This is a genomic window from Paenibacillus sp. F411, from assembly GCF_017582705.1.
In the GTDB taxonomy this organism is placed as follows: Bacteria; Bacillota; Bacilli; order Paenibacillales; family Paenibacillaceae; genus Paenibacillus_AQ; species Paenibacillus_AQ algicola.
On sequence record NZ_JAGFIP010000011.1, the window covers coordinates 1 to 57,671 of the forward strand.

General features: G+C 49.7%; 40 protein-coding genes and 1 rRNA gene. 9 read left to right on the forward strand and 32 right to left on the reverse strand.

The features are described 5' to 3' along the window. Positions 1-114: ribosomal RNA gene (locus tag JJQ72_RS12365) — 16S ribosomal RNA — on the reverse strand; the annotation flags it as partial. Between the two features lie 477 nt (positions 115-591). On the opposite strand from JJQ72_RS12365, the gene JJQ72_RS12370 reads away from it, so the two are divergent. Together JJQ72_RS12370 and JJQ72_RS12375 are read left to right on the forward strand one after the other, a co-directional pair. After that, a complete protein-coding gene (locus tag JJQ72_RS12370; RefSeq protein WP_208203864.1) occupies positions 592-1,863 on the forward strand; it encodes a molybdopterin-dependent oxidoreductase in 1,272 nt (423 codons plus the stop codon). Positions 1,864-2,008: 145 nt separating this feature from the next. Beyond that, positions 2,009-3,262, forward strand: a complete 1,254-nt coding sequence (locus JJQ72_RS12375) for an MFS transporter (RefSeq protein ID WP_208203865.1) — start codon at positions 2,009-2,011, stop codon at positions 3,260-3,262. A 105-nt stretch (positions 3,263-3,367) separates the two neighbouring features. Here the strand turns inward: JJQ72_RS12375 and ligA are convergent, their stop codons facing one another. From ligA to JJQ72_RS12405, 6 genes are all read right to left on the reverse strand, one after another. Next, positions 3,368-5,383 carry an NAD-dependent DNA ligase LigA gene (ligA, locus tag JJQ72_RS12380; protein ID WP_208203866.1) on the reverse strand — a complete coding sequence of 672 codons (2,016 nt, stop codon included), beginning with the start codon at positions 5,381-5,383 and terminating at the stop codon, positions 3,368-3,370. Between the two features lie 67 nt (positions 5,384-5,450). Next, the gene (gene pcrA, locus JJQ72_RS12385) at positions 5,451-7,781 is read right to left on the reverse strand and encodes a DNA helicase PcrA (protein WP_208203867.1); all 2,331 of its coding nucleotides are present in this window, start codon (positions 7,779-7,781) and stop codon (positions 5,451-5,453) included. 75 nt (positions 7,782-7,856) lie between these two features. After that, complete coding sequence (gene pcrB, locus JJQ72_RS12390; protein WP_208203868.1) at positions 7,857-8,555, reverse strand: heptaprenylglyceryl phosphate synthase; 699 nt, start codon at positions 8,553-8,555, stop codon at positions 7,857-7,859. Positions 8,556-8,798: 243 nt separating this feature from the next. After that, a complete protein-coding gene (locus tag JJQ72_RS12395) occupies positions 8,799-10,199 on the reverse strand; it encodes an undecaprenyl-phosphate glucose phosphotransferase (protein ID WP_208203869.1) in 1,401 nt (466 codons plus the stop codon). After that, positions 10,196-11,122, reverse strand: a complete 927-nt coding sequence (locus JJQ72_RS12400; protein WP_208203940.1) for a glycosyltransferase family 2 protein — start codon at positions 11,120-11,122, stop codon at positions 10,196-10,198. The genes JJQ72_RS12395 and JJQ72_RS12400 overlap by 4 nt, the downstream gene beginning before the upstream one ends. An 82-nt stretch (positions 11,123-11,204) precedes the next feature. Continuing rightward, positions 11,205-12,137: a glycosyltransferase family 2 protein gene (locus JJQ72_RS12405; protein WP_208203870.1), complete on the reverse strand. Its 933-nt coding sequence runs from the start codon at positions 12,135-12,137 to the stop codon at positions 11,205-11,207. A 447-nt stretch (positions 12,138-12,584) separates the two neighbouring features. Here JJQ72_RS12405 and JJQ72_RS12410 point away from each other — a divergent pair, with 447 nt between their 5' ends. After that, positions 12,585-14,366, forward strand: coding sequence for a glycosyltransferase family 39 protein (locus JJQ72_RS12410; RefSeq protein ID WP_208203871.1), 1,782 nt, complete (start codon positions 12,585-12,587; stop codon positions 14,364-14,366). Between the two features lie 113 nt (positions 14,367-14,479). Here JJQ72_RS12410 and rfbD read toward each other — a convergent pair whose 3' ends face one another. From rfbD to rfbA, 13 genes are read right to left on the reverse strand one after another with little or no spacing between them, the layout of a single operon-like run. After that, on the reverse strand, positions 14,480-15,364 hold the full coding sequence (gene rfbD, locus JJQ72_RS12415; RefSeq protein WP_208203872.1) for a dTDP-4-dehydrorhamnose reductase: 885 nt from the start codon (positions 15,362-15,364) through the stop codon (positions 14,480-14,482). Continuing rightward, the gene (gene rfbB, locus JJQ72_RS12420) at positions 15,361-16,383 is read right to left on the reverse strand and encodes a dTDP-glucose 4,6-dehydratase (protein ID WP_208203873.1); all 1,023 of its coding nucleotides are present in this window, start codon (positions 16,381-16,383) and stop codon (positions 15,361-15,363) included. Before rfbB ends, rfbD begins: the two co-directional genes overlap by 4 nt. Positions 16,384-16,398: 15 nt before the next feature. Continuing rightward, positions 16,399-16,947: a dTDP-4-dehydrorhamnose 3,5-epimerase gene (gene rfbC, locus JJQ72_RS12425; RefSeq protein WP_208203874.1), complete on the reverse strand. Its 549-nt coding sequence runs from the start codon at positions 16,945-16,947 to the stop codon at positions 16,399-16,401. 34 nt (positions 16,948-16,981) lie between these two features. Further along, positions 16,982-17,410 carry a GtrA family protein gene (locus tag JJQ72_RS20875; protein ID WP_208203875.1) on the reverse strand — a complete coding sequence of 143 codons (429 nt, stop codon included), beginning with the start codon at positions 17,408-17,410 and terminating at the stop codon, positions 16,982-16,984. Then, on the reverse strand, positions 17,407-17,781 hold the full coding sequence (locus JJQ72_RS20880; protein ID WP_208203876.1) for a DUF2304 domain-containing protein: 375 nt from the start codon (positions 17,779-17,781) through the stop codon (positions 17,407-17,409). The genes JJQ72_RS20875 and JJQ72_RS20880 overlap by 4 nt, the downstream gene beginning before the upstream one ends. Beyond that, the gene (locus JJQ72_RS12440; protein ID WP_208203877.1) at positions 17,778-18,488 is read right to left on the reverse strand and encodes a glycosyltransferase family 2 protein; all 711 of its coding nucleotides are present in this window, start codon (positions 18,486-18,488) and stop codon (positions 17,778-17,780) included. The genes JJQ72_RS20880 and JJQ72_RS12440 overlap by 4 nt, the downstream gene beginning before the upstream one ends. 34 nt (positions 18,489-18,522) lie before the next feature. Beyond that, positions 18,523-21,357 carry a DUF7657 domain-containing protein gene (locus tag JJQ72_RS12445; RefSeq protein WP_208203878.1) on the reverse strand — a complete coding sequence of 945 codons (2,835 nt, stop codon included), beginning with the start codon at positions 21,355-21,357 and terminating at the stop codon, positions 18,523-18,525. Positions 21,358-21,395: 38 nt separating this feature from the next. Further along, on the reverse strand, positions 21,396-22,499 hold the full coding sequence (locus tag JJQ72_RS12450) for a hypothetical protein (RefSeq protein ID WP_208203879.1): 1,104 nt from the start codon (positions 22,497-22,499) through the stop codon (positions 21,396-21,398). Positions 22,500-22,512: 13 nt separating this feature from the next. Then, complete coding sequence (locus JJQ72_RS12455) at positions 22,513-23,352, reverse strand: glycosyltransferase family 2 protein (protein ID WP_208203880.1); 840 nt, start codon at positions 23,350-23,352, stop codon at positions 22,513-22,515. Continuing rightward, complete coding sequence (locus JJQ72_RS12460) at positions 23,345-25,648, reverse strand: methyltransferase domain-containing protein (RefSeq protein WP_208203881.1); 2,304 nt, start codon at positions 25,646-25,648, stop codon at positions 23,345-23,347. The genes JJQ72_RS12455 and JJQ72_RS12460 overlap by 8 nt, the downstream gene beginning before the upstream one ends. A gap of 27 nt (positions 25,649-25,675) precedes the next feature. Next, on the reverse strand, positions 25,676-27,319 hold the full coding sequence (locus tag JJQ72_RS12465) for an ATP-binding cassette domain-containing protein (RefSeq protein WP_208203882.1): 1,644 nt from the start codon (positions 27,317-27,319) through the stop codon (positions 25,676-25,678). 15 nt (positions 27,320-27,334) lie between these two features. Continuing rightward, a complete protein-coding gene (locus JJQ72_RS12470) occupies positions 27,335-28,114 on the reverse strand; it encodes an ABC transporter permease (RefSeq protein ID WP_208203883.1) in 780 nt (259 codons plus the stop codon). A gap of 43 nt (positions 28,115-28,157) precedes the next feature. Beyond that, positions 28,158-29,030: a glucose-1-phosphate thymidylyltransferase RfbA gene (gene rfbA / locus JJQ72_RS12475; protein ID WP_208203884.1), complete on the reverse strand. Its 873-nt coding sequence runs from the start codon at positions 29,028-29,030 to the stop codon at positions 28,158-28,160. A gap of 161 nt (positions 29,031-29,191) precedes the next feature. On the opposite strand from rfbA, the gene JJQ72_RS12480 reads away from it, so the two are divergent. Continuing rightward, positions 29,192-31,651: an O-antigen ligase family protein gene (locus JJQ72_RS12480; protein WP_208203885.1), complete on the forward strand. Its 2,460-nt coding sequence runs from the start codon at positions 29,192-29,194 to the stop codon at positions 31,649-31,651. A 103-nt stretch (positions 31,652-31,754) separates the two neighbouring features. Here JJQ72_RS12480 and JJQ72_RS12485 read toward each other — a convergent pair whose 3' ends face one another. After that, positions 31,755-33,917 carry a hypothetical protein gene (locus JJQ72_RS12485; protein WP_208203886.1) on the reverse strand — a complete coding sequence of 721 codons (2,163 nt, stop codon included), beginning with the start codon at positions 33,915-33,917 and terminating at the stop codon, positions 31,755-31,757. Between the two features lie 494 nt (positions 33,918-34,411). On the opposite strand from JJQ72_RS12485, the gene JJQ72_RS12490 reads away from it, so the two are divergent. After that, the gene (locus tag JJQ72_RS12490) at positions 34,412-36,757 is read left to right on the forward strand and encodes an S-layer homology domain-containing protein (protein WP_208203887.1); all 2,346 of its coding nucleotides are present in this window, start codon (positions 34,412-34,414) and stop codon (positions 36,755-36,757) included. A 125-nt stretch (positions 36,758-36,882) separates the two neighbouring features. Here the strand turns inward: JJQ72_RS12490 and galU are convergent, their stop codons facing one another. After that, on the reverse strand, positions 36,883-37,758 hold the full coding sequence (gene galU, locus JJQ72_RS12495; protein ID WP_138227207.1) for a UTP--glucose-1-phosphate uridylyltransferase GalU: 876 nt from the start codon (positions 37,756-37,758) through the stop codon (positions 36,883-36,885). Positions 37,759-37,951: 193 nt separating this feature from the next. On the opposite strand from galU, the gene JJQ72_RS12500 reads away from it, so the two are divergent. Next, on the forward strand, positions 37,952-38,980 hold the full coding sequence (locus tag JJQ72_RS12500) for an acyltransferase family protein (protein ID WP_208203888.1): 1,029 nt from the start codon (positions 37,952-37,954) through the stop codon (positions 38,978-38,980). A 2-nt stretch (positions 38,981-38,982) separates the two neighbouring features. Here JJQ72_RS12500 and JJQ72_RS12505 read toward each other — a convergent pair whose 3' ends face one another. The 7 genes from JJQ72_RS12505 to JJQ72_RS12535 all read right to left on the reverse strand — a co-directional run bounded on the left by JJQ72_RS12505 (position 38,983) and on the right by JJQ72_RS12535 (position 47,709). Next, the gene (locus tag JJQ72_RS12505) at positions 38,983-39,591 is read right to left on the reverse strand and encodes a hypothetical protein (protein WP_208203889.1); all 609 of its coding nucleotides are present in this window, start codon (positions 39,589-39,591) and stop codon (positions 38,983-38,985) included. Between the two features lie 121 nt (positions 39,592-39,712). Beyond that, complete coding sequence (locus tag JJQ72_RS12510) at positions 39,713-42,226, reverse strand: U32 family peptidase (RefSeq protein ID WP_208203890.1); 2,514 nt, start codon at positions 42,224-42,226, stop codon at positions 39,713-39,715. A 229-nt stretch (positions 42,227-42,455) separates the two neighbouring features. Continuing rightward, a complete protein-coding gene (locus JJQ72_RS12515; protein WP_208203891.1) occupies positions 42,456-43,445 on the reverse strand; it encodes a hypothetical protein in 990 nt (329 codons plus the stop codon). 242 nt (positions 43,446-43,687) lie between these two features. Beyond that, entirely contained in the window at positions 43,688-43,984 is a 297-nt protein-coding gene (locus tag JJQ72_RS12520) for a hypothetical protein (protein WP_208203892.1), read from the reverse strand. A 321-nt stretch (positions 43,985-44,305) separates the two neighbouring features. Continuing rightward, a complete protein-coding gene (locus tag JJQ72_RS12525; RefSeq protein ID WP_208203893.1) occupies positions 44,306-46,246 on the reverse strand; it encodes a copper amine oxidase N-terminal domain-containing protein in 1,941 nt (646 codons plus the stop codon). Then, entirely contained in the window at positions 46,243-47,265 is a 1,023-nt protein-coding gene (locus tag JJQ72_RS12530; RefSeq protein WP_481856842.1) for a S1C family serine protease, read from the reverse strand. The genes JJQ72_RS12525 and JJQ72_RS12530 overlap by 4 nt, the downstream gene beginning before the upstream one ends. 228 nt (positions 47,266-47,493) lie before the next feature. Then, the gene (locus JJQ72_RS12535; protein WP_138227213.1) at positions 47,494-47,709 is read right to left on the reverse strand and encodes a hypothetical protein; all 216 of its coding nucleotides are present in this window, start codon (positions 47,707-47,709) and stop codon (positions 47,494-47,496) included. A gap of 259 nt (positions 47,710-47,968) precedes the next feature. Between JJQ72_RS12535 and JJQ72_RS12540 the strand changes: the two genes are divergently transcribed. Continuing rightward, positions 47,969-49,597, forward strand: coding sequence for a nitrite/sulfite reductase (locus JJQ72_RS12540; RefSeq protein ID WP_208203895.1), 1,629 nt, complete (start codon positions 47,969-47,971; stop codon positions 49,595-49,597). Between the two features lie 200 nt (positions 49,598-49,797). Here JJQ72_RS12540 and uvrA read toward each other — a convergent pair whose 3' ends face one another. Together uvrA and uvrB are read right to left on the reverse strand one after the other, a co-directional pair. After that, positions 49,798-52,701 (reverse strand): excinuclease ABC subunit UvrA, encoded by a 2,904-nt coding sequence (gene uvrA, locus JJQ72_RS12545; protein ID WP_208203896.1) that lies wholly within the window; start codon positions 52,699-52,701, stop codon positions 49,798-49,800. 19 nt (positions 52,702-52,720) lie between these two features. Then, positions 52,721-54,712: an excinuclease ABC subunit UvrB gene (uvrB, locus tag JJQ72_RS12550; protein ID WP_138227894.1), complete on the reverse strand. Its 1,992-nt coding sequence runs from the start codon at positions 54,710-54,712 to the stop codon at positions 52,721-52,723. 215 nt (positions 54,713-54,927) lie between these two features. Between uvrB and JJQ72_RS12555 the strand changes: the two genes are divergently transcribed. Both JJQ72_RS12555 and JJQ72_RS12560 read left to right on the forward strand, forming a co-directional pair. Continuing rightward, entirely contained in the window at positions 54,928-55,728 is an 801-nt protein-coding gene (locus tag JJQ72_RS12555) for a flagellar motor protein (protein ID WP_208203897.1), read from the forward strand. Continuing rightward, complete coding sequence (locus JJQ72_RS12560; protein WP_208203898.1) at positions 55,712-56,590, forward strand: OmpA/MotB family protein; 879 nt, start codon at positions 55,712-55,714, stop codon at positions 56,588-56,590. Before JJQ72_RS12555 ends, JJQ72_RS12560 begins: the two co-directional genes overlap by 17 nt. Positions 56,591-56,639: 49 nt before the next feature. Here the strand turns inward: JJQ72_RS12560 and JJQ72_RS12565 are convergent, their stop codons facing one another. Beyond that, a complete protein-coding gene (locus tag JJQ72_RS12565) occupies positions 56,640-57,626 on the reverse strand; it encodes a hypothetical protein (RefSeq protein WP_208203899.1) in 987 nt (328 codons plus the stop codon). Between the last annotated feature and the right edge of the window lie 45 nt (positions 57,627-57,671).

Consider the following 57,671-nt stretch of genomic DNA (forward strand, 5'->3'; position numbering starts at 1 on the left):
ACCCGTCCGCCGCTAACTTTCAGAGGAGCAAGCTCCTCATCAAGTCCGCTCGACTTGCATGTATTAGGCACGCCGCCAGCGTTCGTCCTGAGCCAGGATCAAACTCTCCATGAAAGTTGAGTTCAATTGCTCATTTCAAAACTGACGATTCATTCATCATGAATCCATTTTATTAACGAGTTCCATTTGTTCAGTTTTCAAAGAACTTGGTTGGTTCCTGCATCATTTCTCTCAATCACACAGGACGTTTATCATACCATGTCTGCTTGCTATCTGTCAACAAGTTTATTCAACCTCTTGACCACTCTCTCAAGCTTACCTCGCAAGCGACAAGAAATAATATATCATGTCAGCAAGACATTTACAACCCCTTTTTTCAAAAAAGTTTTTAGCACCCTGAATTCACCCTTCTCCATAAGGACTTTGCCACGTGTTTGTTTGATTTTTCTTCATATATAGGTTGATTATCAGTTATTCAGGGGAGGTGTTTTGCGGTACATTAAGGATAAGGTGACTTTTGCACTTCTGTTGCTGCTGTCGTTGTCGAGAAATGCATACATAATGAATCATTGCCTAGAGAGGATGTTGACGATGAAAACTACATGGCTGAGCCGGATCCGAAAAGGTTATGGCAAGAAGCTCACCTCGATCCATGCCTGGAACGCCTGGATTGTTCTGTTCCTCTCACTGTCCGGCTTGCTGCTGGTAGGCGGATTCTGGCGAGAAATCCTCGGCGCCGGACGGGTGTGGCTCAAATGGGCACATATCGGGGTCGGTATCGTCCTGCTAATTCCTGTCGTGTACTACCTGCTCCTGGCCGCCAAGCACTGGAAAAGGCTCAAGGGCAGAACAGGGCAAAAAGCGAACGTTGTGTTCGTGCTTTTCCTGCTCCTCGGCTGGCTGGTATCCGGTATCGTGCTGTGGCAGTTCCGCCTGGCCGGTCCGCGCGCGGCAAATGCCGCATTGTTCATTCACGATCTTTTGACCTGGATTGGCCTTCCGGTTATGATCTACCATTCTATCACCCGCACCAAATGGCTGAAGGAGCCGCAGCGGCGAGCTTTATCCGTTGAAGCTGCGAACAGCCATAGACCAGCAGGAGATAAAGCTCCGGCAGCCCTGCCTGAAGCACCGCAGCCGCTATACACCCGCCGAGGGTTCATTAAAGCCGCAGCAGGTACGGGGCTTGCCTTGACGCTGGGGCCTACCTTTTTGAGCTGGCTGAACAAAACGATGCAATCCACCGGTTCTACGGGCTTTGTCGCAAGCAATGCCAATGCGCTCGTTCCCGAGCCAGTGCCGCTTCCAGATTCTTCACCGCCGCTTGGCGGAGGGGCGCAGGGGAATTTTCGCGTGTACACGGTAACTGACATCCCTACTTTTGACAATAGTAACTGGTCGTTCACGGTGGATGGCCTGGTGGATCAGAAGCTGGAATGGAGCTGGGAAGAATTTGTAGCGATGAATAGAGAGGTTCAGGTCAGTGACTTCCATTGCGTGACAGGCTGGTCTGTCTATCAGAACACCTGGGAAGGCATCCCCCTCTCCAAGCTGCTGGATCTGGCAGGCGTGCAGAGCAAGGCCCAAACGGTGAAGTTCTACTCCGGCGACGGGGTGTATACCGATTCTTTAACGATGGAGCAGGCCCGGATGGATGATGTGATGGTCGCTGTTCTGCATGACGGCAAGCCTATACCGAGCCAGCTCGGAGGTCCGGTGCGTCTGGTCACGCCGCAGATGTACGCCTACAAGTCCGTCAAATGGCTCAACCGCATTGAGCTGATTGAAGGGGATTACTCCGGATATTGGGAGGTTCGCGGCTATGACAAGGACGCATGGATTCCGGATGCGAAGAAAAGCTGAGACTGTAACAGCGTGTGAACGACTCGCCATGCAAGCTTTTTTGGAAATTAAGTGTTGTCTTTCGTGGAAAAAGGTCTTAAGGTTGTTCATTAGGGCACACTCCCCAGCAATGCTGAAATGATAGCCCATGTTAGGAGAGAACATCATGGCGGATAAGTCGCTGAAGCTGGCCAAGCCGGCACCCACTCCTGCTGCAGACCGCGGTGCGGGGCAGGAGACCGTGTACCGGATATTGCTCGCAATCAGCTTTGTACATTTGTTTAATGACTCGATTCAAGCGGTGATTCCGGCGATTTTTCCCATTCTGAAGGAGAACCTGCTGTTAACCTTCACGCAGATCGGCTGGATTTCATTTGCCATCAACTTCACATCCTCTATCATCCAGCCGGTGATCGGCTATGCCGCAGACCGCAAGCCCCGGCCGATCCTGCTGCCGCTCGGAATGTGCTGTACCCTTGCCGGTGTCGGGATCCTTGCCTATGCGGGCTCGTACATATTGGTGCTGTTCGCGGTCATCCTGATCGGCCTCGGCTCGGCCACCTTCCATCCCGAGGGCATGCGCGTAGCTCATATGGCAGCAGGGATGCGCAAGGGCCTGTCCCAGTCCATCTTTCAGGTGGGCGGTAACGCCGGACAGTCATTGGCGCCGCTGCTGACACGGTTTATTTTTGTACCACTGGGTCAAAGCGGGGCGTTCTATTTCACCTTCATCGCTGCGGCCGGGGTCGCCGTGCAAAGCTATGTGGCCCGCTGGTACCGCTCCATGCTAGACGCCGGATACACCTTTACGAAGCGCGCCAAGGGCCGCCTTCTGGATCCGGCGCGCCGCCGCAGCATCCGTCATGCGACGCTGGTGCTCGTGCTGCTCGTATTCGTGCGCTCCTGGTACGGGGCTGCAATTAGCAGCTACTATGCGTTTTATCTGATGGACGCTTACCGGATCGGCCTGGATGATGCTCAAATTTACATCTTCCTGTTCCTTGCTGCCGGGGCGGTCGGCACCTTCTTTGGCGGACCGCTTGCTGACCGCTTCGGGCGCCGTAACCTGATTATGCTGTCCATGGTGGGCACAGCCCCTATCGCGCTGCTGCTGCCCTATGTATCCCTGTTCTGGGCAGGCGTGCTGCTTACGATCGGCGGCTTCATTCTGCTCTCCAGCTTCTCGGTCACTGTCGTGTATGCCCAGATGCTGCACCCTGGCAACATCGGGACGGTATCCGGCCTCATTACAGGCTTCGCCTTTGGCATGGGCGGGGTCGGCGCTCTCGCGCTCGGCAACCTGGGCGACGCCTGGGGCATCGGCAATGTGATGATCGCCGCCAGCTTCCTGCCGCTGCTGGGCCTGTTCTCGTTCCTATTGCCCAAGGACCGGGTGATCGAGCAATGGTCTAAAGAGTAGCCTGCGTTAAGGCAGATCTAGGAAGACTGCCAGACGTCAAAAACACCGTCATCCCAGCACCTGAATTCAGGTGCGGATACGGTGTTTTTTGATCCATCCGAATGGTTAGCCCTCGTTCAACAGCCGAACGAACTCTTCCTCATCCTCCAGCACAGAGATGCCGAGCTGTTTGGCTTTGGCCAGCTTGCTGCCGGCTTTCTCGCCTGCAATCAGCAGGTCTGTTTTCTTCGATACACTGCCGGTGACCTTGGCGCCCAGGGCCTCCAGCTTCTCCGTTGCCTCATCCCGGGTGAGCAGGTGCAGCGTACCGGTGAGCACGACGGTTTTGCCGCTGAAAAAGGAATCACTGCTGATCACAGCCGGCGCTTCCGGCGCCTTGGCCTGAACCCCGAGTGAGAGCATGCGCTCAATAGAGGCCTGGTTGAATGGATCGGCAAAATACCCTGCAATGAACTCTGCCACAATTCCGCCGACATCCGGCAGCTCCACCAGCTCCTCCGCGTCAGCCTCCATAATCCGGCTCAGGTCGCGGTAGTGGTCTGCCAGCATTTTGGTGGTCGATTTGCCCGTGTTCGGAATGCCCAGCGCATACAGGAAGGCGGCCAGATCGCGGCCTTTGCTGGCTTCCAGAGCATCCAGCAGGTTCTGGGCCTTCTTCTCCCCAAAGCGCTCCAGCTTGACCAGGCTGTCAAACTCCAGCGTATACAAATCTGCAGGCTCTTTGACTCCCAGCTCCTCATGCAGCTGAATAGCCGTCTTGTCGCTGAACGTCTCAATGTCCATCGCGTCCCGCGAAGCAAAATGCGAAATTCTCGCAATGATCTGCGGCTTGCAGCCTGACTTGTTATTGCAGAACAAGTGAGCCCCGCGCTGCTCCAGCGGAAAACCGCAGGAAGGACACTGCTCCGGATACTGAATCTCTTCCCCGTCATTCTCTTCTGTTACCTTGCCGAGAATTTCCGGAATGACATCGTTGGAGCGGCGAATGAACACACGCGTGCCCAGGGCGTACTTCAGATTCTTGCGCTCAATGTCCCCGACATTGTTCAGCGTACAGTTCTGTACCGTCACCCCAGCCAGCTCCACAGGCTCGACACGGGCGAGCGGCGTTACCTTGCCGGTGCGGCCTACGTTCCAGACAACAGACTCCAGGACGGTGGTCGTCTCCTCCGCCTCGAACTTGTAGGCCACGGCCCAGCGCGGAAATTTATCGGTGTAGCCAAGGATCTCCCGCGTGCGCATGTCCGTCAGCTTCATCACCGCGCCGTCGATCAGGTAGTCCAGGGAGGCGCGCTTGGCTTCAATGTCAGCTAGCTGCTCCATGACATCGTCAAAGCTCTGGAAATAAAAAATATACGGATTCACTTTAAACCGATTCTCCCGCAGGAAATCCATCATATCCTTATGATTTTGAAAGCTTACGCCATCGGAATAGCCAACGTTATAGAAGTACGCGGTCAGCCGGCGCTCGGCAGTCACCTTCGGGTTCAGGTTCCGCAGCGCTCCGGCGGCGGCGTTCCGCGCATTCTTCAGCGGATCTGCCGCTGTCTGGTTATATTTCTCCAGCACCGACAGGTTCATAATGCCTTCACCCTGCACCTCAATCGTTCCGTCCGTAAATGGAATGTCCAGCGGCACGGAGCGAATGGTCTTGACCTGAGCGAGGATGCCTTCGCCCACGGCGCCGTTGCCGCGGGTCGATGCCTGAACCAGCTTACCGTCCGTGTAGGTCAAATTTAGAGTCAATCCGTCGAATTTCAGCTCCAGCGCGTAGCCAGGCTTCGGCAGCGGGTTGGACGGGTTCTTGGCGTTGTAATCATCTATGAGCCGGACGACGCGCTCATGCCAGGTACGCAGCTGCTCAATATTTTGCGCCTTGTCCAGGCTCCACAGGGGGGCGAGATGGCGGTGTGGCGCAAAGCCTTTCAGGATCTCGCCTCCCACACGCTGGGTTGGAGAGTCCGGCAGCACGATTCCGCTCTCCTGCTCCAGAGATATTAAGCGATCATACATAGCGTCGTATTCCTTATCGCTGATGAGCGGCTCATCCAGGGTATAGTAATGGTAGTTATATTTGTTCAGCTCCGCGATCAGCTTCTCCATCTGGTCCTTGGCATTCATGAACGGGGACATCCTCCTTGATAAAAAATGGCGCATGGCGGGAAAGCCCTGCTCATGCAGCTAAGCGCTACTCCACCTTGGTGATGGGCGCAAAGCCGGCGAGCAGGCGCTTGACGCCAACCGGCGCTGGAAACGCAATCTGAAGCTCCGTATCATTGCCGCTGCCCTTCACGGACACAATGGTGCCGGTGCCCCACTTGCCATGGGCCACCTTGTCACCGGCCTGGAAGGCCCCGGCGCTGCTGGCGCCGGCTGCCGTGCGGGATACCGGTCCGTTCGTTACGGTAACGCGGCTGCTGGCAGAAGGTACGGCGGAGGCGGTCGAGCCGCCAAGAGACAGATCTCTTGTGCGGTCTGCCCCGAAGTTGCCGCCCCCGCTGCCGCCAAAGCCGCGGCCCGCATAAGAGCCGCCAGCTCCAGCACCCCGGCGGTAACGGTCACGGGCGATGTGGGTATCCTCCTTCAGCTCGTCCGGAATCTCATCCAGGAAGCGGGAAGCCGGGTTCGCTGTCGTCCGTCCGAACAGAGTACGCATCCGCGCACAGGACAGGAATAGCTGCTGCTCCGCCCGGGTAATTCCGACATAAGCCAGCCGGCGCTCTTCCTCCAGCTCCTCATTATCCATCAGGGCGCGGCTGTGCGGGAATACTCCCTCCTCCATACCAATGATAAATACCACCGGGAACTCCAGTCCCTTCGCACTGTGCATCGTCATCAGGACAACAGCATCACTGCGGTCCTCCTCGCCATCATTGTTCATGGAGTCAATATCTGCAATGAGTGCAAGATCGGTGAGGAAGGAGACGAGCGACTTGTCCTCATTGTTCTTCTCAAACTCCTGGGTTACCGACAGAAACTCGTCGATGTTCTCCAGGCGTGAGCGGGATTCAATCGTGTTCTCATTCTTCAGCTCGCTGCGGTAGCCGGACAGCTCCAGCATTTTCTCACTCAGCTCGGTCACCGACAGAAACTCCACCATCCGGTGCAGAGAAGCAATCATATCGTAGAATTCCACCAGCGCGTTCCGGGTACGCCCCGCAAAGCCGAGATCATCCACAACCTCCAGTGCCCGATACACGGAGACGCCCCGCTCCGTCGCTGCTGCCGCCAGCTTGCCTACCGTCGTATCCCCGATGCTTCGCTTCGGCACGTTAATAATCCGCGTCAGACTGACGTCATCGTCCGGGTTCGAGATGAGACGCAGGTAGGCAAGCATGTCCTTGATCTCTTTTCGATCGTAGAACTTGATGCCGCCGACAATTTGATACGGAATGTCCGATTTAATCAGAATTTCCTCGATCACCCGGGACTGGGCGTTTGTACGGTACAAGATGGCGTGATCTTGATAGTTTTGGCCGTTTTTCACATTTTTATTGATTTCTGACGTGACAAAATAGCCCTCATCATGCTCTGTATCCCCGCGGAACACCTTGATCTTTGAGCCTTCGCCCTGATCGGTCCACAGATTCTTCGGCTTGCGCCCGGAGTTAAGCCCGATGACGCTGTTCGCCGCGCTCAGGATGTTCGACGTAGACCGGTAGTTCTGCTCCAGCATAATGGTGCGGGCCTCCGGATAGTCCTCTTCAAAATTCAGAATGTTGCTGATATCCGCGCCGCGCCACCGGTAAATCGACTGGTCACTGTCCCCCACCACGCAGATCCGGTGATGGCTGTCAGCCAGCATCCGGCACAGCATGTACTGCGCCCGGTTCGTATCCTGGTATTCGTCCACATGAATATATTTGAATTTACGCTGGTAGAAATCCAGCACCTCCGGCACTTCCTTAAACAGCTGAATGGTAGACATGATCAGGTCATCAAAATCGAGCGAGTTATTGCTCTTGAGGCGCTTCTGGTATTCTTTATACACCTTGGCGGTCATGCTCTCCAGATAATCTGCGGCCTTATGCTCGTACTGCTGCGGCGTGATCAGCTCATTCTTGGCGGTGCTCATCATGGCCTGAATGGCCTTCGGCTCAAACTTCTTGGGATCGATATTCAGCTGCTTCATACAACTGCGGATGACCGAAAGCTGGTCCGTAGAGTCCAGAATGCTGAAGTTGGACGTATAGCCGATCCGCTCAATGTCCTTGCGCAGAATGCGCACGCACATGGAGTGGAAGGTGGATACCCAAATATCTCTTCCTTCATTCCCGACCAATCGGGATACCCGCTCCTGCATTTCCCGAGCTGCTTTGTTCGTAAACGTGATCGCCAAAATACTCCATGGCGGTGCCTTGCGCGTAGCAATCAGATACGCAATACGGTGCGTCAGAACTCGCGTCTTGCCCGAGCCTGCACCCGCCATAATCAGCAGCGGTCCATCGGTAGATTCAACCGCCTGGCGCTGCGGGGGATTGAGGCGGCTAATGGCCTCGTGTATGTCAATCGGCTGCATGATACAAAAGCCTCCTATTCATCGTTGTCTCCAGCTGCGCACGGCGCAGCAGCATCAGGGCCGCTCCGGACTCCTCTATTCGGCAGTGCCTTTTACCGCTGCCACCGTGGACAGGGCCTGCTCCAAATCATCATATATAATATTGCCTACAATGACCGTATCGGCTGCGCTTGCAGCCTCTGTGGCCTGTGACGGGCCTGTAATGCCGCCCCCGTAAAAAAGCCGCGCCTGCTCCAGTCCCCGGCGTACCCGGCGAACGGTATCCATCTCTCCAAAAATGCCGCTGTACTCCAGATACACGATCGGCAGCAACATGAGCTTGTCCGCAATCTGGGCATAAGCGGCTATTGCATCTTCCGTAAGGCTTGCCTTCGCTCCCGTCAGCTTCGCTACAGCAGCCTCCGGATTCAGCACAATATACCCTTCCGGCACCACAAGCTCCCACGGAATCATATAGCCGTAACGCTCAATGCCCTGGCGGTGGCGCTCCAGAATCCAGGTGACATCCTCGGTGTTCAGCACCATCGGTGTCAGGTACAGATCGAAGCCAGGCACTACAGCCTCCAGATCCGAGACCTCCTGCACACAAGGCAGCTCAAACCGGCGGACCCGGGACATCAAATCGACCGTGTTCTCGTAGGTTATGCCGGTCGAGCCGCCCACCATGATGGCATCACTGCCTGACATGCATAGAGCCTCCAGCGCCTCCTCCGAGAGCTCTTTCTCCGGATCCAGCTTAAACACATGCCTCCACGACTTGATTATGTCTTTCAAGCGTCATTCCTCCACGTTAACGGTTAACCTGCTAGAATAAGTCTATGACAGCATGAGTTGCAAGTCAATTTGATGTTCGTATATCATGCGAACATTTTTTGAAAATTGGGATTAACAAGGAAAGACCTGACGCTACTCCCTTTGAGGAGGCGTCAGGCCTGGTTTATCAAGTAAGCGAAAATGTGGATGACTGGCATTTCAAGAGCCGCCGCCGGACAGCCGGCTGCCGGACGCACTGAGGCGCTAGTAGGCATTCTTGAAGCCGTTGCGGATCGTGCGCAGAATGATTTTGACGTCAAAGAGAAGAGACCAGTTCTCGATGTAAAAGATATCGTGCTTGATCCGCTCCTCAATCGAGGTATCGCCCCGCAGTCCGTTGCTCTGTGCCCAGCCGGTAATGCCGGGCCGCACATGATGCTTCACCATGTACTTCGGCACGGCCTCCTTAAACTGCTCAACAAAATACGGCCGCTCGGGCCTTGGCCCCACCACGCTCATATGACCCATCAGCACATTGAAGAACTGCGGCAGCTCATCCAGGCTCGTCCGGCGCAGGAAAGAGCCCAGCTTCGTGCGCCGCGGGTCATTCTCCACCGTCCACCCGGTATCCTCCGCACCTTCCGGCAGCAGCTTCATAGAGCGGAATTTGTACATATGGAATGTACGCCGGTTCAGCCCCATCCGCTCCTGCTTGAAGATCGCGGGTCCCGGGGACGTCAGCTTGATGCCGGCATAAATGAGCGCCATTACCGGCAGCGTCAGCAATATGGCCGCCAGCGAGAAGGCGATATCAAAGACACGCTTGAACAAGCGGTTGACCGCCAGGTCGAGCGGAATGTCCCGCACGTTAATGAGCGGCATCCCCGCGAAGTTATCGAACACCGGACGCGCCGGCAAAAAGTCGAAGAAATCCGGGATGATGAGCGTGCGCACGCCTGCTTTTTCACAGACCTCGATAATGCCGGGATATTTGTCATGCGCAAGCAGCGGAAGCGCGAGCACCACTTCATCCACGAGCTTCGCAGCCAGTACATGCTCCAGCTCCTCCACCGTGCCGAGAATCGGACTATACCTGCGCGCATCCAGCTCGCTCCACTGCTGGTAATCGTCCAGAAAGCCAACTACCTCGTAGCCGAGTGCGGGATGCTGGTTCAGGTTTTTGTAGAACCGCCGGCCCAGCGAGCCTGCCCCGATGATGAGCACAAACTGGCGGTTATAGCCTTTTTCGCGGAAATATTGAAGTGTCCTCTTCAGGATGTACCGGTACAGCGAGATGAACACTACGTTCAGTACCATATACAGCGCCAGATACATCCGGGAGATATCGACCTCCTTGAAGAAGAACATCAGGCTGAGCAGAACAAACATGCTGATGAAATGGGTTTTTATAATCTTAATGAATTCGTCGGCAAAGCGCTGCTTCCGCTTCGGAGAATAAAAGGACACCATGGAGCCCACGATGACCGCCACCGCCCCAAACACGACGCTCCACCCGCCGTAAGTCTCGACCGGCAAAGGATGCTCATACGGCAGCCAGCCGCTCTCGAACTTGATCCACCAGGCCAGCAGAAACGCCAGCTGTACGACGGCGAAATCCATCAGCATATATAATTTGGTCAGAAATCCTTGATTCCGCCGAATCACGATTCCACCTCCACGGCTGCAGGAGCCGGCGCAGCAGTCGTCACCGGGCGCAAGGCCGGCCGGGAGGGCTTCAAGCGGTTGAGAAGCAGGGAGAGCGTCATTTTGAAGCCGATGCCGAGATAGACCGCTCCGTTAATCCATAGATTATAGCGCTTGTGATAGTGCTTGCGGTGAAACAGCAGCATCGCCCGATGAAACTCGTAAATAATCTTGAACGACCGCCGGCGTGCACTGCCGCCCTTGTAATGCACAATCTGCGTACGCGGTGTGTAATGGATTCCCCAGCCCGCCGCCTTGATTCGGTAGCACCAGTCAATATCTTCCCCGTACATAAAAAAGGTCTCATCCAGGCCGCCCACCTGCTGAACCGTCTCCCGCCGCACGAGCATAAACGCCCCGACCAGGCAGTCCACCGGATATTCCTGATCCGGATCGAGATAGCCCAGCTGGTATTGGTTAAACTCCCGCTTTTGCGGAAACAGTCTGCCCAGACCCGACACATAATAGAAGGAAGCCGATGGCGTGGGAAACCCGCGCTTGCACGCTTTGTCCAGCCCGCCATCCGGCAGCACCACCTTGCAGCCCGATGCCCCAAGGTCTGTGCGCTCTTCCATAAAGTCCAGCATGACCTGCAGCGTATCGTCCTGCACCAGCGTATCGGAGTTCAGCAGCAATAGATACCGCCCCTCGCTGATCTCCATCCCCTGATTATTGGCCTTCGCAAAGCCGGTATTCTCCCGGTTCTGAATCAGCGTGACCTGCGGGAACTGCTTCCGGATCACCGCTACGGAATCATCCTGCGAGTCGTTGTCGATCACAATGACCTCATAGGTGTACGCGGTGCGCGAAGCATAAACAGACTGCAGACAGTCCACGGTCAGCTGCCGGGTATTGTAATTTACGATAAGAATACTTAAATCGATCATGTAAAAACTCCTGACAAGTTTATCAATCTATCGACATTATAGCACAGGTAAAGCTGGAAGGGGGTGGTAGGATTGCTTATCATATGTAATCTATTAGTATCAATATTTTGAAGAGTAGATTCTCCCCTCGAGATTGACGATAAAGCTTGGAAACCTTAAGGTATTTCACCCTATCCATCCAGTTACCCCGTGATTGAAGGAACCATGTAATTTGTTTCTTTTTGTCCGCATCCAGATTATGTCCATAAACCCGGTAGAACTCTAGTGCCTGGTGATATAAGATTTTCTTTCCGGCATGCTTCTTAAAGCTGCTCCACTTATTTAACGTAATTCTGAACAATGAGTTGGTGCCGCCCACTACATTATTTCCATGCTGGCGGTACAGCATAGAAGGCTTTAAATCGTAATAAACATTACCGAATGCAGATACCATCATGTAAAACCACCAATCGTGCATGATGATATGCCTCACATCTGGTTGATCATGGTTGACGAAAAAATGTCGAGCAGTGCGATTCAACGTCATCGTTGCCCCTACTGCAACATTTTGCACAAGTGCATTATAAAATGATAGCTTCTTAGCAGGCGGATTCGGCCAGTTGCCTTGTTCATGAAGTCTGTCATCTGTCAGCGTCGTTGAAGTAAAATGCATTAGTGGTCTGTGCTGATCTGCATCAGATTCCAGCCTCTCCACCGCCGATTCCACTTTGTGGGGCAGCCACACGTCATCTTGGTCACAGAAGCAATAGTAATCTGCTGTTTCATCCGACATCTTCAGCAGCTCGAGGAAGCTGCCGATCACCCCGAGATTTCCCCCTTGCACCCAGGTAATCCGTCCTTGATATTGCTCGGCCAGCCGCTGAATCACCTTGAGGGTACCATCGCTGGAACCGTCATCGCGGATGAAGAGGGACACCTCGCGCCAGCTTTGCTCCATGACACTTTCTATTTGCTGCTGTATGTATCGTTCTCCGTTATAAGCGGACAAGAGAACCTGTACTTTTCGGGCCACGCGGCTCCCTCCTTGTATATTGGTACTGGATTTTCGGAATATTCGCTAGCAAGTCCTAACTCAAAAATAGCATCAGTGTCATTAGGCAGTGATGTTATAAGCGAATATATAACCGGAAAATAGCTGCTGCCAATTTATATTCCTAAGAACGAGCGGTTTCTTTTTAACAGACAAGCGTTTACGACTGGTGTTCCTACGGCATCCGACTGGAAAACAACCGAGGTTGATAAAATCGTCTGCGAATCTGCCCCCGTTCATGCTGGAACTAGTCCAAACAAGTATGTAGTATTCGGCTATCAAAGATTAACATGCGGAGATGGGAATGCACTAGGGACAGACTGGCTTCATCTCAGAGCATTGACAGGTAACTAGGTTGAGTTTACTCTTGAAGTTGTGTAAATATATACGAGTTTAAACCGACTTAGTTACGAGGTGAATGACTTAATAATGAATAATAGAAAACTATTGTACATTGTGTGCATTCTGCTAACTTTTGCAATTGGTATCATTTTGAGGGTTGTAATTCCCGATACCACAAGGGCGATAATTGTTGGGGATGAGACCACCTATAACCATGCAGCCGAAAACTTAGTAAAGCATGGAACCGTTACTTTTGATATGAATGGAGATATGTTTAAAGGGATACGCGAAGTAGTTCCTACTTCTGCATTACAACCTGGTTATCCAATATATATATCCATTATTTATGTATTATTTGGACACTCAACACAGGCTGTTCTTACATCGCAAATCTTTTTAAGTATTTTATCTTTGTGGTTGATATTTAAGATGTTAGAACTGATCAACGTTCGCAAACCTTATATTGTGATTTCACTTGCATTGGCAGCTGTATATCCAGGTTTTTTGTATAACATCGACCGGATGCTTACAGAGACACTGTTCACAACGCTTTTATTGCTATTTTCATATTTCTTTTTACGTAGTCTGCAATCTAACAATATAATTTTGCTCGGTGTATCTGGAATGTTTTTGGCGTGCGCTACACACGTTCGAGCTTTAGCATTTCCTTTTATCATTGTTGCCATTTTTGTTTTAGTGATATATGAGAAGAGAAACAAAATAAACACCATTAAAAATCTGAGTGCGTTTATTGGTATCACTATTTTGTTTATGTTGCCTTGGTGGATTCGTAACGTCTTAACTTTTGATCGATTTATGTTATTTACTGAGGCAGGGGAAGGTCCTAAAGTGTGGGGAGCGGTTCCTTACTTCATTGATATGGCATCCACAAGCAATCTATCATTGTCCGAAATTATTAATAACAACGCAGCTCCAAGTCCATCGACATACTATAAATGGCGATTGTTTGGCTTTTTTCAGTACATGTGGGGTGATCTGTGGGATGAACATTTAGTTCACCCTTTCAAATATCTAAGACCGTTACTGATAATTCAACAATTGATTGTTGTGCCATGTATAATTGTTACCCCATTCCTGTTGAGGAAATGTCGGAAAGAGGTTTTGTTCATATCTTGTTTTCCCATCGCCTTTACATTGATGAACATGCCATTCCACGGGTTGCCCAGATATGTTTATCCTTCTATGCCGTTCGTATTGATACTTAGCGGAGTAGCATTGGAGCGATTGGTCAATTTTATAAGAAAGCAAAAAGTGCATAAGGAAGAGAACTTCTTGTTCGGGTGGCAGCGTTTAACTGATAAATGGACTAGAATCTTGTATACTGTATTCGCCAGTTTCTTTTCGATAATTCTGTTTTATAGTGTTTATTTCTTTGCTTATAATATCAATTCGGAAATGTCTGAGTATCGTTTGAGCAAGTATGAAAGCACATCTATTGAATCGATAAAGTCTTCTGAGCCTATCGCTAGCAAAATTTACGATGTAGATAAAATGATTATCGAAAACAGCATCCAATTGAAGAATCACAAATTTACAAACATCCCCGAAGCCCCGTCAATTATTAAAGTTCAAGATGAGTTGTTGCAGAATGAAAAAGTGGTGACAGAGGTGCATTTGGAAATACAAGGGGGATATATACATGATTATATGACAGTTTATTGGACGGGAAAAAAAACCAGTGAAATAACAGAAAATGCCGTTTATAGATTTCCTATTAACGCTTTTGAGAAGTCGCAAAAAATATATATCGATGATGATGTGAATTCACTCATGATTGTTCCAACTGTATTTAGAAATGGCAAGTTTGAGATTCACTCAATCAAAATAAATAAATATGAGGTAAAATGATGAGCGGGTTGATACCTTGATAACCATCCTAAACCCATTACAATAACCGGTTGCTGGTATGTATCAATCCAAAAAAAGCCCGGTCATACAGACCAGGCTCCATAATGCTGTATTTAATTCAAGTATAGTTCAGGGTCATGCTGCATGGCTAGCAGGAACCGTCTGAGTCCCTCCCGCCAAGGGGGCAGGTCCTTAAAGCCGTTGGTCCTTATCGACATATGCTCCAGCACTGAATGAGCCGGACGCGGAGCGGGTCTGGGAAATTGAGCCGTGGTGCACGGCTCAAGGCGGGCTGTCACAGGCCAGTGAAGCTGCTCCGCCGCGTCTTCCAGAATCGCCTGCGTAAACTCATACCACGTGCAGGCCCCGCTGTTCGTAGCGTGATAGATCCCGTATTTCTCTGTCTGAGACAGCTCCAACAGGAAGGCGGTCAGATCTACCGTATACGTAGGAGAGCCCTTCTGGTCGTCTACGACTTGCAGTACCGGCTTGTCTCGGGAAAGCTTCAGCATCGTTTTGACAAAGTTCGCCCCGTGAAGGCCAAACACCCAGGATGTTCGCACAATAAACCATCTGGAGCATAGCGACTGGGTAAGCCGTTCCCCGGCGTGTTTGGTTTGGCCGTACACACTTTCCGGGCTTACCGCATCATATTCATAATAGGGAACGTTACCTTTGCCATCAAACACATAATCCGTACTGATGTATATCAGCTTCGCTCCCGCCTGCTCTGATGACACCGCCAGATTTCGGGTTCCAACCGCATTCACAAGATAAGCCCTGTCGATATCACTCTCCGCAGCATCGACTGCGGTATATGCCGCGCAATGAACTACGCAATTCGGCTGAAACGCAGTCATGACCCGCTGGCACTGATCCAGATTGGTAATATCCAGCTCCTTGCGTCCACATGCCAACACGTCATGGCCTGCTTCTTCATAAGCGGCTACCACATCTCGGCCCAGCTGTCCCCCGGCGCCGGTGACCAGCACCCTCATGGAGCGTCTCCGAAGCAATCGCCGTATTGCTTGTTAACATATTCCCGATAAGCACCCGACTGGATGCGGGTCCACCATTCCTGGTGATTCAGATACCATTGAATGGTTTCCTGAATGCCTGTCTCGAAATGGTGCTTGGGCTTCCAGCCCAGCTCCCGGGTGATTTTGGCGGGATCGATGCCGTAGCGGCGGTCATGACCCGGACGATCTGTAACGTACGTAATGAGAGACTCAGGCTTACCCAGCTCCTGCAAAATGGTTTGTACAATATGCAGATTGGTCCGCTCATTATTACCGCCGATGTTATATACTTCACCGTTCACGCCATCATGGATAACGAGGTCAATCGCACTGCAGTGGTCTTCCACATACAGCCAGTCCCGAATATTCAGACCATCACCGTAGATCGGAAGAGCTTCATCCTTTAACGCCCGGGAGATGATTAACGGAATCAGCTTCTCCGGGAATTGAAACGGTCCGTAGTTATTGGAGCAGCGGGTAATATTTACAGGTAAGCCGAACGTTTCGTGATATGCACGTACCAGCAGGTCGCCGCCCGCCTTGCTTGCGGAATAAGGGCTGTTGGGAGCAAGAGGGGTGGTCTCCGTGAACAAGCCTGTTTCGCCTAAGGAGCCGTACACCTCATCCGTGGAAACCTGGACGAACTTCTTCACTCCATACTGCTTCGCTGCATCCAGCAGCACCTGAGTACCCAGAACGTTTGTATTCACAAAAATCTCCGGCTCCAGAATACTCCGGTCTACGTGAGATTCTGCTGCAAAATTGACGACCACATCGATACCTTGCTGAAAGACGCGGTCTACCGCTTCCTTGTCTGCAATATCTCCCTGGACGAAGGTATAGTTCGGGTTATTTTCAATAGATTTCAGGTTCTCTAGATTTCCGGCATACGTTAAAGCATCCATGTTGACGATCTCATAGCCCGGATGCTCTTTCAGCATATACATCACAAAGTTACTGCCAATAAACCCGGCCCCGCCGGTAACCATAAGTTTCATGTGCCTGTTGGCCTCCTACTCAAAATTCATTTCCGCATCCTTCAGCAACGGGTGCTTCTGATCCTTCTCCGAAAGAATGGGCTGCGAAGTAGGCCAGTCAATGCCTAAAGCCGGATCATTCCATATTATGCCGCGGTCATGCTCGGGAGAATAATATTCATCTACCTTATAGAGCACCTGTGTATTCGGCACGATTGTGCAGAAGCCGTGAGCAAAGCCCTTGGGCACCAGAAGCTGGCGCTTGTTGGCTTCGGATAAAGTGACCCCGACCCATTGACCAAACGTAGGAGAGCTTTTGCGGATATCTACGACTACATCATAGATCGCTCCGGTTAAGACTCGAATGAGCTTCGTCTGCGCTTTCGGCTCCAGCTGATAATGCAGCCCCCGCAGCACTCCCGGCTCCGCAGACAGTGAATGGTTATCTTGAATAAAGTGATGCGTGATACCGTGCTTGTGGAACAATGACTCGTTGTAGCTTTCCATGAAAAAGCCCCGGTTGTCGCCGTGGATTTTGGGTTCGAGTAGAAGAACGCCATTTAAGCCAAGTGAATTTACCTTCATTTCCATCTAGCTCCTTACTTATTTAGCTGTATAATTACACTTTATGTGCCTTCTTTTTATTAAACACCCAATATCTTGAGAGTGAATAATTAATTATCGGTACAACCATTACGGCAATTAATTGTCCTAACATATATGAATAATGAAGAACATTAACCATCATGTACATAATGAGTATATTGACTAATAATCCGTAGGAGCAGGTAATCGTGTATTTCAAAAAACGGTTTACTCCTTCGCCTCTATTCTTAAACGTCCAGATTGAGTTCAATTTGTAGGATATTACTAGTGAAAAAACAAAGCCTATAACAGTTGATAAGACTGGTGATAAATTCAGATACTCTACACAAGCTGCAAGAATAACTGTATGCACGAGTGTACCAATTGCACCAACTATACCGTACTGAATAAAATTAAATAGAACATTTTGGCTTCTTGAGAGCTTTAAAAGTAAATTTTTCATTGTTTTTCCGATTTAAAATTTTCTTTTTTTAGAGTATGTAACTCTTCCTTCAACAAACCGATTTCTTGAGTCAACTTTCTAGTTTGATTGGATAGTTGTGAGATTATAACCGTACAATTGTATAAGATTACAAACACCACAATAAAAGAAACCAAATAAAGAGCATTCACCGGGGTCTCAATGTAGATATTATTGGAAATAACAAACAATATTTCGGGAAATACTGAAAGTAATAATGACACCAGAGATAGTAGTAGCCATAGGAGTGTGTATTTAAGTTCAATCTTATATTTTCGTATATTGTTCAGCAAGAAAAACAAAAGTCCTATATTCAGCATTACAAGCAGTAATTGAAGATTAGTTGATATCATGTGCTTTCTACAATCTCCTTATTAGTAACTCTAAAATAATCAATTAGAATAGCTAACGAAACCTTAACCATATAATATGCTGCCTTTGCTTTATTAATAGACGATATCCCCATTTCTCGACTATTCATTACTACAGGCACCTCAACTACTCTTTGTTTGGTTCTTATCAATGTAACTATTGTTTCTGGCTCCGGGAAGTCGGTTGGGTAAGTTTTAGAGAACAATTCTATAACCGATTTATTACAGGCTCTAAATCCGGAAGTCGGATCTGTGACAACTTGATTAAGTAGCAGCTTTATCAAACGACTAAAGTGTTTAATACCTACTCTTCTTACAAAGCTTGATTGAAATCCTTCCATAGTGATATATCTCGATCCAATAACCATATCAGCTTGGTCTTCAACGAGCGGCTTAATGACATGAGGTATATACTCTGGATTATGTTGTCCGTCACCGTCAATCTGGATTGCGATATCATAGTTGTTTTTAGCTGCAAATTGATATCCTGTTTGCACTGCCCCACCAATCCCCAAGTTATTTGGCAAGTCAATATATTTCACATTATGCTCTATGCACACTTTGACAGTTCTGTCTGTCGAACAATCATTGATTACAATAACATCCACGTTATGATGCGATAACTTTTGCAAGAGAGTCCCTAAATTCCCTTCTTCGTTGTATGCAGGTATTATTACCAAAGTTCTCATTATCAGATTCTCTCCTATTCAATTAATACATTTGTCATTGATAATTGACGCGATAAATTGACCATGGATCAACCTCATCCTTATAAACTAATTGTACATCTCCATTGTCTAGAAAAGTAGAAGGTACAGGGAGCATTGTAAATATATATTTTATTTTTAGTTCACGTACGGTTTCTATTGGTATATAAATAATCCGGTTTGTACCATTAACCTTAGTACTTCTTTCATGATCTAGAAGTGAGAACTCAAGTTTCTTTTCGGTTAGACGCATATCGATGTGAGCAAATTGATTCCACATATCGATGTATTCATGCTTCTTATCAATTATGGTCATCATTTCCCAATCCGGGTAGTAATAAGTTCCAGTTGTTCTTGCCACCCCTTGGGCTGTAACTAAGTTTGAAATTGTTGGACTACCACTTACCATCCATCTTCCGTTATCTTCACGATCAATTTCGCGAATTTCCACCATAGCTGTTTTTTCAAACATTGAATCTAATCCTTGAGTGATAGGATTAACCATACATGTGGTTAATACTGATAAAAATGCAAGAATAATTGAAAATTTTCTCACTCTGTTTTTTCCGCCATTTAGAAGTAGATAGCCCATAAAAGATAGTAGCATAACAGATAGTATCATCAGTATTGTGCCTATTTGAAATGACTTGAAGTAGTTAAATACATTATTACTGTTAGTCATAATACAGAGCGTGAGAAATCCAATAACTCCAGATAAGATACTGGCTGATTTTTTAGTATAAGAAACAAATTTCTTTTCCAGTAAGGGTAATAGACTAATGATTAACAAGGTAAATCCAAATCCTATTGCATAGGTAATCCTTACTGGATAAGTAAAACTAAATAAGGTAAGTTTATTGAAAACTGGCATTTGTGGGAGCCATGAGACTATCCACAATAGCATGGATGCTCCAAATAAAAGCAAAGGAAGAACCACTTCCTGAGATCGCTTCTTCGCAATAAGAAGCACAATCAGAATTACAAAAGGACTGAATGTATAAAACTGACTTATTTCACTCGAGTTTAGAAAGTCTGGTTGACGGACAATAGCAGTAAACACATTAACAAACTGATACAATTCATAATCCCACGGAAGAGGTATCCAAGGTCTGTTTGAGCCCGGATAGATAGTATTCATTATTGTATGAAGGGCTGGACTAGATTTCTTATAGAAATAAATAATTATACCTGCCAATGGAATCATTGCTATAACATACTGAAGAATCCTTTTAGGCGCAAAGGGTCTACTGTCTTTATTTATCATAAGAACATAAATTAAGACTGCTAAAAAAATGTATGCTAGAGGAACCTGAGTTGCCGGATACATCGTTAGGGTGTAGACAAGTGCGAAGAATGCCACACCTATAAGAGAGAGCGCTTGAATATATCCTTTATTAGACTTTAAGTACTTATTCAATAAAACTATGGCAAATTGGCCGCTCATTAGCATTAGCATTAATGCTTGTGAAAGCCACCATTGAACCGGCGGGGCAAAAATTATTGCAACTGCACCCAATACAGCATACCTATATCGCTTGGTGAGAAGATACGCCATTTCAAATGAAGCCATAAACAATAATATTATTCTAGAAACCCAGTAAAATGAAAAAGCATAATCCTTTGGCAGAAATAGAAATCCCCATAAATCAGGACGCGCAGTGATAACTACGTCCTTAACAGGCGCAAAAGCCGAGACCACCATATCATTTCCGTTAAAACTTAGGTTTTTATTAAAGTAAGGCATCTCAGTTCCACCCATAATTTGCGCAAAATAATAGGGTTTTTCTGTGGCCCATTCATCACCACGAATTCCTTGGGGAATTCCTAGCAGCGTACTCCTTTCGTATTCAGATGTGTTACCTTGGAGCATGTTATCGTAAAAGCCTAAAGAGGAACCCGTAAATCGTCCAAGCACTAGGAGAACTAGCAGCAGTATTGCCAGACCATAACGATACCGTATTGCACGTCTTGTTCCCAAGAATAATATTAGACCAATAATAAAGAAAAAAATAAAAAAGAAATAAAATCTTTCAAGTGACATATACTTTGCCGCTGAAAAGTATCGAGATAAAGTATCTAAATTAAGTTTTTCTGAAAATATAGCAACTCCTCTTAATATAATGATGTCAAATACAAATGCTGATAAGGAGGAGTATACTAGCACTAAAAAAAGTCCAAGTGCTTTTTCAAGCCGACTTTTCCCGTTTTTGATAATTCTCCAGCTTCTAATTTGGATTCCGACTATGAACGTTGAAGTAAATGATATCAACCACCAAGTATACTTCTTAAAAGTAACAGCTAGTGATATGGCGATTAAAATAGCCTCTAAAAAAATGACGTCTCCTCTGGGAGTAGATGATAAATCACTTAAAAGATTAAGGGAGTACATATGCCCGTCAGTTCCAGTAGTATCAAACTCGACCACTCCGTTAATAACTCGATAATTGCTTATTTCGTTAGTATGATTAAATTTATTTATAATATCTTCACCTATTAAAGTTGATTTCTTAATAGGTGAAGTGAAAATTGTCATAGAATAAATTTCAAATGATGCAGGTACAGTTCCAAAATCGAGTCTTACCTTGTTCAAATACTCTATTGGAACCTTGTAGGTTATAGTGTGAGTGCCTTGTCCTATCAGCGTTTTATCTGATAGCATATTTGAATCATCAAATGGATATCCTTCCACGGACTTATTATCATAGAAGAAGATTACTGGAGTGCTATCAGTATGAGTACTTAACACTATTTCAATTGAAGGTTTGAAGAAACCGAACAAAAATACATTACACATTAAAAATGATATTAAGAAGACGAAGACCTTTATACCTGCACTTTTAAATTTATTCATTGTACTGGCTCCTATACAATTGTACTGATCGGACAAAGTCAAACTGTTTTTTTGATTTTCCTCCAGGATTTTGATAAGAAACTTTTAAAACCCTCTGAACGAATTATCCGGATTGACTTCGAGAGAACGTTAACTGACTTGCCAGCGGTGTTTCCTTTGCCAAACCTTTTGCTGAAGAAGGCATTACTATATTCAAATGGATCCTCTAGACTAAACATCACTTCATAATCCTTACGGTAAGCTTCCCTAACAGTGTTATCCACTTTTTCTCCTGAATGATAACTACCATAAGTCCAAGGAGTCTTTGAAATAAGATCAGAATTATTAGAGTCGTGTATTTCAGAATATTCTGAATAAAGTTTCTTAAAAGGATGATCTCCTTTAGGCAACCATTTATTCATGCACATTTCAGCAGTTGCTCCATATCCTGAGAAATGGATAAACCTTAATGGATCTCCTTTAACAGCATATCTGCCGTTATTCTCAGTCATCCCGCAATCTAACAGTGACCAAGGAGCAAAGTCATAACCGCGATGCTTGAAAACTTCTACATCAAAAAAGCAAGGGGCCAAATCAACCCACTTCTGATCGGTAAAAATACCTTTTTGTATATCATCATAACAGTATAGATACAAACGCTCAGACCACCAATTAATAAACCGTTGGGCCTCCTCGCTTCGATTAACTGCTAAAAACCCCAAATTATACACTCCGTGAGCTGTACTCGATAGTTCCATGTCAATATTTCCAGGGTCGAGCAAATGAGGACACAATACAATAGGGCGGGATTCTAATACAGTCTTTAATTCAATGAAATCAGAATAAACATAGATATCAGGGTCCAAATAAACAAATTGCTCTTCGTTTGGATACTCATTATATAAGTAACGAAAAAACTGTCCTTTTACAGAAGTTGAAGCTTCTACAATAGAATGTTTGAAAATAAACCGATCAAAATTGCCTTCCCATGCATCTTTCGACAAAATAACTTTGTCAAAATAAGAGTAATCGAATTGCTCCTGCATTTCCCTTTCCGTTAAACAAACTACAAAGGTTGCATCTGGTATATTATCTTTGACTGACTTCGCCAACGTTCTTGCTTTATGTAAATAGTTAGCACATATTGATGTAAAAATGATCATAAGTTTGCCCCTCTTATTTCATAATAAATTTTTTAATAATTAATTTAAGAATAGGAATACGCTTTATTTTTTCCAGAATTAAAATACTTTCCTGTAGTGCTTTGTTCATAAACAATTGTTCAATTAAAGCATCCCGCAGCGCTATTGCATACTGATCCTTATATTTTTCATACAGCCTGGGATGGTGATAATAAATTTCCCGATAGGTGCTCTTCACAACACTCGGGTTGGTCATAAACTCCGTTGTACGTGATGAAGGTTTGATTCTATAATGAAATAGCACTTCAGGAATTTGATATATCTCTCTTCCGATTTCAAGTATGGAAAGCCAAAAGTCATAATCCTCCATACCGTGTTCCATGGCTGTATTAAACCCACCAACGGTTTCCCAGTCTTCTTTTCGAAACAAAGCTGTTACAAAAACTATATTATCCAACAACATAGTATTCAAGGAATATTCTGGAAGTTCCCATCTGCCGCTTTTCTCACCAAATAATTGAGCATAACAATAAACAACACCGATGTTGGGATCTCCTTCCATTATACTTACAGCCTTTTCTATGTAATCGGAATCTATTTTATCATCAGCGTCGAGTGGTAATATATACTTCCCAGATGCTTGAGTGATACCTTTATTTCTAGCCCCGGCCGGCCTCAGTCGATTTGATCTTACAAGCTTAATATTAGACCCAGAAAGTTGATCTAATATTTTAATTGTGTCCTCTTGATCAGAACCATCATCAATAATAACTAATTCTATGTCTTTATATGTCTGATTGAATACTGATTGTATCGCTTCTTCAATATACTCCCCATCGTTGAAACAGGGCATAATAATGCTCACTTTACTCATCTTTTGCCCTCCTGATATTTCGACCATAAAGTAAGACTTTGGCTGCCGTTTTAATCCGCTGTTCTTTCATTTGTTTCAACATTTGTTCTAACTCTTCTTGTGCCTTGCATAACTCTACGTGTAACTCATTTACTTGCTGCACCTTTGAATCTAACGTAGCTTTTGCTCTTTGGAGTTGATCTTCTGTCTCTTTTAGTGCGTTTTGAGTGTTTATATATTGAGTTTTCACTTCTTCTAGTTCACTTTGAGTGATACTGTTTTCTTCCTCTTTCTTTTGATATCCCTCAGTCCAATCTAATATTTCACATAGAAATACAATAGTTACATGCGAAGCATTTGAAAAATTTCCTAGCAGTTCAAATTGCGGGTCAAAAGTAAAAAATTTGTAGCTATTGTCTCCCAGAATTTCATCTGCATTAATAGGTTTAACATCCTCAAACTCACCATCTGTTTCCACTTTCAATATTTGAATTATACTAGCTGAACCCTCAAGTGGGTCCCATCTAAGTTTAACGACATTGCAGAATTGTTCTTTACTAAATGTAACACTAAGACCATGATCAGTATAATCAGCTCTGGAAATCTCATAATGAGAATCGGAAAAGCCTGCTCCCAAATCATAAAACAATGTGCTATGAATTAAAGATTCCTGCATCTGGCGAATTTCTGTTTTTTGGAAATCTAGAGGTATCGTATCTTTAGCCAAGAGATGAAGATTTTTTATTCCAACGTACTCATCAGCAAAATGCTTCTCCCAGATTTTAAAACAGTTTTCCGTTTCCTTATTGATCCCAACCAACTCAATTAATGTCGGTTTCAATATATCATCAAGCAAAACATGCTCACTTACTAACTGCTGTAACATTCTCCATAATACAAACTCTAAAGGTGTCTCACAATTTATATGCCATTCGTAATCAATAACTTGATAAGAATCTTCCAATAAGAAGATATTACCCGCGATTAAATCAATATTTGAGTTTCTTCTCCATCTCAAACTTTCTGAGGGCTTTTCTGTTCCGAAAATTTGAATGAACTCATCCGAAGGCTCTAAACTTCTCTTTTCTATCAATCCATATAAAGTCTCTCGAAAGTGTATGATTTTAGATATACAGTATGACTGCTCTTCGTTAGAGGCATACTCTAGAAGTTCTTCTTGGAGATTTCTTCTGGATATAAACGGAAAGCAAAGTCCTTTAGAGTTCATTTCACCATCTATATTTTTAATCAGCCCAGAATCGTAGGGGTAATTGCTATAGTTCTCCATTCTAAGAATATGTTTCTCAGCCGAAGGGCTTGTAGCTTTTTTGATAACACTTGTTTGAGATGAATTGAAGTAGGTACATATTCTAAACGATTCATTTCGATTCGTACTTAGCTTAACATAAGAGATATCCTCCGAAATATCACCGGATACCTTGGATATTTCCACTAGAAATGAGTTTGAAAATTCATTCATTCTTCCCATTTTCATCAATGAACGATATACCTGTGCCTCTTCGAATGTTTTCACTCGTGACATATCAAGCGGATATGCTGGGACGGTTGGAAACCTACTATTAACAGTTTGGTCCGTGAAAATTTCTAGTGGGAATTTATAGTCAGGATAGGGATAATAAAATTTGGCGGCATGCAAATTTGCCATTTGTATCTGTTCTATTAACTCTTCCTTCGTAAACGTTCTTACCTTTTCTTGATGAATGTATCCATTAATTCCTGAAAAATATTCACCTGTATGATCCTCTTTAGAACCTGCAAAGTACTTTAAACCAAATCTATTCTCAATAGCAAGAAGCATCTTTCCGTTATCTTTCAGGAACGCTGATGATCTCACTAAGAAATCTCTGTATGGATTTTGACTGTCTATCATATATTTTGCGTATTCTAAAACTCCATTTATAATGACATAATCAAAATTTGAATCGATAGGAATATTATTGAAATCTCCAACTATTATTTCTAAATTTTCATATTTTCGATGACGTTCGAAGTTAATTTGGGCACGCTTTTTGGTCAACTCAACAGCAACAACATTACTTGCTTTTTCACAAAACAATCCTGTTAGAGCACCGCAACCTGCCCCAATTTCTAATATCGAGCTATCTTTATTAAATGGAAACCAATTCAATATATTATGGCGTAGATGTGAAAAGTGATAAACAACAGGCCACCTTCCGTCCTTAAACCAATCGCATTCGCCATCTATCGCAAGCTGAAGCAGTTCATTCTCAACATCTCCATCAGAGTATGCTTCATCAACATTTTGATCGTAATAATCAAGATTTAGCTTAGCCACCCAACTTCATCCCCTATATTATTAATATTAGGCATACTTTGAGTTTCGCCTTTTTAAAGATGACTCCCCAGGTACACCAATATCATAATGAGTTTGAATATCACAAATAATGTCTTCTTTTACTGCAAATGATTTGATTGAAGTATACGCATCAATTTCGGTTAAAAAAACACGATCATCAATATGTGAAAGGGAGTAAGGTACACCCTTTAGTTTCAACTGGTCATAAATATCCTCATTTTCTGTTTCTAGCTTACTAAGATCGCGAGCTCGGATTAGTCTAGGAGCAATATCTGCGGAGCCATTCTGATATACACTGATATAATAATATGAGCCAGCCTTAATAATATCGTTCATACCTTGCAATTCGAACGGGACCTTATATTCAGCAACATTATCAAAGGACAAATCGGATGATTTGACAACAATGATCTTCCCAGGCCCTGAGACAAGGAATAATTCCCCATTAATAAGACTAATGGATCTTACATAAGATTTTTCGAGACTTTTCAACTTCACTATTTTTTCAATTTTCACTTGCTTGTCTGTATTCTTTAACACAAACACTTGTTGTGATGATGCAGCAATACCATAAAAACGTTCATATACAGAGTCGTAAACTATTTTATTGGGTTGAATCCCAACTCCTTGGATAGTTTGACTTTCTATGAATGTAGTGCCTCTTTTTCTGAAGACCTTTATCGCATTATTCTCTGTATCCTCCACCAAAAAAACCTCTCCATCTGTTGCTAAAGAATGGGGGTTGTTAAAATCACCTCGAAATGCCCTCCAATTACTTATTGGCTCAGTTAGATTGTTGTTATAAATAACTCTATGATGCCAACAATCAACTATAAAGTAGTGACTACTATGTTTCGTTATGTGTGTAGGCGTATAAAGTTTGTCTCTATAAGAACCCAGCATATCGGAATCTTCTTTAGACAGACCATTAATTTGATTTAAGTAAGCATCGCAGACTTCATCAGTATCACCAATCATCATTAATTTACCATGATCTAGCCATACAACCTTAGTACACATCTGCCTAATCTGTTCCATGCTGTGCGAAACCAATATTACAGTTGCACCACCGTCCATTAGTTCCTGCATCCTATGATTACTTTTCTTTTGGAAATGGGCGTCTCCTACTGATAAAATTTCATCTACAATTAAAATATCTGGATTGACTAGAGTAGCAATAGAGAATGCCAGTCTCATAATCATTCCAGAAGAAAAATTTCTAATTGGAACATCCATGAACTCGTTTAACTCAGCAAACTCAACAATTTCTTTATATTTGTTAGTTAAATACTGCTTTGAATATCCTAGTATTGCACCGTTCAGGAATATATTTTCTCTTGCCGTTAAATCCATATCAAACCCTGCGCCTAGTTCAAGCATTGGGGCTATCGTACCCTTTATTTGCACGTCGCCCTTGCTAGGTGACAGAATACCAGCTATTATTTTCAACAGTGTGCTTTTACCTGCACCGTTGCTACCTACAATTCCTACAACTTCTCCTTTCTCAATTGAAAATGAAACATTATCGATCGCTGTGAAGTCTTTATATTCAAGTTTCCCGCTGAGCTTTTTGACAACAAACTCTTTTAAACTAAGTATTTTGTCATTCGACATGCGAAACTTCATCGAAACATCGTTCAACTCTATCAAAATGAAATCGTCTCCTTACAAATGCAGAATAAATTTATTCTGAGTCCTATTGAAAACTAGTGTCCCAATCAAAAGAGAGCCAAGAGCAAAGATAGCACAATACAACCACGCTTTAGGATCGGGAAAACCACCATATAAAATTATTACTCTTATAAACCTTATGAAGTGATACATTGGATTGAATTCTAATATCGATGCCATATAAGAAGGCAAGATGCTCTCAGGATAAAAAATTGGAGTTAAATAAGTCCAAATAGTGATTACTATACTGTATAAAAATTGTGTGTCTCTAAAAAAGACCATGACAGCTGATAAAAAAAGAGACACTCCCAAAGTAAAGATAAATAAGCAGCCTACAGCAAACACCATAGCAATATGTGATAAATTAATAGTTATTCCTTGCGATATAATAACTATGTATAACGCTAACAAGGACAACATAAAATTAACTCCGGAAGATAACACTCTCGATAAAGGATATATATATTTGGGGATATAGACTTTGTTGATCAGTGAAGCATTTTGTAAAATGCATGTCATTGATTGGCCGGTCGCTTCTGACATGTAGTTAAACATTACAATACCGCTCAACAAGTAAACTGCATAATTGGGAATATCAAAGCGAAAAAGAGTTGAAAACACTAAATATTGAACTACCATAATTAGTAACGGGTTTAACAAGCTCCATAAAACTCCCAAAATTGATCTTCGATATCGGGTTTTGAAATCTCTTTCCACCAACTGTGAAAGAAGAAAGCCATACTTTCTATATATATTAATTGTATTTTTTATCATTAGCACTGCTTCCTCATTTATTTGATTTATTAATTTCTAATTACTACACATTGGAATTGGCTATATCAATAAGGTAAGCGCCGTAATCAGTCTTTAGTAGAGGTTTTGCCAACTCTATTAACTGCAGAGCATTGATGTAGCCCATTCTTAAAGCAATTTCTTCAATGCATGCTATATAAAGCCCTTGCCTCTTCTGAACCGCTTCAACAAAATTACTCGCTTCAAGCAATCCTTGATGGGTACCCGTATCCAACCAAGCCATACCTCTTCCAAATAGTTCAACTTTCAAGTCGCTGTTTTTCAAATAAACCTGATTAACTGAAGTGATTTCTAATTCACCACGTGGCGATGGCTTTACCGATTTTGCAATATCCACAACTCTATTATCATAAAAGTACAAGCCTGGTATTGCATAATTAGATTTTGGATTCGTTGGTTTCTCTTCAATTGAAACAACTCTATTGTCTGAATCAAACTCTACAACCCCATAATCCACAGGGTTCTTCACATAATATCCGAATACCATAGCCCCTTCTTGCAAAGAGAATCCCTTTTTCAACACTTCGCTAAACCTTTGTCCATAGAATATATTATCTCCTAAAACCAGACAGACATTGTCATTCCCTATGAATTCTTCTCCTATTATAAATGCTTCTGCAAGCCCCTTTGGTTCGTATTGTATGCGATAAGAAAAGTTCATTCCTAGCTGTCTACCATCTCCGAAGAGTTCTTGAAACATGGGCAAATCGCGTGGAGTAGAAATAATCAGAATGTCTCTAATACCCGCTAACATTAATACAGATAACGGATAATATATCATTGGTTTATCATATATAGGCAGCATTTGCTTGGAAACACCTTTAGTAATTGGGTACAACCTTGTACCAGATCCCCCAGCTAGAATTATACCTTTCAAATTTTATTCATCCCTGTCGTTTATATATTTAATGTTAATTTACTGAGATAGTCTCTATAACTCAGTTAAATTAAACAACTTGCCAGTTTTAAGAAAGTCGAACTGCCCTCATTATTTATGGTAAAATATTGTCGTATCTCACAAAAAGGAGAATGGAAACTTTGTCTAAACCAGTATACGGTAAATCGACCAAAAGGTCGATAGAAGTCGAACAACCCTCTGCGCTGCAGTGGGTGTTAATTATTGGCATGGTGATTTTCTTGGCATGGACTCCGTTTCAGACGGGGCTGTTTAATGGTCAGATGCTAGATTTTGAGAGACCGATCTTCTGGGCTGCGATTCTGGCCTGCGGGATGGGTGTGCTGTGGTTTGCAGCGTATTTCAAACAGGTCCGTTTGGAGGATCAGCGGGATTGGCTCGCGGTCGCGGTGCTGCTGCTGCCTTTGAGCTATGTGGTGTCGCTGGCCGGGGCGGCCTCGCATTATTTAGCGATGAATATGGTCGTGATCCAGGGTGTGCAGGCAATCCTGTTCATTACGGGTCTGTATCTGCTGCGGCATCCGGTGGGGAATCGGATCATTCAGGCTGCGATGATGGCGGTGGCTTATCTGATCGTTGGTTTCGGGCTGCTGCATTGGTTTGGCCAAGGCAAAACCGCCGGTGCTATCGCACAATGGTTCTCTAACACGGTAGCGAACGGTATTTATACGAATGCAGTCATGACCGACTCGAACGGATTACGTCTGACCTCGGTCTTTCAGTACGCAAATACATATGCGGCTTTTCTGATGGCCTTTTTGTTTGCGGCGGTGTTCTTTATCACCTCTTCCCGCAAAGCGTATGCTCAGGCCTTTCACAGCTTCATGCTGGTTCCCATCATAGTCTCCTTGCTGCTGACGCTCTCCCGCGGGGGACTGGTAATGCTGCCGGTGGCGTTCGTGCTGCTGCTTCTGTTCCTGAAGCCCGCCCAGCAAATTTTGTGGATGGTGCATTTGGGGGTGGCAGGGGCAGCCTCGCTGCTCATCTCCAAACCGGTGACGGATTTGGGCCTGCAGTTAAATGAAAGCTTCAGCGGCAGCGGTGCTCTGAAGGGCTGGGGATATGTACTCGGCGTTTCTGCACTTGTCGGGCTGCTCGGCTGGGCCATTCAGCGGTATGCTGCTCCAGTGCTGGAGAACGCTTTTCACAAATGGAGTGACCGCAAAGGCTCCACACTCTGGATTCCCATCGGCTCGGTGGTGCTGGGCGGTCTGCTGATCGCGCTGTTCATTGGAACGAGCCTCAAAAATCTGCTTCCGGATAACCTGAGCACCCGTCTCGACAACATTAACTTCAACCAGCACAGTGTCCTGGAGCGCTTTACGTTCTATAAGGATGCGATGAAGGTGGTCGGTGATTATCCGATCTTTGGAGCAGGCGGCGGTGCCTGGGCAGCCCTGTACGAGCAGTACCAGAACAATCCGTATACGAGCCGCCAGGCCCATAACTTTTTTCTGCAGTATTTCATTGAAGTGGGCATTGTCGGGTTCCTGATCTTTATGTCCTTTATCCTGTATATCTTCTATAAATATATCCGCGGTTATTTCAAGTCAGGTGAGGCGCAGCAGCGCTCGCACTTCTTATATATAATCGTGGTGCTGTCGATTCTGCTGCACAGCATTTTGGACTTTAATATGAGCTATGTGTTTATCGGCATTCTCGTCTTTCTGGGCCTTGGCGGTATGGCGGCGGCGATGGATCACCAGCCGGTCACCCGGCTGAAGCTGTCACCTTCGACGGCCAAAGGGGTGTATGCCGCGCTGGCGGGGATTGGACTGATCCTGCTGCTTATTACGTCCATCCGGTATGTACAAGCCAGCAGCGCAGCGCTGGATGCACGTCAGGTCGCCAAGACCAGCACTTCTTTTGAAGAGATCAAGACAGCTCTGGAAAAAGATCTGAAGATCCGCTCCAGCCATCCGGATTCCGTACTGCTTCTATCCTCTCTATATTCGACAGCTTACCAGCAGACCCAGGATGAAGGATTCTACAGCCAGCTGATCGCCCTGTTGAATGATGCTCTGGAGGATGAGCCCTACAACAAAGCGATGCTAAGCCGCCTGATGCAGGCGTATGAGCTGAAGGGCCAGCAGGACAAGGCTTTTGCGCTGTTAACGAGCCACGCCTACAAGTTCAACTGGGATATCGAATGGCATGAAAAAATCATCAACCAGGCCTTTGAGCTGGGCTATCAGTCGCTCGGCGCCGGGGCTCTGGACGCCAAGGACAAATATTTCAGAGAAGGGATCGCTACGTTCCGGCATGTACAGGAAGGCGTGGAGCATTTGAAGACGCTGCCGGAGGGGCAGATGCAGGGACGCCCATTTGAAATTACGCCAACCATGATTCTAAACGCCGGCAAAATGAATTATATGATAAACGAGCCTGAACAGGCTTCGTCCGTGCTCGCCATGGGGCTGCAGGAGGATCTGTCACAGCCCCTGCAGCAGGATATTGCCGCATGGTATCTGGCTGCTCTGCAAAAGCAGGAGCAGGGGGATCCTGAGCTCATGAATAAGCTGAAGCAAGTCGATCCTACCGCTGAAGAGCGGATTCAGAGCTGGTCACAGCTGCAATTCTAGACTACCTCTGAATAGAGAACAGCTTTTCGGGGCTTGCGGAGGCTGTGCTTAGGAAAGAGCAAAAACCCACCGTAAAGCTGCGTGCCTTCGGTGGGTTTTTGATTTATCCATCGACCAGCTGCGGGCTGCTGCGAATGAGCGCCTGATGATCCCACAGCTGCTTGCGCAGATTGGATTTGGAGCCTTCAATCTTGAAGTGTGGCACGCCGCATTCCTTGGCGATCGGAACGCAGCTGCCTGTGGCGTCATGGGAATTGGCGCTCAGAAGCATAAACAGGGCGTTGGCGCGGCGCAGGTGAGGATGTACTCGTTCGGCACTCCGTCCCGTGTCATGGACCAGCTTCGCCCCGGTCTCTGCGACGACAGACTCGAACCACTTCGCCAGCCCGCCGATGATCACGATGGTGCAGCCTTCCAGGTAGCGCTCCTGCTCTTCTTCCCGGGTCATCTTGGGACGGCTTGCAGGACGCGCTTTGACAGCATGGTCTGTCTGAGGCAGCTCGGCTGCTGTGAACAGCTTCGACAAGCGCGCATACCGGCCATCCACTGCCACATTAAACAGACAGGGATCGCCGTCCTGCGGATCTTGGATCGCGACATCCTTTTCGTGGATCGGAAACCGCAGCTCCTCATTGTTCATGTCTACACAATAGTATGTAAAATGCTCGCCCAGCTTCACATAGCCCATAAACTGTTGGACAGGCGCCAGCGAATCATCACCCTGCAGGAGCAAACGGATATAATACGAGGTCGTTCCGTCTTCCCGCTGCTGCGGCTCACACTGCACCTCTGCTTCATGCTCCAGCCCGATGCTGTTCACCATGGATTCCGTAATATTGAAGGTCTCTCCGTGCTCCAGCACGATATACCCGCCATGATCCCGCCGGTAAAAGGTGCCGGAATAGAACGGGGCACGGTCTTCGGGGGCACGGTCTTCGGGAGCGGGATCGTCCTGAGTTGGTGAGGGGTCCGGAGTCTCTTCAGTTACAGGTGAAGCTGCTTGCTCTGGATCGCGGTCTGGCTGGGGGGCTGACTCTGCCTGCTCAGTCGCCGGGTGATCTGCTGGAGCCATATCCTCTTGAAGCCATGTCTCGATCGTATTCATCAGGAGCATGGTGCTGCTAATTCTTTCACGCAGGCTGACTCTGGCGGTGGGATCTTGAACCTTGGCCACATCCGCGAAGTACTGCCCTGCCCTCTCCTGAAAAAATTGCAGGACCTGCTCTGCGCTCAGCTGAGGCCGGGGCCGGCTTCTTACTTCCTGCTCCAGCAGCTTCACCTTACCCTTCAGCTCATCCAGCTGCTCCTGGCTCTGCGACTGAAGCCGGTGCTCACGCTCCTGCTGCTGCTCCAGCCCCTTGTTCAATTGCCGCAGCTCACTCTCCAGCTGCACCTTTGTCCGCTCCAGGGCGTAGCCTTTCTTCTTCTCTTGCTCCAAAGCCTCTTCCAGTGCGCCCAGTCGTCCTTGCTGCTCCCGGGAACGATGCTCCAGGCCGGAATATAGCTCAGAGGTGCGCTGATGACTCTTCTCCAGCAATCTTAATTGCTTGCGCAGCTTCTCTGCTTCCAGCTCCGCCTTCTGGCGAAGCTCCCGTTCTTTGGCCACCAGCGCCTTGCCTTTCTCCGATTGAAGAGACGCTGTGATCTCCGAAACGCTTGTCTGTTCCGCTCCTACAGCTTCCGGGTCCGCTTCCGAAGCTGCTGCCGCTTCTTCGGCTTCCGGCGCTTCGCAGGTGCTCGCGATGAGGCTTGCCGCCGGCGTTATGGCCTGCTGCGGATGGGGACTCGCGGGCTCTGTATCCAGCTCCGCCAAGCGGTGCTGAATGGACTCATCCTCGATCGGGAAAAAACGCAGGGACCAGTAGTAATGCCATTTCCCATACTGCTGCACCAGCTCGCTTTCAGCTTGCAAATGCCCTGTCGCTTGGCTGGAATCCGCATCCTTCAAGAGCGGCAGAATCATGGGCAAAATAGAGCGGATCGCTTTGACTTTCTCATTATTTTTACTTATACGCATGCGTAGAAGCTGCATAAAGGTTGCGTCTGGGAAGGGCTGATGCTGGGGGATTTTAATCTTAATATTCAGAAAATCAACCATAAATTTCTTCTGCTTGTCCGTCAGTTCACTTAATAGCAGCTGAAATGGCCTATAAGGAAACGGCTCGGCCAGCTGTCTCATGAGGACGTGCTTAAAGGGTTCTGCTTTGTCGAGATCCATGTCATCCGGAATCAGGCTCATGAGCCTGCCTGCGAGTTTATGCTTCATAATCTGCCTCCAATCCCAAATTTATAAAGGTCCTAATATGCACGGAAAGCACCTCAAGTTAGACGGTGCCTACTTCGAGATGCTTTATCGAAACTTGTATCTATCTTCTATTGTGTCCATTATATTATAGGATTCCTGCTGATGAAAGGGGGGCCTTTTACAGCCCATTTTACAGTCCATGTTTCTGTTCTGCACACAAGCTATATTCGTAAAATTCGACATATTTTGTCTATTACTTTAAGTAAAAACATGGTAATATATAGGCTCAGGGTCTTAAAATATACTCAGTCACAGCGAATTAATAGGTATATAGAACTATTATTATTGATACTTTGCTTATATGCGCATTGATTTAAGGAAGATTTAATGCGTATGGAAAGCGATGAAGCACAGGCTGTGCTCCTTTAGCTAAAGACCGGCACCGATATTACCGTTACCTCATTATGCGTAACGTATAATATAAATCTAATTGTTCAACATCAGGAGGAGTCTGAATGCTAGTCAGCAAGATTGTCCATCGCTTCACATCAGGTTTATTGGCAGTTGTGTTATGTGTAATGTGTGTATTGGGAGGTGCCGGTCACGCGAGTGCAACGCCACAGCAGTCTACTACGTTCTCCCTGTCCACCCCCCAAATGTCCTACAACGCTGGCGAAGAAATGACGCTGGTAGTCGGATTAACGAACATGGACGCCCTCGATCCGCTCGGTTTTTCCCAATTAATGTTTCACCTCAAGTTCGATAGCTCGGTCTTTTCTTATTCAGATTATACGTACCCGGATCCTGCTCAAACGATGAAGTATTTCCACGCGGATTACACCGTTTCGGGTTCATTGGATCATCCAGACTACCATGTAACTACACCAGTATTAAGGGACTATGGCAATGGAGAATTCTATCTCGACACCTCCATTAAGGCACCAGACCACGCTCTGATCTATAGCGGTAGCTATGACGATTTGTTCACATTCAAGTTCAAGGTGAAAGAGGATGTACAGGTCTCAAGTTCAACGATTTCTTTTACTGCTATTAATATTGCGGATTCCAATGATTTTAATCCGTCCATGAGTTCAATCGTAGGTGTTCCGGTGCAGGTGAATATCAATTATATTCCTGATTTCAATATCCCTGATTTTCCCAACCCCGATCTCCCTCCCGATTTCCCTACTGATCCTCCCATTCCCGTTCTTTCCTCTGAAAAGAACTTATTAACCGCTCAGTTCGATCATTTTCGCGGTATGGTTGATCATGCATCGGATGTAGTGTTCTTTCTCATGCCCCATGGTCAAAGCCCTTTCGATTCTGGCACATTGACATTCAGTCACACGGGGCAAAGCTTGAGAAACACGCAAAGTCCTCTAACATCACCTTCCGTAGTTTCTTTAGATGACTTATACACAGAAGGACTGACCGTCACCGCTGAAGATGGAACTACAAGGTCATATGCTGTGCAGTTCATTCCTGCCCCTGTAACCTCGGTTAAGCCACATTATTCCGATTGGGTGCTTCATGTAGGCAACCATTTACAAAATGGTCTCGAATTGTTCTTTATGAACTTGCCATCTATCAATGCGCTACACACAGATATTATCTGGGCCTCCAGTCATCCGAATGTAGCTTCGGTTAGTCCGGCAGGTATGATTGAAGCTCATGCTGCAGGCACAGCTACGATTACAGGTACTTACAGAGGGATCGGCTATGAGACGTCGATCACGGTAGTAGACCCTAAGCCGGTTGTGACTGGATTGACGGTGACCCCTGTTACAGCTTCGGTGTACGTTGGAGACACGGTTCAAATCGATTCTCATATCAATTACTCCACTACACAGATCTTTATGATGACACGGTTCTCTGCCTTGGATGTTGATGCTCAGGACTCCAACGTCTCGACGACTGCCTCCGATGAGTTAACGTATTCATCCTCAGACACCTCGATTGCAACCGTTTCAGACACGGGCGAAGTGTATGGGGTAGCTGCAGGCACAGCAGACATCCGGGTTAAAATTGCCGGTTTCTCCGAAACAGTCACGGTCCATGTTATGGCCCGGCCGGTCGTAGTACCTGATCCAGGCACTCCGAGCAATGAGGTTACGGTTCCACCCGTCACACCAAGCCCTGTAGTCACGGTTCCCACCACGCCCCCGGTCGTGGAAGCGAAGCCGGCAAAGCCTGTCGTTGATATTTTCCTCAGTGAGATTGTTAAAGCCGATTCTAACGTAGTATCGGTCATCCAGAAGAAGCTCGAGAATGTGGGCATAGCCTCGCAAACGTTCACAACTCCTGTATTGAAGCCGTCGGATACGAAAGGACATTGGGCTGAAAAGACGGTTGACCTTTTTGTAAAGCTTGATGTTATTAAAGGATACAAGGATGGAACGGCTCAGCCTGATAAAAATATTTCCCGGGCAGAGTTTATCTCGATCCTGTCTCGCCTCTTCCCTGTTCAAGGCAACAAGCAGGCAGCCTTCAACGATATTCAAAATCACTGGGCAAATGCTTCCATCGCCCAATTCGCCTCCGCCGGGATTATTAGCGGCTATGGGGATGGCACATTCAAGCCCAACGGCACCATCACTCGTGAAGAAATGGTAGTGATCTTGTCTCGCATCATTAACTTCCAGAACGTTCAAAAGGACGTGAATAAAGTAGTCACAGATCCTGTATCAGCCTGGGCGAAGGAATATGTCGATATGGCCGTCCAGGCAGGGATCATCAACGGTAAAGGAAACGGTCAATTCGATGGCCGTAGCAGCTCCACGCGTGCCGAGGCGCTTCAGGTCATCCTGAATACCCTTAACCTTAACGCTGAAATCAAGACCCTGTTAGACAGCTTGGAGTAGTATTCAAGCACAAAGAGGCCATCCCATAAGATCTTAGATCTTGCGGGATGGCCTCTTCCTATTTGACTCTATGAAGTTGCCTTGCGTTCTCCCCCTACATTTCCCCTGCCATCCCTCCAAAAGCGCTACGGCCGCTCCTGCTCCAGCTTCTTCTGCATATACTGCAGCAGGCTTTCCCGCAACTCCTCATGCTGCAGCGCATAATGAATGGTCGTCTCGATGAAGCCCTGCTTCTCGCCGACATCATGGCGGATTCCGTCAAAGTGGTAGGCCAGAATCTGTTCCTTCCGGGACCAGGCTGCCAGCGCATCCGTCAGCTGGATTTCCCCGTTCTTCCCTGCTTCCTGCGCTTCCAGCACCTCAAAAATACCCGGCGGCAAAATATACCGCCCCATAATTGCGAGATTGGAAGGAGCCTCCTCCCGGGAGGGCTTCTCAACCAATCTTTCCGTTGCATAGATTCGCTCGGCCACAGGCACGCCGTCCACGATGCCGTAGCGGCCCACCTGATCCCACTCCACCGGCTGCACGCCGACCAGAGCGCTGCCATACTGATCGTAGACGTCGATCATCTGCTTCAGGCACGGCACCTGCGACTCCACAATATCATCGCCAAGCAGCACCGCAAACGGCTCCTGGCCGATAAATTTGCGGGCGCACCAGATGGCGTGACCGAGTCCCTTGGGCTCTTTTTGCCGGATGTAGTGAATATCTGCCATATCGGAGGGACGCCGCACCTCTTGCAGCAGCCCCCATTTGCCCTTCTCCGCCAGATTGTGCTCCAGCTCGAAGGAGGAGTCGAAATGGTCCTCGATCGCCCGCTTTCCCTTGCCCGTCACGATCAGAATGTCCTCAATACCGGAGGCCACCGCCTCCTCGATAATGTACTGGATGGTGGGCTTATCGACGATGGGAAGCATCTCCTTGGGCATCGCCTTGGTCGCCGGCAGGAAGCGGGTGCCCAGTCCTGCGGCCGGTATAATCGCTTTGCGTATTCTCATCGTATGCTCTCTCTTTCTGCAGCACCTGCTGCAAGCTATATCGTCTCACGTTCCTCTGTTGGCTGAGGATATTGTACCATGCGCCGTGCTATTTTTCCTGTTTGAGGACAGAAGCTCTTTCGTCTTCCCAGGTATCAAGCTTGCCAAAATAGGTTATTGAACAATAACCTCATGCCCAAAGGAGCGCACCCCCATGAACGAGAGAGATCTGTATTTTGACAATTTAAAATTCTGGCTCATTCTGCTCGTGGTCGTGGGGCATTTCATGGAGCCGTTCTATGGGGAGTCGCCGCTGGGGACGCTGTATCCGTGGATCTATTCCTTCCATATGCCGCTGTTCGTATTTGTTGCCGGCTATTTCTCCAAAAGCATCACTTACCCCAAATATTATATTCAGCTTGTGTCGAATCTGGCGCTGCCCTATCTGATCTTTGAGACGCTGTACACGTGGTTTGACTTCTATACGCAGGGCTTGGAGAAGCTGCATTTTACGTATTTTTATCCGTATTGGATTCTATGGTTTCTGTTTAGTATGCTGCTATGGAAAATGCTGCTGCCCTATCTGCTCGTTCTCAAAGCGCCGCTGTGGATTGCTCTTTGGTCCTCCGTGCTGCTCGGTTATGCCCTTGATGTCGATTATTATGCCAGTGTTTCGCGGACGCTGTATTTTTTACCGTTCTTCCTGCTGGGTGTTTATTTCAAAAGAGAATGGCTTCTCCTTTTAAAAAAACCGGGGGTGCGCCTGGTCTCGCTCCTGATGCTCCTGTCCGGAGCCGCTCTTCTCCATACGCTGTCCCCCGTGCTGGAGCCGGCCTGGTTCTATGGTGCGATGAACTATGCCCAGTTTGGGCTGGACACATGGTATGCGGGCGCGTTCCGACTGCTCACGTATACGTTTACTCTGCTCATGGGGGCCGCATTTCTGTCCTGGGTCCCGCAGCAGCGGCACTGGTATACTGACCGGGGCATGAACACGATGTATGTGTTTTTGCTGCACGGCTTTGTGGTCAAGTCGCTGCTCTACTTTGGCGTGCTGCAGGAGATCGGCTCCGTTGCCGGCGGCATTCTGCCGATCCTGCTCGGCGTGCTGGTCACGGTGCTCTTATCGTCAAGGGCCGTCAAAGCAAGTATGGGCTGGCTGGTGGAGCCCAATGTGAGCTTTTTGTTCAAGCCGCGCGTGACCCGACGATCCCGGGAGGTGCGGCGCAAGGAGGAGTTTTAGGGTTAGCGCATCTCCCACCGCTCCCCCGTATCCATGTCCGTCAGCAGCACAATGCTCCGGCTGTGGGGAAGGTATTCAATCATGTAAGTATGCTCCGGGTCCAGGTTCTCGATCAGGCCGCTGTATCTCAGCACCTCCCCGGATTCCAGAATGAATTTGGTCGAACTGCCAGGTCCTTTGGAGGAGGCGGCGTGGAAATACTCGATATCCTGCGGCACACCGGTAAACACTCTGAAGTCCTTCTGATAGTAATGGGGAATATCCAGCAGGTCATTCCGTCCCCAATAGCAAACTCCGGCCAGGACGAGGAGAAAGAGAAGGTTGGATGCCATTTTTGCAGAATAGACGTAGTCCTTCCAGCTGTTTGCCCGGTGAGCGGCAATGAGGTTGGAGGAAATCAGGTATAGCAGCAGAAACAACAGCATAATACTGCCTGCAATCACGGTGGCGGTGATATCCTTCAGCAGCACAAATGATAACAGCGCAATAAATAGTCCGGCCAAGAGCAGCAGGGCCAGGGTTTTGGCATGCCGCTCAAACAGGAGCTCTAATCGGTGCTTGGGGGCTTCTGTTTCTGTTCCTGTTGAGGGCTGGGGTGAGGATGTGGTCATGCGTAATCTCCTTTCGACGGGGTTCATAAGTATGTACGGTCAGAGCCAGGCCGATGAATCATAAAGTGTCATATCAAAAAGGAGCGCAGCCCGAACTTGCGGCAGCACTCCTTCATGGTTCCTATTTCACCAGCTGTCCCCGGGTAACCCCGAGCTGGTTCGTTGCTTTCAGCTGCTTCCACACCTGGGTTCCGCTAATTTCGCCGCGCAGTGCGCGATGATACAGGTCAATGACCTCCTGCACCTGCTCCGGCGTTTCTTCCAGGAACTCTACGCGGTATCTGGAGACGCCCAGCTCCATAAAATTACTCAAATACTCTGCTCCCGACTGCTCGATCGCATTGTAGACGGTATTCCGGCAGCCTTCATCCACCCGCACGGGGTGGGACATGCCGATCCGGTCCTGAAGCGAGGCGCGGTGCTCCTCGCAGGGACGCCCGCAGTTGGTGAAGTCGGTGCCTTCACTCATAAACGTGCAGTATACACAATGCTCCGTATGGAACATCGGCAAATGCTGATGAATGACAATCTCCATTCTGGAGGTGTCCGAACGGCGAAGCAGGTCAATCATCTGCTGGATGTTCAAATCATACGACGGCGTCACGAGCTCGCAGCCGGACTCGATGAACAGGTCTGCTGCTTTATGGTTAGCAATGTTCAGCGAGAAGTCTCCGATCAGGCGAGGATGAGTCTGGTCGGGATGCTCCAGCCGGTGGCGCAGGTAGAAATACAGCGCCCCGGTGTTGCGCACCAGCACGGCATCCGGCTGGAGGCGCAAAATGTTGTTGTGGTAGCCGTTCTCGCCCGGCATATGAATGCGCGGCGTAGCCAGCGCGATCTGCTTGCCGGCCGCCCGGACGGCATCCACGGCTGCCGGGAATTGCTTAATAAATTCGAAGTCGGCGTAGATCATCTCGACGCCGGCTTCCAGCGCAGCCTGTACCTGTGGCAGGCTGCGGCAGAGCGCGGTCAGCTGTGCTTCACCGCGCGGCACTTGCGATGCCGGTATGGAGGCATCGCCGTAGACCGAGGCCTCCCGTTTGATGTAGACGGGAGGCTTCGGGCGCTCGCCCGACAGCAGCTCCACCGCCTGGCGGCGGATGCTGTTGAGCTCGCGCATCGGCACGATGACATCGCCGTGCAGCTCGGCCTCGAGCTGCTCCAGCTGATAGATCGTGCCGCCCAGGCGCCCGAACTGCTCCTCTAGCAGCTCGCGGTTCATCGGGCGCTTCTTCGCGATTTCCAGCTCCAGCTCTGAATCCACACGGAACGTGGTGCCCTTCTGGACATCGGTCCACCAGGTGGACAGAGGCTGTCCCGGACTTCCGCTGACGCGGACGTGCACCGGGAATACCCGGTACGGCTTGTCTGTCTCAAACGTCTGACGCAGCCGCTTATCTAGCGCCGGGTCGTTCGTCTTCCAGATCCGGTCGCCGACATGCAGCCGGCGCAGATCTACATCACTGCGGCCGGGCACAATGTCGACGATCCAGCCTTCGCCAGCCTCGCCTTCCAGCTTCACGCCTTTGCGGCGGACATCATAGACACGGCCGCCCTCTTCCTTGCGCGTCGGATCTCCGGCATCAAACACAATGCCGTCCCCGCGCTTGAGCGGAGCCTCCAGGCGGCAGACTACGCCGTCCCGCAAAATCTGCTCTACCTTGCCCAGGTATACCCCGCGGCTCTTCGGAAACGTGCCATCGACCAGCTGCTTATTGTTCGTTCCGCTAAGGAACCCGTGGGTAAAGCCGCGCGAGAAGCTCTGCTGCAGCTCGCGGATGTCTTCCTTGCTCGGCTTGGCGTTCTCCCCGTCAAAATATTGGTCAATCGCCTTGCGGTACTTACTGACCACATTGGCTACGTATTCCGGCGTCTTCAGGCGTCCTTCAATCTTGAAGGACGTCACGCCGGCCTCAATCAGCTCTGGCATCAGATCAATGGCAGCCAGATCCTTCGGTGACAGCAAATACGCCACATCGCCCATCGGCTGCTGCACACCATCAACCATCAAATCGTACGGCAGGCGGCAGGCCTGCGCGCATTCGCCGCGGTTCGCCGAGCGGCCGCCCCACATCTCCGAGGTCAGGCACTGACCGGAGTAGGACACGCACAGCGCTCCATGCACGAACACTTCCATCGGCAGGCGGGCCTGTTCTCCGATTTTTTGAATCTGCTTCAGGTTGTTCTCGCGGCCCAGGACGACCCGCTCCATGCCCCAAGGCTTCGTAAACTCCACCGCTTCCGGGGATGTGATCGTCATCTGAGTAGAGCCGTGAATTGGAAAATCCGGAGAAATCTCGCGGATCAGCTTCACCAGTCCCAGGTCCTGCACGATGACGGCATCGACGCCGGCATCCACACAGGCGTCAATGAGCTCCTTCGCTTCCTCCAGCTCATTCTCAAACACGAGAATGTTAAACGTGAGGAAGCCCTTTACGCCATAGCTGTGCAAAAAAGACATAATTTCCGGCAGCTCATTCATCCGGAAATTGTTCGCCCGTGCCCGGGCATTAAACTTTTCGACTCCAAAAAATATCGCGTCTGCGCCGTTTGCCACCGCAGCCCGCATGCAGTCCCAATCGCCTGCAGGCGCAAGAAGCTCAACATCCTCCCTGCGCAACATCGGTGTATCCATGTATATCCTCCCAAACCGGGATTTCCATCGCCGGTACCTATATATTTCCAAGATGTCCAAAACGCCGTCCCGACATTCCATCAGCCATGCATGCTATAACTTATTAATTGTAGCAAAAACCGCTCCAGATAAAAAGACTTTCTACAAATAGGCATCCCTTCGGCGCGGCGTATCTCGCGTGCGCGGGCTGTGCGCTGGAGTGCTTGCTAGCGGGTTCGGTTTTTCGCATTCATTTGGCGCGGGGGCGGGCTGCCGCCGTAACGAGTTCGGTTTTTCGCATTCGTTTGCTCCAGATGCGCCATACCGACGCAACGAGTTCAGTTTTTCGCGTTCGTTTGCTCCAGATGCGCCATACCGACGTAACGAGTTCGGTTTTTCGCATTCGTTTACTCCAGATGCGCGATACCGACGTAACGAGTTCGGTTTTTCGCGTTCGTTTGGCGCGGGGGCGGGCTGCCGCCGCAACGAGTTCGGTTTTTCGCATTCGTTTGGCGCGGGGGCGGGCTGTCGACGCAACGAGTTCGGTTTTTCGCATTCGTTTGCTCCAGATCCACCGCATCGACGTAACGAGTTCGGTTTTTCGCATTCGTTTGCTCCAGATGCGCCATACCGACGCAACGAGTTCGGTTTTTCGCGTCCGTTTGCTCCAAATGCGCCATACCGACGTAACGAGTTCGGTTTTTCGCATTCGTTTGGCGCGGGGGCAGGCTGCCGCTGTAACGAGTTCGGTTTTTCGCACTCGTTTGCTCCAGATGCGCCATACCGCTGTAACGAGTTCAGTTTTCGCGTTCGTCTGGCGCGGGGGCGGGCTGCCGACGTAACGAGTTCGGTTTTTCGCATTCATTTGGCGCGGGGGCGGGCTGCCGCTGTAACGAGTTCGGTTTTTCGCATTCGTTTGCTCCAGATGCGCGATACCGACGCAACGAGTTCGGTTTTTCGCATTCGTTTGATCCAAATGCGCCATACCGACGCAACGAGTTCGGTTTTTCGCATTCGTTTGCTCCAAATGCGCCATACCGACGTAACGAGTTCGGTTTTTCGCATTCGTTTGATCCAGATCCACCGTATCGCCGTAACGAGTTCGGTTTTTCGCGTTCGTTTGGCGCGGGGGCGGGCTGTCGACGTAACGAGTTCGGTTTTTCGCGTTCGTTTGCTCCAGATGCGCCATACCGCTGTAACGAGTTCGGTTTTTCGCATTCGTTTGCTCCAGATGCGCCATACCACCGTAACGAGTTCGGTTTTTCGCATTCGTTTGCTCCAGATGCGCCATACCGACGTAACGAGTTCAGTTTTTCGCACTCGTTTACTCCAGATGCGCCATACCGACGCAACGAGGTCACTTTTTCGCATTCGTTTGCTCCAGATGCGCCATACCGCTGTAACGAGTTCGGTTTTTCGCATTCGTTTGCTCCAGATGCGCCATACCGACGTAACGAGTTCGGTTTTTCGCACTCGTTTACTCTAGATGCGCCATACCGCTGTAACGAGTTCGGTTTTTCGCATTCGTTTGCTCCAGATGCGCCGTATCGACGTAACGAGTTCGGTTTTTCGCATTCGTTTGCTCCAGATGCGCCATACCACTGTAACGAGTTCGGTTTTTCGCATTCGTTTACTCCAGATGCGCGATACCGACGTAACGAGTTCGGTTTTTCGCGTTCGTCTGGCGCGGGGGCGGGCTGCCGCCGCAACGAGTTCGGTTTTTCGCATTCGTTTGCTCCAGATGCGCCATACCGACGTAACGAGTTCGGTTTTTCGCATTCGTTTACTCCAGATGCGCCATACCGACGCAACGAGTTCGGTTTTTCGCATTCGTTTGGCGCGGGGGCGGGCTGCCGACGTAACGAGTTCAGTTTTTCGCACTCGTTTACTCCAGATGCGCCATACCGACGCAACGAGGTCACTTTTTCGCCCTCGTTCGGCCTGAACGCGGCCCGGACGCGGCCCTCCGCGCCCTGTTTACCCCCGCCACGCTGAAAAAGGCCGCCGGCAGCAGCTCTGTCCCGGCGACCTTTACCACGAAGTCTATCGTTACTTCTACCGCGCACATCCCCAGCGTCCGGCGGGGGTGGAACGGATGACCTACCGCAAGCTTTGCAGCACTCGCTCAAGGGTTTGCAGCTGCGTAGCTGTAGCGTTGGCATCCTCCAGCTGAATGGTCACGGTGTGCACAATGCCATCCCGCTCAAACACCAGATAGCGCTCGGTGTGCCCGAATGTTTTACCCGGGAAGTGCAGCTCGAACGATACGGCCGGCACGCCGGCAAGCGTAATATTGCGGACGCCGAGGCCTTTGGCCTCCGACTCGCCGAAGCTGGATGACGTTTTTTCGTTATAGTAGGCCTGGAGATGTTTGAGGACCGTGCTCCGGGCTGTATTTTTTACAGAATCGATCTCGAACGTGCCGCCCGGCAGCTCATATTCCACATTCCCCGATTCAAACCAGTCCCTGGACGAGCTCCAATTCTCTGGCAGGCTCACGGTGTAAGCATAGGCCTTGGAGGATCGCTTGACCATCGCGCTGGAATTCTGCAGATACGCAGGCGTTCCCAGATTACCAAACTCACCGGGCACGACATCATAGTCGATAGCGATCGACGCCAGCACAGCCTCCCACATATCTGCCGCGAGAGTGCTTTCATCATCTTCCCGGTACGTCAGCTCATAGCGGTACCCCTCATGCTGTATCAAAAAGCTATACTCGGTATACCACCGCCCCCGATCCACATAGCGCACCTTCACCATCTGGCCTTCTTGACCGGAAATGCTGATCGGAACGGCCTTCTCCAGCTCGTAGGCATCCGGTACAAAGGTGTCGACATAATAGCTCTCCAGCTGCTGCACCCACTGCTTCAGATCTCCCTGCTGTCCCTCGGGAGCAGAATGGACATCCATGAGGAAGCCGCCTTCTCCCTCTTTGCCATAGTAATACTCATCGTAATACATCCAGTCTGCCGGAATCCCCACGGTAATCCCGTAATCCGGCTCGTTCAGCATGCGCAGCCCCTCTTCGACAGAGGATAAATCCTTCACCTTGGCCTTGGCGCTCCCTTCCGGAAATACCGGCTGAAAAGAATTCAGCAGCCCGCCAAAAGCACTCATATCTCTATAATGCACCGCGTCACGATCGGCAAAATAAAGCTCATACACCCGGCCGTTCTCATAGTACATACGGGTTTCCCAAATGAATTCATCACTGTCCCGCGAAAAAATTCTCGCGTACGGGTAGCTCCCCCGGCTCACGATTTCCCGGTGCAACACCAGATCTCCGGCATCCTCCGCGTTGCGAAGAAGCTGAGCCAGCAGGGCCTTGGGCTCCTGCTCCTCTGGCGCATCGCTGACATACAGCTCCATATAATAACGGCCGGTGGCGTCCACAAATTCTACGGAGCTCTCATCCCCGGCATAGCTGTTGACCATCATGCCCGACGGATAATCGATGCTCCAGCCGTAATAGCTGTTACCGATCCGGGTCGGCTGATTGACGGATTCTCCGCTAAGACCACCCTCTTCCTCCGAAGGCTGCTTATCCTGCACCTTCATGGTGATGCTCACCCTACCCTTGGAGTCTACGTCGACCTTGGCTCCCAGGCCTTGCGCCACCGCGCGAAGCGGAACCATCAAGGTATCTGAGATCATTTGCGGCTCAACCGGCAAGACGATCTTCCGTCCGTCGATCCAGGCTGTACTGCTGCCGATGGTCATGACCAGCCGGTGCGGTCCCTGCAGCAGCGTCACGCGCGTCGTGCCCTCCAGCGTTACCTGACTGCCGAACGCTTTTGAAAATACGCCAAGCGGCACCATGAGATGGCCCTGCTTGATGACCGGCTTCACAATGGGAGCGGTAGCCCCGTTAATGTCCGCGCTCGGGCTTCCCTGCTTCAGGGACAGCACGACGTTCTGATTCTCTGCGCCCCAGGCGGCAGAAGCTGCCAGCGTGCTGCCCAGCAGAGACGCCGCCAGCAGCAGACTCATAGCACGCTGACGATGTGATTTTGAAATGAAACGCTGAGAGCTTGTCATACCTCCACCTCTTCTTCCCACTCGGCATCCTCCACAGGCACGCTGATGCCACTGCTTAACACAAGCGGTACGCTGACAATATCACCGTCTCTTTGCATCAGCAGCTTCACCTTCGTACCAGGCGCATACAGCTTGAGCATCTCGTTAATATCAACAATGGAGTATACTCTCTTGCCGTTAATAGCGTACAGCACATCCCCTTTGGAGATCCCCGCCTGAATGGCTTCGAGAGACGTTACGTCGGTCACCTGTAGCGGATCCTCGCTCGGGAAGCCGACAATTGCCGAAAAGCTTTCCTCCAGCGAAAGTCCCAGCCCTGCCCGCTTCACCTCACCATATTGAATCAGCTGCTTGACGACATAGCCCACGGTCTCGGAAGGGATGGAGAAGCCCATGTTTTCCACGCCGATCGCCGAAAATTTCATACTGTTAATGCCAATCACTTCGCCCTTCATATTCACGAGCGGCCCGCCGCTGTTGCCCGGATTAATCGCCGTATCCGTCTGGATCAGGCGATAGGAGCTGTCGATGCTGCGGTTCAAACCGCTGACCACCCCAACCGTGGCCGAGTTGCGCAAGGAGAAGGAGATCGGAGTACCGATCGCAGCCACCTTTTCGCCAACCTGAGCGTTCTGGCTTGTTACGGCAAACACAGCCGGCTTCAGTCCTTTGGCATTGATTTTGACGACAGCAATATCGCTAACATCGTCACTGAACACGCTGCGGGCCTGATAGGTCTTGCCGTCCGAGGTGACGACCTGAATTGTGCTTAGCCGGTCCACTACATGCGCATTCGTCACAATCCAGCCATCCTTGCTCAAAATAACTCCACTTCCATGAGACAGATTATATCGATCCTCGGTATACATGCCGCCCGTCAGCTTGCCTGCAATGCCCACCACCGACGGTGACATCCCCTGAATAACCTGCGGCACAGAATCCTGCGGATATGTATAAGCGCTGTTGTTCTTGGTAGCCGCTGCAGCCATGCCCGGATGGAGCACTGAACTAAGCAGCATGATGCCGGCAGCAACAAGGGCTGCCGTGGTCTTTTTCCATAAGTGCATTTATTGAATTCATCCTCTCTGCGCCCAATCCAGCCGCTTCCTCAATTTACCATGAATCTTTGAATTCTACTACCTGCGAAATTCATACCAGACCATCTATATTTCCTTTGGCCAGACACAACAAAAAAACGCCCGCTCCGCACGCTGCGAAAGGACGCTTTCTTATGTAGCCTTATTTGCTTAGTTGCCGCCGTTAATCCAGTTCAGCACCATAGCATAGTCCGAATACAGGAACACGCCCAGGCTGACGAGTCCGAATGCGATGGCAAATTTATTCTTCTGGCGGGCCATCAACAAGCGAACCACGCCGATCGCAATTACAATCGTAAACAGGATCATAAAAACATCAAAATGCTTAAAAACGGCCGTGCTGTCCGCAGCTGTAGCAATGAACATGAAACGTACCCCCTTGAATTCTCGGACATGATTACATATCTTCTTCTATGTTATCCGCGCCCGGGTTCTGATGCAAGCCCTCTCATTGAAAAAATAACGAAATTCTCGTGAATTTTGTGATTTTTCGCCCTGGGGGCTTCCATATTTTCGTTTACGGTTACAGGAATCTATGGTAATATCAACACAATATCATACTATTCTAATCGGAATTATAGCGTGTAATCATCAATTCTAACCATTGCAGGAGGCGTTAATTCATATGGCGTATGAACAAATCTGGATGGCCGATCCCGACAAGCTGAACAAATTCGAATTTGTAAAAATGGAGAAAGACGGACTTGATGTCATTCGTACCATTATAGAAGAGTATTCTGTACAAGGCTTTGATTCCATCACTGCAGATGATATGGACCGCTTCAAATGGGCGGGTGTGTATCAGCAGAAGCCGAAGGACGGACACTTCATGATGCGTGTGCGCATCAACACCGGCATCATGACGACGGCCCAGGCCCGTGCGCTGGCCGAAATCGCCAGATTGTATGGACGTGACCTGGTAGACGTGACGACGCGTCAGGCTATTCAGTTCCACTGGCTGACCGTGGAGAGCCTGCCGGATATTTTCAAGCGCCTGGAGGATGTAGGCCTGTACTCCTTCGAGGCTTGCGGAGACTGCCCGCGTACGATTGTCGGCAACCCGCTGGCGGGCATTGATCCGCATGAGCTTATGGATACGACAGACCTGGTGGAGGAGATCAATGACTTTTTCCTGATGAACCGGGATTTCTCCAACCTGCCGCGGAAATACAAAATTTCCATCTCTGCGAACCCGTATAACAATGCCAATGCTGAGATTAACGACCTGGCTTTGACGCCGGCCGTCAAGGTGATTGACGGTCAGGAAGTGATCGGCTTCCATGTCATGGTGGGCGGCGGCCTGTCGGCGAAGCCGCATCTGGCGCAGCCTCTGGATATTTTTGTCCGCCCTGAGGATGCCCTGCGTGTCGCTGTCGGCGTAACCACCATCTTCCGGGACTACGGCTACCGTCAGAAGCGTCATCATGCACGCCTGAAGTTCCTGGTCGCGGACTGGGGACCGGAGAAGTTCAAGGAGAAGCTGGTCGAGCTGGTCGGCGACTTGCCTTCGCGCGGCGAGGACAAGACACTGGGCTGGGAGGCTGCTTATTTCGATGGCGTTCATCCGCAGCGCGGCCAAGGACTGAATTATGTCGGACTGAACGTTCCGGTCGGACGTCTGGATGCCGATGAGCTGATTCAGCTTGCCGATGCGGCGGACATCTACGGCGATGGCAAGATTCGCACAACGATGTCCCAGAACATCATTCTCAGCGGCGTGCCGGACGAGAAGGTAGAAGAACTGCTGGACGCCCCGGTGCTGCAGCGCCTGACACCGAACCCGCGTCACTTCATGAGCCGCACAGTGTCCTGCACAGGCAATGAGTTCTGTAACCTCGCGATTGTCGAGACGAAGAATCGTGCCAAGCTGGTCGCCGAGTACCTCGATGAAAATGTAGCCCTGAATGAGAAGGTCCGCATCCACTTTATCGGCTGCCCGAATTCCTGCGGTCAGAAGCATATTGCAGACATCGGCCTGCAGGGCTCTCTGATCAAGACGCCGGACGGCATGGTCGATGCGTTCGACATCGCCGTTGGCGGATCCCTGGGACCAGGCGCTCAGCTGAACAAGGCACTGAAAGGCCGCGTAAAAGGAGATCACGTCGGTCCGGTGCTGGCACAACTGCTGCTGTTCTATAAGGAGAATCGATTGTCTCCAGAGGAAAGCTTTTTTGAATATACTCAGCGCGTCGGCATTCCGGCCTTCCAGGAGAAACTGACCGAGATTTTGGCCTCCGAGACGGCAGCCTCTTAAGCCAGATCCATGATGAATAGCCCTGCAGGCTCCCGGCCGGGAGCCTGCAGGGCTATTTGTGTTGTCAGGCGCGCTGTCCTGCGGCGCCTAGCCGGGGCTTGGCGGCCGCAAGTGCAATCGGCGCTGTGTATAGGCCGCAGGCGTCACGCCTTGCGGCTCATGCCAGAGCGCTTGAGCCAGGGGCGCGCTGGAACCGGCTGCTACTTCACGACCGGCTCCTCTGCCTCCGCTTTCGCGGCGGCTTCCTGTGCCTTGCGGTTCATGGCCTCCGTGCGCTCTGTGTCCCGCTCCAGGATCGGCTTCAGATATTTGCCGGTATAAGACTCCGGCACCTTCACCAGCTGCTCCGGAGTGCCGACAGCAAGGACGGTACCCCCGCCGCTGCCGCCTTCAGGCCCCAAATCAATCAAATAATCCGCCGTCTTAATGACGTCCAGATTGTGCTCGATGACGAGCACAGACTCACCGGAGTCAACCAGTCGGTGCAGCACAATGAGCAGGCGGTCAATGTCATCAACATGCAGCCCTGTCGTCGGCTCATCCAGAATGTACATCGTCTTGCCCGTACTGCGCCGGTACAGCTCGGATGCCAGCTTCACGCGCTGGGCCTCGCCGCCCGACAGCGTGGTGGCTGGCTGTCCCAGCTTGATATATCCGAGACCCACATCCATCAGCGTCTGCATCTTGCGGTGCACCTTCGGAATGTTCTGGAAGAACTCGGTGGCATCCTCCACGGTCATTTCCAGTACGTCGGAAATGTTCTTGCCTTTATACTTGACCTCCAGCGTCTCACGGTTATAGCGCTTGCCCTTGCACACCTCGCACGGCACATAAATATCCGGCAGAAAGTGCATTTCAATCTTAATAATTCCGTCACCCCGGCAGGCTTCACAGCGTCCGCCTTTGACGTTGAAGCTGAAGCGGCCTTTCTTATATCCGCGCAGCTTCGCTTCATTCGTCAGGGCAAAAATATCCCGGATATCATCAAACACTCCCGTATACGTTGCCGGGTTGGAGCGCGGCGTCCGGCCAATGGGCGACTGGTCGATGTCGATTACCTTCTCGATATGCTCCAGACCCTTCATTTCCCGGTATTGCCCTGGACGAACCCGGGCTTTGTTCAAGTCGCGGGCGAGCGTTTTGTACAGGATCTCATTCACCAGCGTCGATTTCCCGGAGCCGGACACACCCGTGACCGCCGTGAACACGCCGATTGGAATTTTGACGTTAATGTTCTTGAGGTTGTTCTCCTTCGCACCCTTGATCTCCAGCCAGCGCTGATCCGGTTTGCGGCGTTTGCTATGAACCGGAATGAACTTGCGGCCGCTCAGGTACTGCCCGGTCAGTGAGTTCTCATCCTCCATAACCTCTTTCGGTGTTCCTTGAGAAATCACGTTTCCGCCGTGAATGCCGGCGCCAGGACCGATATCAATAATATAGTCCGCCGCCAGCATGGTGTCCTCATCATGCTCCACCACGATCAGCGTGTTGCCGAGGTCACGCATATGCTCAAGCGTTGAGATCAGGCGGTCGTTATCCCGCTGATGCAGCCCGATGCTGGGCTCATCCAGAATGTAGAGCACGCCCATCAGGCTCGAGCCAATCTGGGTAGCCAGGCGGATCCGCTGCGCTTCACCGCCGGATAGTGTCCCTGCAGAGCGGCTGAGCGTGAGATAATCCAGCCCGACGTTTACAAGAAAGCCGAGACGGCTGTTAATCTCCTTCAGGATCAGGTTTGCGATCTGCTGCTCCTTCTCTGACAGCTCCAGGCCGTCAAAGAAGCGCGAGGCATCCCCAACGGACAGGCTCGTCACATACGCCATGTTCTGGTCGTTAATCGTGACGGCCAGGCTCTCTTTTTTTAGGCGATGGCCCTTACACACATCACATGGCTTCGAGCTCATATAGCCTTCAATGTATTCGCGAATCCCTTCGGAGTTCGTATCACGGTAACGGCGCTCCAGATTCGGAATAATCCCTTCAAAGGTGACATGCGCTTCCTTCCGCTGCCCGAAATCATTCTCATATTTAAAATGCACCTTCTGACTGCCTGTGCCGTACAGCAAAATCTTCATCTGCTCCGGGCTGAGCGAGCTTACGGGCACATCCATCGGAATTTTAAAATGGCGGCAGACCGAGCTCAAAAATTGCGGATAATACGTTGAGGTACCGCCAGACCAGGCCTGGAACGCTCCATCCTCAATGCTCTTGCTCTGATCCGGCACCAGCAGCTCCGGATCGACAATCATCTCTACCCCCAGGCCGTCACATTCCGGACAGGCACCAAATGGCGTGTTGAAGGAGAACATCCGCGGGGACAGCTCCTCCATACTGAAGCCGCACACCGGGCAGGCGAAGTTGGAGCTGAAGCGCAGCTCCTCCTGACCGATAATATCGACCAGCAACTGGCCGCCGGACAGCTTCAGCGCCGTCTCAATGGAATCGGCCAGCCGGGCCTCAACGTCCGGCTTTACGACGATCCGGTCGATCACAACGTCAATCGTATGCTTTTTGTTCTTCTCCAGCTCAATACTTTCGGACAGGTCACGAAGCTCGCCATTGACCCGTACGCGGACAAAGCCCTGCCGGGAAATATCTGCAAACAGGCTCTTGTGCTCACCCTTGCGGCCGGCAATAACCGGAGCCAAAATCTGCAGCCGGGTCTTCTCCGGATATTGCATAATCCGGTCCACCATCTGCTCGACCGTCTGTGAAGTAATCTCAATGCCGTGATCCGGGCAATGCGGATGGCCCACGCGGGCAAAAAGCAGCCGCAAATAGTCGTAAATCTCCGTTACGGTTCCGACCGTAGAGCGCGGGTTCCGGCTGGTCGTCTTCTGGTCGATCGAGATGGCCGGGGATAAGCCCTCGATGGAATCCACATCCGGCTTCTCCATCTGCCCCAGAAACTGGCGGGCATACGCCGACAGGGATTCTACATATCGGCGCTGGCCTTCCGCGTAAATCGTGTCAAAGGCCAGCGAGGATTTACCGGAGCCGCTAAGGCCGGTCAGCACGACGAATTTATCCCGCGGTATGGTCACATCAATATTTTTCAGGTTGTGGGCGCGTGCGCCCTTGATTACTATATTATCGCTCGCCAAACCTTTCATCTCCTCACTGTTACTCCGCCTTCAGCTCAAGCAGCGCATCGCGCAGCTCCGCCGCCCGTTCGAACTGCAAGTTCTTGGCCGCTTCCTTCATCTCGACCTCCAGACGCTCGATGACCGACTGACGGTCCTTCTTCGACATCTTGGCCGCCGGGCCGGTCAAATAATCCGCCTTGCTCTCCGCCGCCTTGGTGGCCTCGATGACATCGCGCACCTTTTTGCGGATCGTCTGCGGCGTAATGCCGTGTCTCTCATTGTACTCTTCCTGTACAGCGCGCCGCCGCTCGGTTTCCTTGATGGCTCGGTCCATGGAATCCGTTATTTTATCCCCGTACATAATGACGCGTCCCTCCGAGTTCCGCGCCGCCCGTCCAATCGTCTGGATCAGGGATCGGTCCGAGCGCAGGAAGCCCTCTTTATCGGCATCCAGAATCGCAACGAGGGACACCTCCGGCAGGTCCAGCCCCTCCCTTAACAGGTTAATACCCACGAGCACGTGGAATGTACCGAGCCGCAGATCGCGCAAAATCTGCATCCGCTCAAACGTCTTGATCTCCGAGTGCATGTAGCGGACCTTAATACCGATCTCCTTCAGGTAGTCGGTGAGGTCTTCGGCCATTTTCTTGGTCAGTGTTGTAATCAAGACCCGCTCGTCCTTAGCCGTGCGATCATGAATTTCGCCGATGATGTCATCAATCTGCCCTTCCGTCGGGCGGACCTCAATGAGCGGATCCAGCAAGCCGGTCGGCCGGATGATCTGCTCCACCATCGTATCGCAATGCTCCAGCTCGTAAGGCCCCGGCGTGGCGGACACATAAATAATCTGGCTCACCTTCTCCTCAAATTCCTCGAACTTGAGCGGGCGGTTGTCCAGTGCTGACGGGAGGCGGAAGCCGTGGTCAACGAGGACGGTTTTGCGGGCCTTATCCCCGTTGTACATCGCCCGAATCTGCGGCAGCGTCACATGGGATTCATCAATGACGATGAGCATATCATCCGGAAAATAATCCATCAGCGTGTACGGCGTCGCTCCCGGCTCCCGGAAGGTCAGCGGACCGGAATAGTTCTCGATCCCGGAGCAGAAGCCGACCTCCTTCATCATCTCGATGTCATAGTTCGTGCGCTGCTCCAGACGCTGGGCCTCGAGCAGCTTGCCCTCACTCTTCAGCACCTCCAGGCGCTCCTGCAGCTCCCGCTCAATATTCACGAGCGCGGCGCGCATCGTCTCCTCCCGGGTAACGAAGTGAGACGCTGGAAAAATAGCTACGTGATCCCGCTCGCCCACCAGCTCACCGGTGAGAACATCAATTTCAGTAATGCGCTCAATCTCATCGCCGAACAGCTCCACACGGACTGCATGCTCACCCTTTGATGCCGGAAAAATCTCGATGACATCTCCGCGCACCCGAAACGTGCCCCGGACAAAGTTAATATCATTGCGCTGGTACTGGATGTCCACCAGACGGGACAGGATCTGGTTGCGCGGCTTCTCCATGCCTACTCGCAGCGAGAGCAGCATCTCGCCATACTCCATCGGAGACCCCAGGCCGTAAATGCAGGACACGCTCGCTACGATAATGACATCCCGGCGTTCGAACAGGGAGCTTGTGGCGGAGTGGCGGAGCTTGTCAATCTCCTCGTTCACGCTGGAATCCTTCTCAATATAAGTATCCGAGGACGGAATGTACGCCTCCGGCTGATAGTAATCGTAATAGCTGACGAAATAATCGACCGAGTTATTGGGGAAAAATTCCTTGAACTCACTCGCCAGCTGTGCCGCCAGCGTCTTGTTATGCGCGATCACGAGCGTCGGCCGATTCAGCTTCGCAATCGTCTGGGCAATCGTAAACGTCTTGCCGGTTCCCGTCGCACCGAGCAGCGTCTGATGACGCTTGCCCTCTCGCACGCCCTGCACCAGCTGCTCAATCGCTCCCGGCTGGTCGCCCTGCGGATCAAACTCCGATTGGAGCTCAAAGGATTTCGTACTGACCACGAGATCACTCATGTGTTCAATCACACCCTTATCGTCTAAAATATTGTATATTAACGTTTCTATCGTAACTTCCCGATGTAAAAAGAAAGAGACCTGCATTTTTTGTTTAGACCTCTTCGTTTTGTGTTTAATAAGAATATTTGTTCCCCTGCAATTATACTCTTTTCGTTTTTTTGTTGCAAACCTTATATAATAGTTCTCTACATAAAAGGAGATGATTGCTCATCATGGATATTACCATTATTCTCGGGCTTTTGGCAGGGCTTGCTGCACTGATCGGCGGCTTCTTGTGGGAAGGCGGTCAGCTTGGCGGACTGCTCCAGGGCAACGCCGCCCTGATCGTCTTCGGCGGTACGGCCGCAGCCGTCGTGATCAGCTTTCCAGCCTCCCGGCTGCGGACAATTCCTGCCGCGCTCCGCTTCGCTTTCGGGCGGCGGAGCCGCTCGCCGCTGCAGCTTATTGAGGACGTGGTCGACATGGCCACGTTAGCCCGCCGCACCGGCGTGCTTGCACTGGAGGAGGCGGCCGCTGAGCATCCCGATCCTTTTTTGCGTGAAGGCATGGGGATGATTGTCGACGGGACGGACGGGGACGCGGTGCGCCAGATTCTGGAGCTGGAGATGGATGCCACCGAGCAGAAGCATGAAGGCTATGCCAAAATCTTCGAGGCCGCGGGGGGCTATGCGCCGACCATGGGGATCATCGGTACCGTAATGGGCCTCGTTCACGTTCTGGGCGGGCTTCAGGATCCGACCCAGCTCGGTCCGTCGATCGCGGTTGCTTTTACCGCCACCCTGTACGGGGTTGCCAGTGCCAATATTATCTTTCTTCCCATCGCTTCCAAGATTAAAGCACGCAGCGAGGAAGAAATTCAAAATATGGAGCTGCTGCTAGAGGGCATTCTCGCCGTTCAGCAGGGACAGCATCCACTTCTCGTCCGCAAAAAGCTGAACACCTACACGCTCGAAAGCAGCTTCTCCGCTGCCACGCCGACAACAAGGGGGACGGCCCATGAGACGGCCGATTAAATCCACCCGTCGGGAACGCCGCCGCCAGGGCGCCGGAGATCAAAGAGACCGCTGGATGATTACTTACGCCGATCTGATCACGCTGCTGCTCATTTTCTTTGTGGTCCTGTTCGCGATGAGCCGGCTGGATACCGAGAAATATGACCGTGTTACGCAGTCGCTGCAGGCCACCTTCCAGAGCGGAGATTCCCTGTTGGAACATGGCTCCGGCTTGATTCAGGGCGGCAGCGCGGGAGACAGCGGATCGCCTGATGGAGACGGGGCTGCGGGTGACAGCGTATGGCCTGATGAAGACGGCAATGATGGGGCTGTGCCTGACGCAGATGGCGAATCTGACACAGACCCAGGTACCTCTGGTCCCATGACTCAGCGGGAGCTTGCCTTCCGAGAGCAGGAGCAGGAGCTGGCAGACTTTATGGAAGTCATTAAACAATATGTGGCGCTAAACCAACTGGAAGGGGATATTTTTATCGCGGATGAGCCGCAGGGCATTGCCATTACACTGAGCGACCGCTTTCTGTTCGACCCGGGACAAGCCCAGCTCAAGGACGGGGCAGCACCGGTGCTTGGCAAGCTGGCGAGCCTTTTTCAAGACCTCAGCGCCGTAGTCAGCATAGAAGGACATACGGACAATGTGCCAGTCGGGCTCCAGTCTCCGTATGCAGATAACTGGGAGCTGTCCGGTGCCCGGGCGATGTCCGTGCTCCGCTTCTTCCTGGACCGTCAGGGCCTGAGCCCGGACAGTTTCCAGTATGCGGGCTACGCCGACACCCGGCCGGCCGGCGATAACAGCACGGCCGCCGGCCGGCAGAAGAACCGCCGCGTCGAAATCACCGTCCTCCGCCAGCTTCGGGCGGAGTAGGCGCGGCGACGGGCGGCACGCGATGGGCGGGTGGCGGGCGGCACGCCCGTCAACGACCGCGCCGCATCGAGTTCGGTTTTTCGCACTCATTTGCTCCAGATCCGCCATAGCGCCGCATCGAGTTCGGTTTTTCGCATTCGTTTGCTCCAGTTCCTCCATAGCGCCGCATCGAGTTCGGTTTTTCGCGTTCGTTTGCTCCAGATCCGCCACAGTGACTCATCGGGTTCGGTTTTTCGCATTCATTTACTCCAGATCCGCCATAGCGCCGCATCGAGTTCGATTTTTCGCATTCGTTTGCTCCAGTTCCATCACCGCGCCGCATCGAGTTCGGTTTTTCGCATTCATTTACTCCAGATCCGCCATAGCGCCGCATCGAGTTCACTTTTTCGCATTCGTTTGCTCCAGATCCGCCACAGTGACTCATCGAGTTCGCTTTTTCGCGTTCATTTGCTCCAGTTCCGCCACTGCGCCGCATCGAGATCGGTTTTTCGCATTCGTTTGCTCCAGATCCGCCATACCGCCGCATCGAGTTCGGTTTTTCGCATTCGTTTGCTCCAGATCCGCCATAGCGCCGCATTGAGATCGGTTTTTCGCATTCATTTACTCCAGATCCGCCCCACCGTCGCATCGAGTTCGCTTTTTCGCATTCGTTTGCTCCAGATCCGCCATACCGCCGCATTGAGTTCGCTTTTTCGCACTCATTTGCTCCAGATCCGCCACTGCGCCGCATCGAGTTCGGTTTTTCGCATTCGTTTGCTCCAGATCCGCCACCGCGCCGCATCGAGTTCGCTTTTTCGCATTCGTTTGCTCCAGATCCGCCATACCGCCGCATCGAGTTCGCTTTTTCGCACTCATTTGCTCCAGATCCGCCACAGTGATTCATCGAGTTCGGTTTTTCGCACTTATTTACTCCAGATCCACCATCGCGCCGCATTGAGTTCGCTTTTTCGCACTCATTTGCTCCAGATCCGCCACTGCGCCGCATCGAGTTCGGTTTTTCGCATTCGTTTGGCGCGGGGGCGGTATGCGTTCGCATCGAGTTCGCTTTTTCGCACTTATTTACTCCAGATCCACCAAAGTT

Coding starts and splice junctions, on each gene's coding strand:
- JJQ72_RS12455 (WP_208203880.1), bottom strand. CDS start 23,352: ATGAGTAAAGTGAGCATTATTATGCCCTGTTTCAACGATGGGGAGTAT.
- JJQ72_RS12530 (WP_481856842.1), bottom strand. CDS start 47,265: ATGCTGCTTAGTTCAGTGCTCCATCCGGGCATGGCTGCAGCGGCTACC.
- JJQ72_RS12565 (WP_208203899.1), bottom strand. CDS start 57,626: ATGCGAACGCATACCGCCCCCGCGCCAAACGAATGCGAAAAACCGAAC.
- JJQ72_RS12440 (WP_208203877.1), bottom strand. CDS start 18,488: ATGAGAACTTTGGTAATAATACCTGCATACAACGAAGAAGGGAATTTA.
- JJQ72_RS12500 (WP_208203888.1), top strand. CDS start 37,952: ATGAACGAGAGAGATCTGTATTTTGACAATTTAAAATTCTGGCTCATT.
- JJQ72_RS12470 (WP_208203883.1), bottom strand. CDS start 28,114: ATGATAAAAAATACAATTAATATATATAGAAAGTATGGCTTTCTTCTT.
- JJQ72_RS12490 (WP_208203887.1), top strand. CDS start 34,412: ATGCTAGTCAGCAAGATTGTCCATCGCTTCACATCAGGTTTATTGGCA.
- rfbB (WP_208203873.1), bottom strand. CDS start 16,383: ATGAAACTTATGGTTACCGGCGGGGCCGGGTTTATTGGCAGTAACTTT.
- JJQ72_RS12525 (WP_208203893.1), bottom strand. CDS start 46,246: ATGACAAGCTCTCAGCGTTTCATTTCAAAATCACATCGTCAGCGTGCT.
- JJQ72_RS12485 (WP_208203886.1), bottom strand. CDS start 33,917: ATGAAGCATAAACTCGCAGGCAGGCTCATGAGCCTGATTCCGGATGAC.
- JJQ72_RS20880 (WP_208203876.1), bottom strand. CDS start 17,781: ATGATATCAACTAATCTTCAATTACTGCTTGTAATGCTGAATATAGGA.
- JJQ72_RS12445 (WP_208203878.1), bottom strand. CDS start 21,357: ATGAATAAATTTAAAAGTGCAGGTATAAAGGTCTTCGTCTTCTTAATA.
- JJQ72_RS12540 (WP_208203895.1), top strand. CDS start 47,969: ATGGCGTATGAACAAATCTGGATGGCCGATCCCGACAAGCTGAACAAA.
- JJQ72_RS12370 (WP_208203864.1), top strand. CDS start 592: ATGAAAACTACATGGCTGAGCCGGATCCGAAAAGGTTATGGCAAGAAG.
- JJQ72_RS12555 (WP_208203897.1), top strand. CDS start 54,928: ATGGATATTACCATTATTCTCGGGCTTTTGGCAGGGCTTGCTGCACTG.
- uvrB (WP_138227894.1), bottom strand. CDS start 54,712: ATGAGTGATCTCGTGGTCAGTACGAAATCCTTTGAGCTCCAATCGGAG.
- JJQ72_RS12515 (WP_208203891.1), bottom strand. CDS start 43,445: ATGGCGCATCTGGAGCAAACGAATGCGAAAAACCGAACTCGTTACAGC.
- JJQ72_RS12375 (WP_208203865.1), top strand. CDS start 2,009: ATGGCGGATAAGTCGCTGAAGCTGGCCAAGCCGGCACCCACTCCTGCT.
- JJQ72_RS12560 (WP_208203898.1), top strand. CDS start 55,712: ATGAGACGGCCGATTAAATCCACCCGTCGGGAACGCCGCCGCCAGGGC.
- ligA (WP_208203866.1), bottom strand. CDS start 5,383: ATGAATGCCAAGGACCAGATGGAGAAGCTGATCGCGGAGCTGAACAAA.
- JJQ72_RS12510 (WP_208203890.1), bottom strand. CDS start 42,226: ATGGATACACCGATGTTGCGCAGGGAGGATGTTGAGCTTCTTGCGCCT.
- rfbC (WP_208203874.1), bottom strand. CDS start 16,947: ATGAAGGTAAATTCACTTGGCTTAAATGGCGTTCTTCTACTCGAACCC.
- JJQ72_RS12535 (WP_138227213.1), bottom strand. CDS start 47,709: ATGTTCATTGCTACAGCTGCGGACAGCACGGCCGTTTTTAAGCATTTT.
- JJQ72_RS12505 (WP_208203889.1), bottom strand. CDS start 39,591: ATGACCACATCCTCACCCCAGCCCTCAACAGGAACAGAAACAGAAGCC.
- JJQ72_RS12410 (WP_208203871.1), top strand. CDS start 12,585: ATGAATAATAGAAAACTATTGTACATTGTGTGCATTCTGCTAACTTTT.
- pcrA (WP_208203867.1), bottom strand. CDS start 7,781: ATGCAGCCGATTGACATACACGAGGCCATTAGCCGCCTCAATCCCCCG.
- galU (WP_138227207.1), bottom strand. CDS start 37,758: ATGAGAATACGCAAAGCGATTATACCGGCCGCAGGACTGGGCACCCGC.
- rfbD (WP_208203872.1), bottom strand. CDS start 15,364: ATGAGGGTGCTGGTCACCGGCGCCGGGGGACAGCTGGGCCGAGATGTG.
- JJQ72_RS20875 (WP_208203875.1), bottom strand. CDS start 17,410: ATGAAAAATTTACTTTTAAAGCTCTCAAGAAGCCAAAATGTTCTATTT.
- JJQ72_RS12520 (WP_208203892.1), bottom strand. CDS start 43,984: ATGCGAAAAACCGAACTCGTTACGTCGGTATGGCGCATCTGGAGCAAA.
- JJQ72_RS12450 (WP_208203879.1), bottom strand. CDS start 22,499: ATGATCATTTTTACATCAATATGTGCTAACTATTTACATAAAGCAAGA.